This window comes from Enterobacter sp. EC_50, from assembly GCF_019584525.1.
Classification (GTDB): Bacteria; Pseudomonadota; Gammaproteobacteria; order Enterobacterales; family Enterobacteriaceae; genus Enterobacter; species Enterobacter roggenkampii.
Genome location: NZ_VDAF01000012.1, coordinates 115,343 through 158,944 on the forward strand (window position 1 = coordinate 115,343; position 43,602 = coordinate 158,944).

The following is a 43,602-nucleotide window of genomic DNA, read 5'->3' on the forward strand; positions in this document are numbered from 1 at the left end:
GACATCCACCGCGCGGGTGACGCCCATTTTGCGCGCCAGCGACAGGCGGTATTCGTTTACGTCGGTGATCACGACGTTGCGCGCACCTACATGCTTCGCCACGGCTGCCGCCATAATGCCGATGGGGCCCGCGCCGGAGACCAGCACGTCTTCGCCGACCAGATCGAAGGAGAGCGCCGTGTGCACGGCGTTACCGAACGGATCGAAAATGGAGGCCAGATCGTCAGAAATATTGTCCGGGATTTTGAAGGCGTTAAAGGCCGGGATCACCAGATATTCCGCAAAGCAGCCCGGACGGTTCACGCCCACGCCGATGGTATTGCGGCACAGGTGCGTACGCCCACCGCGGCAGTTACGGCAGTGGCCGCAGGTAATGTGACCTTCACCGGAGACGCGGTCGCCGATTTTGAAGCCTTTCACTTCCTGGCCGATACCCACCACTTCACCGACATATTCGTGACCGACAACCATCGGTACAGGAATGGTTTTCTGCGACCACTGGTCCCAGTTGTAGATGTGAACGTCAGTACCGCAGATAGCCGTTTTACGAATTTTGATCAGCAGATCGTTATGACCGACTTCCGGTTCCGGCACGTCGGTCATCCAAATCCCTTCTTCCGCTTTCAGTTTGGATAACGCTTTCATCACACGTCCTCAGGCAATGACGCCCAGCTGTTTACCGATGCGGGTAAAGGCTTCCACCGCACGTTCAATTTGTTCAGGCGTATGCGCCGCAGACATCTGGGTGCGGATACGCGCCTGACCTTTTGGCACCACCGGGAAGAAGAACCCGGTGACGTAAATCCCTTCTTTCTGCAGTTCGCGGGCAAAGTTCTGCGCCACGACCGCATCACCCAGCATCACCGGAATGATCGCGTGGTCAGCACCGGCCAGGGTGAACCCTGCTGCGCTCATTTTTTCACGGAACAGACGCGCGTTGGACCACAGGCGGTCGCGCAGTTCAGCGCCGGACTCCACCATCTCCAGCACTTTGATGGAGGCGGCAACAATCGCCGGTGCCAGGGAGTTGGAGAACAGATACGGACGCGAGCGCTGGCGCAGCCACTCCACCACCTCTTTACGCGCAGCGGTATAGCCGCCGGATGCGCCGCCGAGCGCTTTGCCCAGCGTGCCGGTGATGATGTCCACGCGGCCCATTACGTCGCAGTATTCGTGGGAGCCGCGACCATTTTCGCCGACAAAACCGACCGCGTGAGAGTCATCTACCATCACCAGCGCGTCGTATTTATCCGCCAGGTCACACACGCCCTTCAGGTTGGCGATCACGCCGTCCATGGAGAATACGCCGTCGGTGGCGATCAGCACATGGCGAGCGCCCGCTTCACGGGCCTCTTTCAGGCGCGCTTCCAGCTCAACCATGTCGTTGTTGGCGTAGCGAAAACGCTTCGCTTTACACAAGCGCACGCCGTCGATGATGGAGGCGTGGTTCAGGGCGTCGGAGATAATCGCATCTTCTGCGCCGAGCAGGGTCTCGAACAGGCCGCCGTTGGCGTCGAAGCAGGAGGAGTAGAGAATCGCGTCTTCCATTCCGAGGAAGTTCGCCAGCTTTTGCTCAAGCTGCTTGTGGCTGTCCTGGGTACCGCAGATAAAGCGTACGGAGGCCATGCCGAAACCGTGGGTATCCATGCCGTTTTTTGCCGCGGCAATCAGCTCAGGGTGATTCGCAAGACCTAAGTAGTTGTTCGCACAAAAGTTGATCACATGGCTGCCGTCGGCAACGGTGATGTCCGCCTGCTGTGCAGACGTGATAATACGCTCTTCCTTGAACAACCCTTCCGCACGTGCGGTCTCGAGGTCGCTGTTTAACTGTTTGTAAAAATCACCACGCATTGCAATTCTCCAGACTCGGCAAATTTCGGGACATATTACCCAAACCTATAGTTCATGACGAGATGACACGTCATCTCTTGTCGTTTTTGCAGCATAAATCACGTGTACCCTTGCGCTATGTCGGTGAATGGCTGAAGGGCAGCCATACTAATGATATGATAGAAACATTAGCGTCCGGGATTGTCCCCGGGCTCCACACTTCAAAGGTTACAGTTATGATCATCGTTACCGGCGGCGCAGGCTTTATCGGCAGCAATATTGTTAAGGCTCTCAATGACAAAGGCATCACCGACATCCTGGTGGTTGACAACCTGAAAGACGGCACCAAGTTCGTTAACCTGGTGGATCTGAACATCGCTGACTACATGGATAAAGAAGACTTCCTTATCCAGATTATGGCAGGCGAAGAGTTCGGCGAGATCGAAGCCATCTTCCACGAAGGTGCGTGTTCTTCCACCACCGAGTGGGACGGCAAGTACATGATGGACAACAACTATCAGTACTCCAAAGAGATCCTGCATTACTGCCTGGAGCGTGAAATTCCGTTCCTGTATGCCTCTTCTGCCGCCACTTACGGCGGGCGCACCTCGGACTTCATCGAGTCCCGCGAATATGAGCAGCCGCTGAACGTCTACGGCTACTCCAAATTCCTGTTCGACGAGTACGTGCGTCAGGTACTGCCAGAAGCGAACTCGCAGATCGTCGGCTTCCGCTACTTCAACGTCTACGGACCGCGCGAAGGCCACAAAGGCAGCATGGCGAGCGTGGCGTTCCACCTGAACACCCAGCTGAATAACGGTGAAAGTCCAAAACTCTTCGAAGGCAGCGACGGCTTTAAGCGCGACTTCGTTTACGTGGGCGACGTGGCGGCCGTAAACCTGTGGTTCTGGGAAAACGGCGTGTCCGGCATCTTCAACCTGGGTACCGGCCGCGCAGAGTCCTTCCAGGCGGTGGCTGACGCCACGCTGGCGTACCACAAAAAAGGCAGCATCGAGTACATTCCGTTCCCGGACAAGCTGAAAGGCCGCTATCAGGCGTTCACCCAGGCTGACCTGACTAACCTGCGCGCAGCGGGTTATGACAAACCGTTCAAAACCGTTGCCGAAGGCGTAACGGAGTATATGGCCTGGCTGAACCGCGACGCGTAAGTATGAAGATTCTGGTGATCGGCCCGTCATGGGTGGGCGACATGATGATGTCGCAAAGTCTCTATCGCACGCTCAAGGCGCGCTATCCCCAGGCGATAATCGACGTGATGGCACCCGCGTGGTGCCGTCCGCTGTTATCGCGTATGCCGGAAGTGAATGAAGCGATCCCGATGCCGCTCGGCCACGGGGCGCTGGAAATTGGCGAACGCCGCAAGCTCGGCCATAGCCTGCGCGAGAAGCGGTATGACCGCGCGTATGTTCTGCCCAACTCCTTTAAATCTGCCCTGGTGCCCTTCTTTGCGGGCATTCCGCATCGCACCGGCTGGCGCGGCGAAATGCGCTACGGCCTGCTGAACGATGCGCGCGTGCTGGATAAAGCGGCCTGGCCATTAATGGTGGAGCGCTACGTGGCGCTGGCCTATGACAAAGGCGTGATGCGCAGCGCGAAAGACCTGCCGCAGCCGCTGCTCTGGCCCCAGCTTCAGGTTAACGACGGTGAAAAATCCCAGACCTGCAGCGCGTTTGGCCTTTCGGCTGAACGTCCGATGATTGGCTTCTGCCCTGGAGCCGAGTTCGGCCCGGCAAAACGCTGGCCGCACTACCACTATGCAGAGCTGGCGAAACAGCTGATCGACGAAGGCTACCAGATTGTCCTGTTCGGTTCGGCAAAAGACCACGAGGCGGGCAACGAAATTCTCGCGACGCTCAGTAATGAACAGCAGGCCTGGTGCCGCAACCTGGCGGGAGAAACGCAGCTTGAGCAGGCGGTTATCCTGATTGCTGCCTGCCACGCTGTGGTTACCAACGATTCAGGCCTGATGCACGTCGCCGCTGCGCTCAACCGTCCGCTGGTGGCGCTGTATGGGCCAAGCAGCCCGGACTTTACGCCTCCGCTTTCCCATAAAGCGCGCGTTATTCGCCTGATCACCGGCTACCACAAGGTGCGCAAAGGCGATGCCGCTGAAGGTTATCATCAGAGCCTGATCGACATTACCCCGCAGCGCGTTCTTGAAGAGCTTAACGAACTGCTGTTGAGCGAAGAAGGATAACGAATGCGGGTACTGATCGTTAAAACCTCGTCGATGGGCGATGTTCTGCACACGCTGCCGTCACTGACGGACGCCATGCAGGCCATCCCCGGCATTCGTTTTGACTGGGTGGTGGAAGAGGGCTTCGCGCAGATCCCCACCTGGCATGAAGCGGTCGACCGCGTGATCCCGGTGGCGATTCGCCGCTGGCGGAAAGCGTGGTTCTCTGCCCCGATTAAAGCCGAACGCAAAACCTTCCGCGAGGCGGTACAGGCGCAGCGTTATGATGCCATCATCGACGCACAGGGGCTAGTCAAAAGCGCCGCGCTGGTGACGCGACTGGCGCGCGGCGTAAAGCACGGCATGGACTGGCACAGCGCCCGCGAACCGCTGGCGAGCCTGTTCTATAATCACCGCCACCACATCGCGAAGCAGCAGCACGCGGTGGAACGTACCCGAGAGCTGTTTGCAAAGAGTCTTGGCTATGCAAAGCCGGAAACGCAGGGCGATTACGCCATTTCGCAGCATTTTTTGCACGGTTCGCAACAAACAGACGCACCCTACCTGATTTTCCTTCATGCAACGACCCGCGACGACAAGCACTGGCCGGAAGCGCACTGGCGCGAACTGATCGGCCTGCTGGGGAGTGCGGGGTTACGTATCAAACTCCCGTGGGGCGCTCCCCATGAAGAAGCGCGCGCCAAACGCCTGGCGGCAGGGTTTGATTATGTGGACGTTCTGCCGCGCATGAAGCTGGATGGCGTCGCTCAGGCGCTGGCAGGCGCTACGGCTGTTGTCTCCGTGGATACGGGACTCAGCCACCTGACGGCGGCGCTGGACCGTCCTAATATTACGCTTTACGGCCCAACGGACCCGGGCCTGATCGGCGGCTATGGAAAAAATCAATATATCTGCCGCCCGGAACACTCATCGCAGCTGAGCGATCTCAGCGCCGCTGCGGTATTTGCGCAATTAGAGCCTTTGCTGGCAGCAGAGAGAGCCTATGTCTGATTTTTTCTCAGCGGAGCGCCCGCCAAAGCGCGTGCTGATTATTAAGCTTCGTCACCACGGTGACGTTTTGCTTACCTCGCCGGTTTTTACCGTGCTGAAAAAGAACTGGCCGAACGTGGAAGTCGATGCGCTGGTTTATGACGATACCCAGGCGATGCTGACCAGCCACCCGCATATCGACCAGGTGCACACTATTGGGCGCAACTGGCGCAAGAAGGGCTGGTTTGAACAATTCCGTCTCTACCGCGCCCTGCTGAACACCCTGAAAGGCCGTCAGTATGACGTGCTGATTAACCTGACCGAACACTGGCACGGCGCGCGTCTGGCGCGTCGCCTGAAACCGCGCGTCTCCGTCGGCTTTAAGCCGGATAAGCGCGGTGGCCTGGCGCGTCGCCGTTGGGTGAAATCGTTCACCACGCTCTATCCGGCGATTCAGGACAACAGCCGTCATATGGTGGAGGTTAATCTGGATGCCCTGCGCCGGATCGGCATTCATCCGCAGTCCGATGAAGACAAACATACGCTTTTTGTGCCCGGTGACGCGGCAGAAGCCTCTGTGGTCGAAAAACTGGCCGGGTTTGGGCTCACGAGTAAATCCTACATTCTGGTTCACCCGACCTCGCGCTGGATGTTTAAGGCCTGGGATATCAAAAAGCTGGCAGCGACCATTGATAACCTGGCGGCGCGCGGCCTGCCGATCGTCCTCTCCGCCGCACCGTCAAAAGAAGAGAAGGCCTATATGGATGCGCTGCGCGCAGCCCTCACCCAGCCGGTCTTTGATTTAAGCGGTCAGCTGAACCTGAAAGAGCTGGGCGCGCTCATGAAGCACGCCCGGGTGTACTTCGGCGTGGATTCCATGCCAATGCATCTTGCGAGCGCCGTCGGTACGCCAACCGTCGCCATCTTTGGCCCTACCGGCGCCATCAAATGGGCGCCGTGGGGGGTGAACTATCGCGTAATCGTTGCCGGGTTTACCTGCCAGCCTTGCGGCAAAGCGGGCTGCGGAGACAGCGGTGTCTCTGACTGCATCACGGCCATCACCCCGCAGCAGGTGCTGAGCGCCATTGATACGATGCTTCTGGAAACGGAAACACCTGCATGAAGCTGGCTATTGTCCGACAGACCTACAACCCCAACGGTGGCGCAGAGCGTTTTGTCTCACGTGCGCTAAACGTGCTGGCGCAGGATACCTCCCTTGATGTCACGCTGATTGCCCGCCAGTGGGAGGATGCCGCAGGCTGGAAAACGCTGACGGTCAATCCGCCGTTTCGCAATCGCATCGCGCGTGAATCCGGTTTTGCCCTCGAAGCCGCCGCGCATTTTGCGCAATTTGATATTGTGCAAAGCCACGAACGCATACCGGGAGCCACCATCTTCCGGGCGGGCGACGGTGTTCACGCCACCTGGCTTGAGCAATATGGTCGCATTCTGTCGCCGCTGGCGCGCTGGGCGCAATCTCTGAGCCGCTATCACCGCTACATTCTGCAGGCCGAGGCGCAGATGTTTACCCATCCGCAGCTGCGCAAGGTGATCTGTAATTCGAAGATGGTGCGCGATGATATCGTGCGTCGCTTCGGGCTGCCGGACGACAAGCTGACGGTGATCTACAACGGCGTGGACACCGTTCAGTTTAGCCCTGAGGTCCGCGCCCTTTCGCAGCGTGATGCCCTGGGTATTCCTCCTGACGCACCGGTGCTGGCGTATGTTGGGTCAGGCTTCAGCCGTAAAGGCGTCGCCACCGCGCTGCGCGCCATTGTGGCGCATCCTGACGTCTGGCTGCTGATTGCCGGCCGCGATAAACATGCGCGGAAGTTCGAAAAGCTGGCGCAGGCGCTGGGGATTTCCTCACGAGTGAAGTTCCTGGGCCCCGTTGCCAACGTGCGTGAAGTCTATGGCACGGCGAATGCCCTTATCCTGCCGACGCTCTACGATCCCTTCCCGAACGTCTGCGTGGAAGCGCTGGCCTGTGGTTTGCCGCTGCTTACCAGCCACGGCTGCGGCGCGGCGGAGTGGATAACCGAGGGTCAAAACGGCTGGGTGCGCGATGCGCTGGACAGCGAAGGCTACCAGCAGGCCATCTCGCTGTGGCTGAAAGGCCGTGAACAGGGTGTCGATTACTCCGCCGCTGCGCGTGCAACCGCCGAGCCCTTCACCCTGGACAGAATGGCGAAAGAGCTACAGGCGCTTTATCGCGATTTGCTGCGCTGAGCGGCATCGGAGAAGACTTTCTCCATCGCGTCCAGCATACATTCGCGGGTAAAGTGCGTGCTCAGGTAGTCATATCCCTGTTGCGCGAGCGTCTCACGAAGGGCTGAGTCGTCATAGAGTTTCATTATGGCATCGTGCAGCGCGTTTTCGTCGCGCTGGGCGACCAGCACTCCCGTCTGCCCGTTAATCACCGCATCTCCCGTTCCACCCGCATCCGTCGCAATGGTGGCAATACGGGTGGCTAACGATTGCAGCACGCCCTGCGGCACACCTTCCATATCGTGCGAAGGGCTGAGCGCAATATCAAAGGCCGGGAACCAGCGTTCCGGATCGGATTGATGTCCCGCCATGACCACGCGCTGCTGTAACCCCAGGGCGGTGATTTCCTGTTCCAGCGTCGCTTTGTGCGGACCTTCGCCGACAATCGCCAGCTTGATGTGTGGATTGTCAATTTTCGCCAGGGCGCGCAGCAGTACGCTATGGCCTTTGTTCGGGCGCAAATGCGATACCACGCCCAGCCAGAAATCGTCCTGCGACAAACCACAATGAACCCGGGCCTGGTGCTTATCTCCCGGATGGAAACGCTGCGTATCGACACCGCTTGGCACCGACGTACTCTGAGACATCGGCACGCCAATATTTGCCACCTGATGGCGCAGCGCCTCGCCGGTGGTCACGATATGCGCGCAGGCCGTGCGGAAGAGCCAGCGGGTCGTCCAGTTGTTGCGCGGTACGCCGGACGCATGACGGGTTCTCACCAGTGGTACAGGGTTGGACAGCGTCAGATTCGCCAGCGCCACCAGCCAGGTATCGGCAGAGTTATGGCTGTTGATGACGTCAATCGAGTGACGGTTATCCTTCATCCAGCGACGCAGCACCTGCAAGTTTTTAAGGTTCTTACGCTTCAACGGCATCGTGACTACCGTCAGACCGGCATTGCGTGCCAGCGTGTGGAGCGGCGCAGTTTCCGGACAAAGGAGAGTCACCTGATGGCCACGCTGAATCATCCCAAGCGATTCGTTGATAATGCGCAGAGGCTGCCCGCCTTTGCCGCCGTCTGCTTCAGTGTGAACAATATGCATATATTTCCTGTTAAAAATCTCGCCCGCATGACGCTAATTTTCCACCTGAAACGATCTTTGTCCCTCCAGGCATATGTTTTTAGTATCCACCAGATATAATACAGCGCGAATGGTACCACCATATTGGGTGGCCTGCCCTGAACACAACGGAGAAAGCATGTCCGACAAACCTTTATTGAGCCTCGTGGTCGCCGTTTATAACGGTGAAAAATTCCTCAATGCATTTTTCGACAGCATTAAAGCTCAACATTTGGACAGTCTGGAACTGGTCGTTGTGAACGACGGGTCAAGCGACAGCTCCTCCACCATCATTGCGCAGTACGCCAGCGAATTCCCCTTCTACAAAGTTATCGATCAGGCCAATCAGGGCGTGTCGGCCGCGCGTAATACCGGCCTGGCGGTGGCAACGGGCGAATACGTCGCCTTCCCGGACATCGACGACGTGATTTATCCAGGCATGTACCCGCGTCTGCTTGAGATGGCCAAAAAGAACGATCTTGATGTCGCGACCTGCAACGGTACCTATATCTACGACGACGGACGCCCGTCGAAAAAGATCTTCCCGTCCGACAAGCTGCAGTCCACCGACGTGCTGGACGGCCCAACCTGGCTTCAGCGCGCGCTTTCATCGCGAAAGTTCCTGCACGTGACCTGGCTGAATATCTACCGCCATGCTTTCATCAAGGAGCAGGGCTTCACCTTTGAACACGGTCTGCGCCACCAGGATATCCCCTGGACCACTGAAGTGCTGCTGACCGCCAAACGCGTGCAGTACACCGACGAAACCTTTTACGATTACCTGATCCACTCGGCCTCGGTGTCGCACACGCCGGGAACGGACGACACGCGAATGCGCAACGCCCGCCACTACATGAAAATCCTCGAAATGCTGGATGCAATCAACCAGCGTTACCCGGATGCGGTGCGCCATGTGCCGGCCTGCCAGTGGCAGATTGCCAAAGAGGGTCTGGGCATTCTTCACGCCATTAACAACATCGGCGATCAGAGCAAAAAGCGTGAAATCATCCGCGAGCTGTTTGACCGCGGGATCTGGTCGCTAATCTGGAAAAACGCCCGTGGGCTGCGCCAGCACTGGCGCCTGGGACGACGTTATTTCCGTCTGAAACGGTATCTGGCATAAGAGATAGCTTTACCTGGCTTAAATGCTTAGAATTTGCCCGCCGAAACTAAAAAAACGGATAATCGCTTGGAATTGTTGTATACCGCCCTGCTCTACATTATTCAGCCACTGGTGTGGCTGAGACTGTTGCTTCGTAGCCGGAAAGCGCCTGCGTATCGTAAACGCTGGGCTGAACGCTATGGCTTCTGCCGCAATAAAGTCGCGCCGGACGGTATTTTGCTGCATTCCGTTTCTGTCGGTGAAACGCTGGCGGCAATCCCGCTGGTTCGCGCCCTGCGTCACCGCTACCCGTCGCTGCCGATCACCGTCACGACGATGACGCCAACCGGCTCGGAGCGCGCGTTATCCGCTTTCGGCAAAGACGTTCATCACGTCTATCTCCCTTACGATCTCCCCTGCGCCATGAATCGTTTCCTGAATACCGTTCGCCCGAAGCTGGTGATTGTGATGGAAACCGAACTGTGGCCAAACATGATTTCCGCCCTGCATGCCCGTAAAATTCCGCTGGTGATTGCCAACGCGCGCCTGTCAGAGCGCTCGGCGAAAGGTTACGGCAAGCTGGGTAAATTTATGCGCCGCCTGCTGAGCAAAATCACCCTGATTGCCGCGCAGAATGAAGAAGATGCGGCACGCTTTATCTCTCTGGGCCTCAAACGCAACCAGCTTGCGGTGACGGGTAGCCTGAAATTTGATATTTCGGTTACCCCTGAACTCGCCGCCCGCGCCATCACGCTTCGCCGCCAGTGGGCCCCGCGTCGTCAGGTCTGGATTGCGACCAGTACCCATGACGGTGAAGAAGAGATCATCCTGCAGGCGCACCGCAAGCTGCTGGAAAGCTTCCCTGATTTACTGCTGATCCTCGTGCCCCGCCATCCGGAACGTTTTAAAGATGCCCGTGAAATGGTTCAGAAAGCCGGTTTCAGCTTCACGCTGCGCAGCAGCGGGGAGATCCCGTCTGGCAGCACCCAGGTGGTGATTGGCGATACGATGGGCGAACTGATGCTGCTGTACGGGATTGCTGACCTCGCGTTTGTCGGCGGCAGCCTGGTGGAGCGCGGCGGCCATAACCCGCTCGAGCCGGCAGCCCACGCGATTCCGGTGCTGATGGGGCCACATACGTTTAACTTCAAAGATATCTGCGCGAAATTACAGCAGGCCGATGGTTTAATTACCGTGACCGATGCGGATTCGCTAGTCAAAGAGGTTTCAACCCTTCTGACTGACGAAGATTATCGCCTGTGGTACGGGCGACATGCGGTCGAAGTGCTGCACCAGAACCAGGGTGCCCTGACCCGTCTGCTGCAACTTCTGCAACCTTACCTGCCCCAGCGGAGCCACTGATGTCAACGCGTCTGTCGGTCGTGATGATCGCCAAAAACGCCGCCGACCTGCTTCCGGACTGCCTGGCGTCGGTAGCCTGGGCTGACGAGATAGTCATTCTTGATTCCGGAAGTACGGACAATACGGTGGACGTTGCCCGGGCAGCGGGCGCAAAAGTCTTTATCGATACTGACTGGCAAGGCTATGGCCTCCAGCGCCAGCGCGCGCAGGGGTTTGCCACCGGAGATTATGTCCTGATGCTCGATACTGACGAGCGCATCACGCCGGAGCTTCAGCAGGCCATTCAGGCGGTGCTTTCCTCACCTCAACCTGGTGCTGTATACAGCATTGCCCGCCGCAACTACTTCCTTGGCCGTTTTATGCGCCACAGCGGCTGGTATCCTGACCGCGTGACGCGCCTCTACGAGCGCGAGCGGTATCAGTACAACGACAATCTGGTGCATGAATCCCTGGCCTGCGACAACGCCCAGATCATCCCCCTGACGGGCGATTTGCTGCACCTGACCTGCCGCGATTTCGCAAGCTTCCAGCGCAAACAGCTCAACTATGCCACCGCATGGGCGCAGGAGCGTCACCAGCGCGGCAAGAAGGCCTCGCTGACCGGAATATTCACCCACACGCTGGGCGCGTTCCTGAAAACGCTGCTGCTGCGTGGTGGCGTGCTGGACGGTAAGCAGGGCTGGTTACTTGCGGTAGTCAATGCCCAGTATACTTTCAACAAATACACCGAGCTGTGGGCGCTCTGCCGCGGCTACTCAGAGAAAACGTGAGCCATGAGCACAAAAGCGATTTATCCGGGTACCTTCGATCCGATCACCAACGGTCATCTTGATATCATCACCCGTGCGGCGTGCATGTTTGACAAGGTGATCCTGGCCATTGCCGCCAGCCCCAGCAAAAAGCCGATGTTTGACCTCCACGAGCGCGTGCAGCTCGCCACCGATGCCATTTCGCACCTGCCGAATGTTGAGGTGGTCGGGTTTAGCGACCTGATGGCTAACTTCGCCCGCGCCCAGCAGGCGAACATTCTGATCCGCGGTTTACGCGCGGTGGCAGACTTCGAATATGAGATGCAGCTGGCGCACATGAACCGCCACCTGATGCCGGAACTGGAGAGCGTATTCCTGATGCCCTCCAAAGAGTGGTCGTTTATCTCGTCCACGCTGGTGAAAGAGGTGGCGCGCCATCACGGGGACGTAACCCATTTCCTGCCGGTTAACGTCCACCAGGCGTTGATGGAAAAGCTCAAGTAGCCCTATTTCTGGCACTGACGGCAGTAGAACGTGGCGCGCTGGGCGTGTTTCGTGGCAATAATGGGTGTGCCGCAGACTCTGCACGGTTCGCCCTTACGGCCATACACCTGCAGCTCCTGGGCAAAATAGCCCGGCTTGCCGTCACTTTGCAGGAAGTCCTTCAGCGTTGTCCCCCCCTGCTCAATTGAGCGCAGCAATACGGCTTTAATCACCCGGACCAGCAGCTCGCACTCCTGCGCCGACAGCGACGAGGCCAGCCGATCGGGGTGGATCCCGGCGGCAAACAGCGATTCGCTGGCGTAGATATTCCCCACGCCGACCACCAGCTTGTTATCCATCAACCAGGGCTTAATCGGGCTTTTCTTCTTCGCGCACTTCGCCTTGAGGTATTCCGCGTTAAACGCGTCTGAGAGCGGCTCCGGGCCCAGATGCGCCAGCACGTTATGCCCTTCCAGCTCCTTCGTCCACAGCCACGCGCCAAAGCGCCGTGGATCGGTGTAACGCAGCACTTTGCCGTTGCTCATCACCAGATCGACGTGGTCGTGCTTTTCCGCAGGCAGTTCTTCGGTAAGAACGCGCAGGCTCCCGGACATCCCCAGGTGGATAATGATCCAGCCGTCGGGCAGCTCCAGCAGCAGGTATTTCGCGCGGCGCTGCACGCTAAGGACGGGTTTATCGCTCAGGGCATGGATCTCATCGGACACCGGCCAGCGCAGACGCCCGTTACGGACAACCGCGTGAAGAATCGTCGCGCCGACCAGATGGGGCTCAATGCCGCGACGGCTGGTTTCTACCTCAGGTAATTCAGGCATGGTTCCTCCGTTGAGATACAGAATGCAAAAAACCCCGCAGTTGCGGGGTTTTTCGATACAAGGAGACTAAAATTATTTGATTTTAGCTTCTTTGTACAGTACGTGCTGGCGTACAACTGGATCGAATTTTTTCAGTTCCAGTTTTTCCGGCTTAGTACGTTTGTTCTTCGTGGTGGTGTAGAAGTGACCTGTACCAGCAGAAGAAACCAGCTTGATTTTCTCGCGAATACCTTTAGCCATGATTTATTTCCTCTTTAAGTACTTAGTACTTTTCGCCACGGGCACGCAGTTCAGACAGAACTGTATCGATGCCTTTCTTATCGATTACACGCATACCTTTAGCAGATACGCGCAGGGTGACAAAACGCTTCTCGCTCTCAACCCAGAAACGGTGAGAGTGCAGGTTCGGCAGGAAACGGCGTTTAGTCGCGTTCAGTGCGTGGGAACGGTTGTTACCGGTCACCGGACGCTTGCCAGTAACTTGGCAGACTCGGGACATGTCTATTCTCCAAAAATCAAATTAGCTCGAGCTTCGTATGGGGTATCGGCGCCTCGTCAGGCTTTACAGCCCGGTCATCGCATAGTTCTAAGTGAACTCTCGATTGCCAGGCCCAAATGCCAAACCCGAGATTCTCAAAGGTGGCGTAGTATACGCTGACTCGGCGGTGTGCTCAAGTCCCGAACAGACAAAGATCCCGATGGATCGCGAGAAATAGCCTAAATCCAGCCATGTTCTGCAAAAGAAATGTACTCTCCGCGGCCAATTATCAGATGGTCCAGCACACGAATGTCCATGAATTGACAGCATTTGATAATGCGCTCGGTGATTTCTTTGTCCGCTCTGCTCGGTTCTGCACAGCCTGAGGGGTGATTATGCGCGAGGATCACGCCCGCTGCATTCACTTTTATCGCTTCCCGCACAATTTCTCGCGGATGCACCTCAACGTGGCTTAACGTGCCGGCAAAGAGGCAGCTATGTTTCAGTACCCGGTTTCTGTTATCGACAAAGATCACCATAAAGATCTCGCGCTCGATATCGGTTAACTGGCTTTGCAGGTATTCACGCGTCATCGCTGGCGTCAGGATCGGATCGTCCTTCTCCATGCGGACATTGTAAAAACGGCGGGCAAGTTCAGCAATGGCCCGCAACTGGGCATATTTCGCCACACCGATCCCTTCTACGTGCTTAAACTGCGCCAGTTCGGCGGTCAGCAAACCGTGCAGAGAACCGAAATGTACGATCAGCTCTTTTGCCAGCGTAAATACCGTTTTACCGGGCGTTCCGGTACGTAAAAAGAGCGCCAGCAGTTCATCATCTTTTAACAGGGTGACGTCATAGCGCAGCAGTTTTTCGCGCGGCAGCAGCGGCTCATCCTCTTCTTCCATGCTCTTTCTCCCTTTTTTAACCGCATGCTGCCACAGGCCAGTCAGGCACTCGACGACCACGTTGCGTTCTTGCGTAGCGCCTCGCAAAGTGGTCGAAGGACAAAATCACCCCGTTTTGGGGATTGTGATAAAATGCCCGCTCTCTGGTGAACCCCAACAGGAAAGAATCATGATGAGCCTGGCCGGTAAAAAAATCGTTCTTGGCGTGAGCGGCGGTATTGCTGCCTACAAAGCGCCGGAGCTGGTGCGTCGTCTGCGCGAGCGCGGGGCAGATGTGCGGGTCGCGATAACCGAAGGCGGTAAAGCCTTTATCACTCCTCTGAGCCTGCAGGCCGTTTCAGGATACCCGGTATCTGACAGCCTGCTCGATCCGGCCGCCGAAGCCGCGATGGGCCATATTGAGCTTGGGAAATGGGCAGACCTGGTTATCCTCGCCCCCGCCACGGCTGATTTAATCGCCCGGGTAGCGGCCGGTATGGCAAACGACCTGGTCTCCACCATTTGTCTGGCCACACCTGCGCCTGTTGCCGTCGTGCCTGCCATGAACCAGCAGATGTACCGTAACGCGGCTACGCAGCACAATCTTGAGACCCTGGCCTCACGCGGCCTGCTTATCTGGGGTCCGGACAGCGGTAGCCAGGCCTGCGGCGATGTTGGCCCGGGCCGCATGCTTGATCCGCTGACGATTGTTGATATGGCCGCAGCCCACTTTTCGCCTGTCAACGATCTGCAACATCTCAACATCATGATTACCGCGGGCCCCACGCGCGAGCCGCTGGATCCGGTGCGCTACATCACCAACCACAGTTCCGGCAAAATGGGCTTTGCGATTGCCGCTGCCGCCGCGAAGCGTGGTGCGAACGTCACGCTGGTGAGCGGCCCGGTCTCTCTGCCTACCCCTGCGTGTGTGAAGCGAATTGACGTTACCACCGCGCTGGAGATGGAAGCCGCCGTGCAGGCACATGCGCAAAGCCAGCAGATTTTTATCGGCTGTGCGGCCGTTGCAGACTATCGTGCTGAGACGATCGCCGAGGCTAAAATTAAAAAGCAAGGCGATGAATTAACACTAAAAATGGTGAAAAACCCGGACATTGTTGCCGGTGTCGCCGCATTAAAAAGCCACCGGCCATACGTTGTTGGGTTTGCCGCAGAAACGAATAATGTGGAAGAATATGCCCGGCAAAAACGTACCCGCAAAAACCTCGATTTGATTTGCGCGAACGACGTATCGCTGGCCACACAAGGATTTAACAGCGACAGCAACGCACTGCACCTTTTCTGGCAGGATGGAGATAAAGTCTTACCGCTTGAGCGCAAGGAACTCCTGGGCCAACATTTACTCGACGAGATCGTTACCCGTTATGATGAAAAAAATCGACGTTAAGATTCTGGACCCGCGTGTTGGCGAGCAATTCCCGCTGCCAACCTATGCCACCTCCGGCTCTGCCGGTCTTGACCTGCGCGCCTGTCTCGATGACGCCGTAGAACTGGCTCCGGGTGCCACGACCCTGGTTCCGACTGGCCTGGCGATTCACATTGCTGACCCGTCGCTGGCAGCGGTTATCCTGCCGCGTTCTGGCCTGGGCCATAAGCACGGCGTTGTGCTGGGTAACCTGGTGGGCCTGATCGACTCCGACTATCAGGGTCAACTGATGGTCTCCGTCTGGAACCGTGGTCAGGACAGCTTCACCATTGAACCGGGCGAGCGTATCGCACAGATGGTCTTTGTACCGGTGGTACAGGCAGAATTTAACCTGGTGGCAGACTTTGACGCCACCGACCGTGGCGAAGGCGGCTTCGGCCATTCCGGGCGCAAATAACGGCCCGACAAACACGTATCTCACAGCGTCATAATGCAATAACAAACCGCAAAGGTCCGTTTGCGGTCGCTGTGTGGATGCCAGCCTGGCAAGTGCTTATTTTCAGGGGTATTTTGTAACATGGCAGAAAAACAAACCGCGAAAAGGAATCGTCGCGAAGAAATACTTCAATCTCTGGCTCTGATGCTTGAATCCAGCGATGGCAGTCAACGCATCACCACCGCTAAACTGGCCGCCTCCGTAGGCGTGTCTGAGGCGGCGCTGTACCGTCATTTTCCGAGCAAGACCCGGATGTTCGACAGTCTGATCGAGTTTATTGAAGACAGCCTGATCACGCGCATCAACCTGATTCTGAAAGACGAAAAAGACACTACCGCGCGTCTGCGTCTGATAGTGCTGTTAATCCTGGGCTTCGGTGAACGCAATCCGGGCTTAACCCGTATCCTGACCGGCCACGCGCTGATGTTTGAGCAGGACAGACTCCAGGGCCGCATTAACCAGCTTTTCGAACGCATTGAAGCGCAGCTGCGCCAGGTGCTGCGCGAGAAGAAAATGCGTGAGGGTGAAGGATACAGCATTGATGAAACGCTGCTGGCGAGCCAGATTCTGGCGTTTTGTGAAGGGATGCTTTCCCGCTTTGTGCGCAGCGAGTTCAAATACCGTCCAACGGACGATTTTGACGCCCGCTGGCCGTTAGTCGCAGCACAATTACAGTAACGCCATCGCCGGATGGCGGCGTCGCCTTATCCGGCCTACGAACGGGTAGGCCCGGTCATACAACAACGCCACCGGGCAATGCAATTAAACCCCGAACGCTTCGCGATACGCTTTTACCGCTGCCAGATGGTCCGCCATCTCAGGCTTCTCTTCCAGATACGCAATCAGATCTTTCAGGGTGATTATTGACGTCACAGTGCAGTTGTAATCCCGCTCCACTTCCTGAATGGCGGAAATTTCTCCGCGACCACGCTCCTGACGATCCAGCGAAATCAACACGCCAGCCAGCGTTGCACCGTTGGCCTGGATAATCTCCATTGATTCGCGGATCGCCGTGCCCGCGGTGATCACATCGTCCACCAGCATGACGCGGCCCTGCAGCGGGCTGCCGACCAGATTCCCGCCTTCACCGTGGGTTTTGGCTTCTTTGCGGTTAAAGCAGTACGGCACGTCGCGATCATGATGTTCCGCCAGCGCCACCGCGGTAGTGGTCGCAATCGGAATGCCCTTATAGGCCGGGCCAAACAGCAGGTCAAAATCAATCCCGGAATCCACCAGCGCTTCGGCATAGAAACGGCCTAACAGTGCCAGATCGCGCCCGGTATTAAACAGCCCGGCGTTGAAGAAATAAGGACTTTTACGCCCGGATTTCAGCGTAAATTCGCCAAACTTAAGTACCTGCTTGTTAAGCGCAAACTCAATAAACTGGCGCTGATACGATTTCATGGATTAGCTCCTTTGGTTTTTCTGTCTTACAGGCAAAAAAAAGGCGACTCATTGGTCGCCTTTAAAATCAATTTTCTAACGCCGCTTTCTGCGTCGTGACAATGGATTCGATTCCCCCTCGGGCCAACGCCAGCAGGGAGAGAAGCTCTTCGTGGGTGAACGGCTCGCCTTCTGCCGTGCCCTGCACCTCAATGATGCGACCGTCTTCGGTCATCACCACGTTCATGTCTGTCTCTGCAGCGGAATCTTCAACGTATTCCAGATCGCAAAGCGCTTCACCGTTAACGATGCCTACGGAGACCGCCGCAACCATGCCTTTCATTGGATTGGTTTTCAGCTTACCGGCTGCAACCAGCTTGTTCAGGGCATCGGCCAGCGCTACACAGGCGCCGGTAATAGAGGCCGTACGCGTGCCACCATCGGCCTGGATCACGTCGCAGTCCAGGGTAATCGTGAATTCGCCGAGGGTTTTCAGATCAACGGCGGCGCGCAGCGCACGCGCGATCAGACGCTGAATTTCCATGGTACGACCGCCCTGCTTACCCTTCGCCGCTTCACGGGCGTTACGGGTATGGGTCGCGCGCGGCAGCATGCCGTACTCGGCGGTGATCCAGCCCTGGCCCTGACCTTTCAGGAAGCGCGGAACGCCTTCTTCGATGGATGCGGTACACAGCACTTTGGTGTCACCAAACTCAACCAGCACGGAGCCTTCAGCGTGTTTTGTATAGTTACGGGTCAGGGTGACGGGACGCACCTGATTGGCGCTACGACCTGATGGACGCATGATGGATTCTCCGGCTTGAAACGAATGTGGCTGCGCATTATACGGATAAAGGACGCTTATTCCTATCCTGAGAAGCCCCCGAAAGCTATAATCCCCCCATCTCTCCTTTAAAAACGGGAATGTCTATGATCCGCAGTATGACCGCCTACGCCCGGCGTGAAATCAAGGGTAGCTGGGGTAGCGCTACATGGGAAATGCGCTCGGTAAACCAGCGTTACCTGGAAACGTATTTCCGTATGCCGGAGCAGTTCCGCAGCCTTGAGCCTGTTGTTCGCGAGCGTATCCGTACGCGTCTGACGCGCGGTAAAGTGGAATGTAACCTGCGCTTTGAGCCTGATGCCAGCGCACAGGGCGAGCTGATCCTCAACGAAAAACTGGCGAAACAGCTCGTGAATGCGGCGAACTGGGTCAAAATGCAGAGCGATGAAGGCGAAATCAACCCGGTTGATATTCTGCGCTGGCCTGGCGTCATGGCCGCCGGCGAGCAGGATCTGGACGCGATTGCCGCTGAAATTCTGGCCGCCCTCGACGGCACGCTGGATGACTTTATCGTTGCCCGCGAAACCGAAGGTCAGGCGCTTAAAGCGATGATTGAGCAGCGCCTTGAAGGCGTGAGTGCGGAAGTGGCTAAGGTTCGCACCCATATGCCGGAAGTGCTGCAGTGGCAGCGCGAGCGCCTGGTCGCCAAACTGGAAGAGGCAGAAGTTCAGCTGGAAAACACCCGTCTGGAACAAGAGCTGGTGCTGATGGCGCAACGTATTGATGTCGCTGAAGAGCTGGACCGTCTGGAAGCGCACGTTAAAGAGACCTACAACATTCTGAAGAAAAAGGAAGCGGTAGGCCGCCGTCTGGACTTTATGATGCAGGAGTTCAACCGCGAGTCGAACACTCTTGCGTCTAAGTCGATCAATGCAGAAGTGACGAATTCAGCGATTGAGTTGAAAGTGCTGATTGAGCAAATGCGCGAGCAGATCCAGAATATTGAGTAATGCCTTATCGGGTGGTGTCGACGGCACCACCCATTATTATTTCTAATCCATTCCGGCACCTGATTTTGCGCGTCACCGCCTTTCATCAAGCTGATTCAACATAACTTGATAAAAATTTATAGGGCAAACGCAGTCGCCTTAGAAAAACTCAATCGTGATCTTGCGCACAAATCGCTAACCTCCCCCGCGTTCACACCGGAGGAAATATGCTGCTTCACATCCTTTATCTCATTGGCATCACCGCAGAAGCCATGACCGGCGCACTTGCTGCCGGACGTCGCCGTATGGACACCTTCGGCGTGATCATTATTGCTACAGCGACCGCGCTGGGCGGCGGCTCGGTACGCGATATTCTGCTGGGACATTATCCGCTTGGCTGGGTCAAACACCCTGAGTACGTCATTATCGTGGCGACAGCTGCCGTGTTAACTACCATAGTGGCGCCCGTCATGCCCCATCTTCGCCGCCTGTTTTTAGTCCTTGACGCTTTAGGTCTGGTGGTTTTCTCGATTATCGGAGCACAAATCGCGCTGGATATGGGGGAAGGACCTGTTATCGCTACCATTGCCGCCGTGGTCACGGGCGTATTCGGCGGTGTGCTGCGCGATATGTTCTGCAAGCGCATTCCTCTGGTCTTTCAAAAAGAGCTGTACGCCGGTATCTCTTTTGCAGCAGCGGTACTCTATATCGCTCTGCAGCATTACGTTTCGAACCATGATGTGGTGGTCATCTCGACACTGCTGTTTGGCTTTACAGCCCGCATGCTGGCGCTGCGTCTGAAGCTCGGACTGCCCGTGTTTCATTACAAGCACAGCGCCCACTAACTTCAGAACCCGTTGATGTGCTGTCCAGCGAGCCATTTCGCCAGCACATCAATCTGAGGCGAGTCCATCCAGACAACAATTTGTCGCGCCTTCCTCTCTCCCGTTCCCGGCAGGCTTTGCCAGTTCTTTACGTTATGTCCACTCAGCGTCTGCCACGTTACGTTCCCCATCGCCTTCAGCGAAGCCTGTGTCAGCGGAACACCCAATGCCATGAGCCAGCGAATAAATGGCTTCTCGCGCACCAGATTAAATCGATGCCAGAGCGCCAGCCCGCGCGCGGAGGAAAACCCAGGCGTAGCCTGCATTTGCGCCTGCGTTAATAACAGCCACGAAAAGAGGTGTTCAAAATGATGTGCCTGCCAGAGGGTGCGCCAGCCTGACTCGCCTAATCCTTCAATATCAAGCACCTGCTTTGAGCTGAGCCAGGTCAGTCGGGCAAAGAACTGTTCCATACATTCCGGAGAAGCATAGAAACAGCTCAGCGCATGATAACGCGAGGCTGGAGGCTCGGGTTTATGTCTGTCCGTCCCGCGCCAGACCACCTTATCAAACCGGGGAATACCCTGCCCGGCCAGGCTGACCTGTATCTGATCCCCTGAGGCAATATCCAGCCTCTGCCAGCGCTCAACCGAGCCCAGACTCACCCGCCGTACCTGTTTATCGTCCAGTTGCACAGGTTCCAGTGCGGCTACAACGGACATTTTGCCCGTTCGCCCCACGGAAAAATGAATATCACTCACCTCGGCCACCTGGGCTGCAGGCGCATATTTCCACGCAACCAGCCAGTTGCCTTCGCCCGGTAACCAGCCTTCCCCTGCGGGCGCATCCTCCGAACGCACCACAATGCCATCCGTGGCAAAGGGTAATCCGGTTACGTGCCAGGCGGCGCGCTGTTTCTCAACGGCATCAACAGAATCGGCGGGTAGCGTATACCGTGCCGACAGCGTAAAACCGGCCTGAGACAGTTCAGCTAAAGATGTCTGCATATCTTTCGGCCCATCCGGCCAGGCCCAGATGAACACGCCGATTTTGCTCAAAACTGAGTTATCCTTTTGCCGCATCATCGCCCCCGCCACCTTTGCGCGAGCGTTCATCCCGCCCATCTGCCGCTGAATATGATTGTCGCTTAGCCAGAAAAGCTCACCCTGTAAGACGCTGTTCGCCAGCTTGCCGGTGAGCTTTTGCGGAATAGTCGGGATCAAACGCACCTTCCCGGTCCAGTCTTCCCCTTTCAGGCCATCACCACGACTGATGGCCTGGGTTAACGTTCCGTCACGATAGACCAGCGTAACCGCCACACCGTCAACTTTGGGCTGCATCCACAGATGCTGCCGCGCACGCATCCACTGTCTCAACTCCTCTTTGCTGGCCACTTTATGTACGCCCGTATGGGCAACAGGATGTTTTACGCTTCCCACCAGCGCAGGGAGTTTCTCCTCTGAAGGCTCACTGCCAAAACAGTGCTGCCACTGCATTAAGCGCCCGTTAAGCTGGTCGTAAACTTCGTCGTTGACCTCGCTCACGCCCTGCTTCCAGTAAGCGTCATCCCAGCGTTTGATTTGCGCGCTTAACGACGCCATCTCTTTCTCAGCTTTTGCCTGCGACCACACCGGGCACACCGCCGCGCCATAGCCACTCTACAAGAGCATTAACCCGCTTATCCATCGCCACATTGCTACTCCTCCTTTGTGTTGCAGGAGGTATATCCCGATGCCTGAAACAACGCTAACGGCAACGACTCACAATGCGAGACGCTATCCGGTATTTCTTTGGGTTGCTGAAAACCCCATATAAAACCTGAAAACGGCACGCAAAATTCAATAATCCAGGGGAAAAAGTGTGACAAAGGCTACGTCACACGGCAGTGACGTGTATAATAAGCCCGTATGTAGGACTTCTTCGTTAACACATACAAAAGACTCTCATGGCTCAAGGCACGCTGTATATTGTTTCTGCCCCTAGTGGCGCGGGTAAATCCAGCCTTATTCAGGCACTGTTAAAAACCCAACCGTTGTACGACACACAGGTTTCTGTTTCTCACACCACGCGTCAACCGCGTCCGGGTGAAGTGCACGGCGAACACTATTTCTTTGTGGATCACGACGAGTTCAGAGCGATGATCGGCAGAGACGCGTTTCTTGAACACGCGGAAGTATTCGGTAATTACTACGGTACCTCGCGTGAAACCATTGAGCAGGTTCTGGCCACGGGCGTTAATGTGTTCCTGGATATCGACTGGCAGGGTGCACAGCAAATTCGCAAGAAAATGCCTGACTCGCGCAGTATCTTTATTTTACCGCCATCGAAAGATGAGCTGGATCGCCGCCTGCGTGGCCGCGGTCAGGACAGCGAAGAAGTCATCGCAAAGCGTATGGAACAGGCTGTTGCAGAAATGAGCCATTACGCGGAATATGATTACCTTATTGTGAATGATGATTTTGATGCCGCACTGAGCGATCTCAAAACCATTCTTCGTGCAGAACGTCTGCGTATGAGCCGCCAGAAGCAGCGACATGACGCATTAATCACCAAACTGTTGGCAGACTGAACCCACTTTCAGTATCATGCCCAGTCATTTCTTCACCTGTGGAGCATTTTAAGTATGGCACGCGTAACTGTTCAGGACGCTGTAGAGAAAATTGGTAACCGTTTTGACCTGGTGCTGGTCGCCGCGCGTCGCGCTCGTCAGATGCAGGTAGGCGGTAAAGATCCGCTGGTACCGGAAGAAAACGATAAAACCACCGTTATTGCACTTCGCGAAATCGAAGAAGGTCTGATCAACAACCAGATCCTCGACGTGCGTGAGCGCCAGGAGCAGCAAGAGCAGGAAGCCGCAGAACTGCAGGCCGTAACCGCTATTGCTGAAGGTCGTCGTTAATTAAACCTGCGGGTCGCCCTTGTATCTGTTTGAAAGCCTGAATCAACTGATTCAAATCTACCTGCCTGAAGACCAGATTAAGCGTCTTCAGCAGGCGTATCTCGTTGCACGTGACGCTCACGAGGGCCAGACACGTTCAAGCGGTGAACCCTACATCACGCACCCGGTAGCGGTGGCCTGTATTCTGGCCGAGATGAAACTCGACTACGAAACGCTGATGGCCGCGCTGCTGCACGACGTGATTGAAGATACCCCTGCCACTTACCAGGACATGGAACAGTTGTTTGGCAAAAGCGTTGCCGAACTGGTGGAAGGGGTTTCTAAGCTTGATAAGCTGAATTTCCGCGACAAGAAAGAGGCGCAAGCCGAAAACTTCCGCAAGATGATTATGGCGATGGTGCAGGATATCCGCGTCATTCTCATCAAACTCGCTGACCGCACCCACAACATGCGCACGCTGGGCTCACTTCGCCCGGATAAACGTCGCCGCATTGCCCGTGAAACCCTCGAAATCTACAGTCCGCTGGCGCACCGTTTAGGTATTCACCACATTAAAACCGAGCTGGAAGAGCTGGGTTTTGAAGCGTTGTACCCGAACCGCTATCGCGTGATTAAAGAGGTGGTGAAAGCCGCACGCGGCAACCGTAAGGAGATGATTCAAAAGATCCTCTCTGAAATCGAAGGGCGCTTGCAGGAAGCGGGAATTCCGTGCCGCGTCAGCGGTCGGGAGAAGCATCTGTACTCCATCTACTGCAAAATGGTGCTCAAGGAGCAGCGTTTTCACTCGATCATGGATATCTACGCCTTCCGCGTCATTGTCCATGACTCGGACACCTGCTATCGCGTGCTGGGGCAGATGCACAGCCTCTACAAACCGCGTCCGGGGCGGATGAAAGATTACATCGCCATTCCAAAAGCGAACGGCTATCAATCTTTGCACACCTCGATGATCGGGCCGCACGGCGTGCCTGTTGAGGTGCAAATTCGCACCGAAGACATGGACCAGATGGCAGAGATGGGTGTTGCCGCGCACTGGGCCTATAAAGAGCACGGTGGCGAAAGCAGTACGACCGCACAAATCCGCGCCCAGCGCTGGATGCAGAGCCTGCTGGAACTTCAGCAGAGTGCGGGTAGCTCGTTTGAATTTATCGAGAGCGTGAAATCCGATCTCTTCCCGGATGAGATTTACGTTTTCACCCCCGAAGGTCGCATTGTCGAACTGCCTGCGGGTGCAACGCCGGTCGACTTCGCTTACGCCGTGCATACCGATATCGGCCATGCCTGCGTGGGCGCGCGCGTCGACAGACAGCCTTACCCGCTGTCTCAGCCGCTCGCCAGCGGCCAGACGGTGGAAATTATTACCGCACCGGGCGCACGTCCGAACGCGGCCTGGCTGAACTTTGTCGTGAGCTCCAAAGCGCGCGCTAAAATCCGTCAGCTGCTGAAAAATCTCAAGCGTGATGATTCCGTCAGCCTGGGGCGTCGTCTGCTCAACCACGCGTTGGGCGGCAGCCGTAAGCTGGCTGAGATCCCACCGGAGCATATCCAGCGCGAGCTCGACCGTATGAAGCTCACGTCTCTTGACGATCTGCTGGCGGAAATTGGTCTGGGCAACGCCATGAGCGTCGTGGTGGCGAAAAACCTGCAGCAGGGCGAAGCAATACCTTCTGCGCCAGGCGCATCCGGCCATGCTCATCTGCCAATCAAAGGCGCGGACGGGGTGCTGATCACCTTCGCAAAATGTTGCCGTCCAATTCCAGGCGACCCGATTATTGCGCACGTCAGCCCAGGTAAAGGGCTGGTTATCCACCACGAATCCTGTCGTAACATTCGCGGCTACCAGAAAGAAGCCGAGAAGTTTATGGCGGTCGAGTGGGATAAAGAGACGGCGCAGGAATTTATCACCGAGATTAAGGTGGATATGTTCAACCACCAGGGTGCCCTGGCGAACCTGACGGCAGCGATCAACACGGCCTCTTCCAATATTCAAAGCCTGAATACGGAAGAAAAAGATGGCCGCGTGTACAGCGCCTTTATTCGTCTGACCGCCCGCGACCGCGTGCATCTGGCGAATATCATGCGCAAGATCCGCGTCATGCCGGACGTGATTAAAGTCACCCGTAACCGAAACTAGTGGTATGAATTCACAACGTTACGCGCGGATATGCGAAATGCTCGCCAGGCGTCAGCCTGACCTGACGGTCTGCATGGAGCAGGTCCATAAACCGCATAACGTCTCTGCTATCGTCCGTACCGCCGATGCCGTCGGTGTGCATGAAGTGCACGCCGTCTGGCCGGGTCACCGGATGCGCACCATGGTCTCGGCGGCGGCAGGCAGTAACAGCTGGGTTTCCGTCAAATCTCACCAGACAATTGGCGATGCCGTTTCGCACCTGAAAGGGCGCGGGATGCAAATCCTTGCCACTAACTTGTCCGCTAAAGCCGTGGATTTTCGCGAGATCGACTACACTCGCCCGACCTGCATTTTGATGGGTCAGGAGAAAACCGGGATCTCACAGGAAGCGCTGGATCTGGCGGATCGGGACATCATCATTCCGATGATCGGCATGGTCCAGTCTCTCAATGTCTCCGTGGCGTCCGCGCTCATTCTGTATGAAGCGCAGCGCCAGCGTCAGAACGCCGGCATGTACGAGCGTAGCAACAGCATGCTGCCGGAAAATGAACAGCAGCGCCTGCTGTTTGAAGGCGGTTATCCGGTGCTGGCTCGCGTTGCGAAGCAGAAAAAATTGCCTTACCCCCACGTCAACGCGCAGGGCGAAATTGAAGCCGATGCCGAGTGGTGGGCCACCATGCAGTACGCCGGGTAAGCGATGAAAGGCCGCCTGCTGGATGCTATCCCGCTCAACAGCCTGACGGGCGTGGGCGCGGCGCAAAGCAGTAAGTTGGCCAAAATTGGCCTGCACACCGTGCAGGATCTCCTGCTTCACCTCCCCCTGCGTTATGAAGACCGCACCCAGCTTTATAAGATTGGCGATCTCCTTCCTGCCATTTACGCCACCGTTGAAGGCGAAGTCCTGAACTGCAACATCACCTTCGGCGGACGCCGGATGATGACCTGCCAGATCAGCGACGGCACCGGCATTCTCACCATGCGTTTCTTCAACTTCAGCGCGGCGATGAAAAACAGCCTGGCGACAGGCCGCAGAGTGCTGGCCTATGGCGAAGCCAAACGCGGGAAGTACGGCGCAGAGATGATCCACCCCGAGTACCGCGTGCAGGGCGATCTCAGCACGCCGGAACTGCAGGAGACACTTACCCCGGTTTACCCGACGACCGAAGGCATCAAGCAGGCCACGCTGCGTAAGCTTACCGATCAGGCGCTGGAGCTGCTGGACACCTGCGCCATTACCGAGCTGCTGCCACCCGAGCTGGCGCAGGGCATGGTGAGCCTTCCCGAAGCGCTGCGAACCCTGCACCGTCCGCCGCCAACGCTGCAGCTCAGCGATTTAGAAAGCGGCAAACACCCCGCCCAACGGCGTCTTATCCTTGAGGAATTGCTGGCCCATAATCTGAGCATGCTGGCGCTTCGCGCTGGCGCGCAGCGTTTCCACGCTCAGCCGTTAAGCCAGAACGATGCGCTCAAAGATAAGCTGCTGGCCTCTCTGCCGTTTAAACCCACCGGTGCGCAGGCGCGCGTCACCGCCGAGATTGAACGCGATATGGCGCTCGACGTGCCGATGATGCGCCTGGTACAGGGCGATGTAGGCTCCGGTAAAACGCTGGTTGCCGCCCTTGCAGCCCTGCGCGCCATTGCCCACGGTAAACAGGTCGCGTTAATGGCGCCGACCGAGCTGCTGGCGGAACAACACGCCAACAATTTCCGCGCCTGGTTCGCGCCGCTGGGGATTGAAGTAGGCTGGCTGGCAGGAAAACAAAAGGGCAAAGCGCGCCTTGCGCAGCAGGAAGCCATCGCCAGCGGGCAGGTGCAGATGATTGTCGGCACGCACGCTATCTTCCAGGAGCAGGTGCAGTTCAACGGCCTTGCGCTGGTGATTATCGATGAACAGCACCGCTTCGGCGTGCATCAGCGTCTGGCGCTGTGGGAAAAGGGACTGCAGCAGGGCTTCCACCCGCATCAGCTGATCATGACCGCCACGCCGATCCCGCGCACGCTCGCGATGACGGCTTACGCCGATCTGGATACCTCCACCATCGACGAACTTCCCCCGGGCCGTACGCCGGTCACGACGGTTGCCATTCCTGACACGCGTCGAAGCGATATCATCGACCGCGTGCGCAACGCCTGTACCCACGAAGGGCGTCAGGCCTACTGGGTCTGTACCCTGATTGAAGAGTCGGAACTGCTGGAAGCGCAGGCTGCCGAAGCCACGTGGGAAGAGTTAAAGCTCGCCCTGCCGGAGCTAAACGTGGGTCTGGTTCACGGACGCATGAAGCCCGCTGAAAAGCAGGCGGTGATGCAGTCGTTCAAACAGGGCGAGCTGCATTTGCTGGTCGCGACCACGGTCATCGAAGTGGGCGTGGATGTGCCGAACTCCAGCCTGATGATTATCGAAAACCCGGAGCGCCTTGGCCTTGCCCAGCTCCACCAGCTTCGCGGGCGCGTCGGCCGTGGCGCGGTAGCGTCCCACTGCGTCCTGCTCTACAAAGCGCCGCTCTCGAAAACCGCCCAGATGCGTTTGCAGGTGCTGCGCGACAGCAACGACGGTTTTGTGATTGCGCAAAAAGACCTGGAGATCCGCGGGCCCGGTGAACTGCTGGGCACGCGTCAGACGGGGAATGCGGAATTCAAAGTCGCGGATTTGCTGCGCGATCAGGCCATGATCCCCGAGGTTCAGCGCCTCGCCCGCCACATTCATGAACGCTACCCCGAGCAGGCGGCAGCGTTAATTGAGCGCTGGATGCCGGAAACCGAACGCTATTCCAACGCCTGATTTCAGGCGAACATCGGCAGCATCAGGTACAGCTTAATCACCAGCGCGTTGACGATATCAATAAAGAACGCCCCGACCATCGGCACCACCAGAAACGCCATGTGCGATGGCCCGAAGCGTTCGGTGATCGCCTGCATGTTGGCGATAGCCGTTGGGGTTGCCCCCAGACCAAACCCGCAGTGACCCGCCGCCAGCACCGCCGCATCGTAGTTTTTGCCCATCATGCGCCAGGTGACAAACATGGCGTACAGCGCCATAAACAGGGCCTGCACCGCCAGAATCGCCACCATCGGCAGCGCCAGCGAGGCCAGCTCCCACAGCTTGAGGCTCATCAGCGCCATCGCCAGGAACAGCGACAGGCAGACGTTGCCGAGCACCGACACCGCCCGTTCAAACACGCGGTAGAAGCCCATCAGCGCCAGGCCGTTGCTCAGAATCACCCCGATAAACAGCACGCAGACAAACGTCGGCAGCTCAAACGCGGAGCCCGCCAGCCATTGCGCAACCACTTTGCCCACGGTGAGGCAGATGGCGATCATCGCGATGGTTTCAATCAGCACCAGCGAGGTAATACTGCGCCCAACGTCAGGCTTTTCAAAGGCGGTCGGTACCAGCTCGTCGTCCGGCCTGCCGTCCGGCGTGGTGGAGTGCTTCACCAGATAGCGCGCCACCGGGCCGCCAATCAGGCCACCCAGCACCAGGCCAAAGGTGGCACAGGCCATCGCCACTTCCGTTGCATTTTCAAAACCGTAGCGCTCGACGAACAATTTACTCCACGCCGCCCCGGTACCGTGACCGCCTGACAGCGTAATCGACCCCGCCAGCAGCCCCATCAGCGGATCCAGCCCCAGCAAGGTCGCCATGCCGATGCCAATCGCGTTTTGCATCAGCAGCAGCCCCACCACCACAATCAAAAATACGCCGAGCACCTTACCGCCCGCCCGCAGGCTTGCCAGGTTGGCGTTCAGGCCGATGGTGGCAAAGAAGGCCAGCATCAGCGGGTCTTTCAGGGACATGTCAAAATCGATTTCCCAGCCCATGCTTTTTTTGAGCACCAGCAGGGCCAGCGCCACCAGCAGGCCGCCAGCGACAGGTTCAGGAATGGTGTATTTTTTCAGAAGGGAAACGCTATGTACCAGCTTACGGCCAAGCAGTAACACCAGCGTTGCGGCAACAAGGGTCGACAACGTATCGAGATGAATCATAGAAGGCTCCTTTTTGCGCGTGTTCCATACACACGCGGCGTTATCCTGGGCCGGTTTGCGCTCTTCATGAGCTTCCGGCGCAAAAAGTGTAATTTTTTTTCCTCATCGGATGTAGAAAACCTGTTCACAGCGGCAGATTTTCTTGTCTTTTTTTGCTGGCAATCGTTTGCTTTTACCAGGTGGTCAGATAAAATGCCCGCTTTTCCACCGTGGGATTGCCGCCGATGTCCGTTAACACCATAGAGTCGCCTGATGCGCAACCGATTGCGCAGAAGCAAAATAGCGAACTGATTTACCGCCTTGAAGGCCGCCCGCCGCTGCCGCAGACGCTTTTCGCCGCCTGCCAGCATCTTCTGGCGATGTTTGTTGCGGTGATCACCCCGGCGCTGCTGATCTGTCAGGCACTCGGTTTACCGGCGCAGGACACGCAGCACATTATCAGCATGTCTCTCTTCGCCTCCGGCGTGGCCTCGATTATCCAGATTAAAGCGTGGGGTCCGGTGGGGTCGGGTTTACTGTCTATTCAGGGCACCAGCTTTAACTTTGTGGCGCCGCTGATCATGGGCGGTACGGCCCTGAAAACCGGCGGCGCGGATGTTCCAACCATGATGGCGGCGCTGTTCGGCACCCTGATGCTGGCCAGCTGTACGGAGATGGTGATCTCCCGCGTTCTGCACCTGGCTCGCCGCGTCATCACCCCGCTGGTTTCCGGCGTCGTCGTGATGATTATCGGCCTGTCGCTGATTCAGGTGGGCCTCACCTCCATCGGCGGCGGCTATGCCGCCATGAGCGACCACACCTTCGGCGCGCCAAAAAACCTGCTGCTGGCGGGCGTCGTGCTGGCCATCATTATTCTGCTTAACCGCCAGCGTAACCCATACCTGCGCGTCGCCTCGCTGGTGATCGCCATGGCGGCAGGCTACCTGCTGGCGTGGGCGCTGGGCATGCTGCCGGAGAACACCGCGCCAGCCAACAGCGCGCTGATCACTGTCCCTACGCCGCTGTATTACGGTCTGGGCATTGACTGGGGCCTGCTCCTGCCGCTGATGCTGGTCTTTATGATCACCTCTCTGGAGACCATTGGAGATATCACCGCCACCTCCGACGTCTCCGAGCAGCCCGTTTCCGGCCCGCTGTACATGAAGCGCCTGAAAGGCGGCGTGCTGGCGAACGGTCTGAATTCGTTTGTCTCTGCGGTCTTCAATACCTTCCCGAACTCCTGCTTCGGTCAGAACAACGGCGTGATCCAGCTGACCGGCGTGGCCAGCCGCTATGTCGGCTTCGTGGTGGCGCTGATGCTGATCGTCCTCGGCCTGTTCCCGGCGGTGAGCGGCTTTGTGCAGCACATCCCTGAGCCGGTGCTGGGCGGTGCAACGCTGGTGATGTTCGGGACGATCGCGGCCTCCGGCGTGCGTATCGTCTCCCGCGAGCCGCTGAACCGCCGCGCAATCATGATTATTGCGCTGTCGCTGGCCGTCGGTCTGGGCGTTTCTCAGCAGCCGCTGATCCTGCAGTTTGCCCCGGACTGGGTGAAAAACCTGCTCTCTTCCGGCATTGCCGCGGGCGGTATCACCGCTATCGTGCTGAACCTCGTTTTCCCGCCTGAAAAGAACTGATCCCCTTCACGGCAGGCAGTCAATGTCTGCCGTGACATCTATTTACACCATTCCCGCCTTGAGGATTGCGCATAAATCGTGCATAACTCCCTTATGTGCGTTTTGCGGGATGGAAGACCATGAAATTTATTGGAAAGCTACTCGTCTATCTTCTGGTAGCCCTGCTCATTGTGATACTGGCGCTCTATATTCTGCTCCAGACCCGCTGGGGCGCGACTCAGGTCAGCAGCTGGGTAACGGTGAATACCGACTACGAGCTCAGTTTCGACAAGATGAATCACCGCTTTTCGTCACCATCCCACATCATTCTGGAAAACGTCACCTTCGGCCGGGACGGTAAACCCGCCACGCTGGTGGCCAAAAAAGTGGATATCGGCCTCAGCAGCCGCCAGATAACCGATCCGCTGCACATGGACACCATCACCCTGTTCGACGGCACGCTGAATCTCTCCCCGCAGACCGCGCCGCTGCCCTTCCAGGCGGATCGCCTGCAGCTGAACAATATGGCCTTTAACAGCCCGAATACCGAATGGGATCTGAGCGCGCAGAAGGTGACGGGCGGCGTCAGCCCGTGGCAGCCGGAAGCGGGCAACGTGCTGGGTAATCACGCGCAGATCCAGATGAGCGCAGGCTCGCTAACCCTCAACGGCGTACCGGCCACCAACGTGCTGATTGAGGGCCAGCTCAACGGCAAGGAAGTGGTGCTGAATACGATTGGCGCCGATATGGCCCGGGGCTCGCTCACCGGCTCGGCCCTGCGCAACGCCGACGGGAGCTGGATTATCGACACGATGCGCCTGAACGAGATCCGCCTGCAGAGCGATAAAACGCTGACGGCGTTCTTCGCACCGCTCGCCACTATCCCCTCTCTGCAGATTGGTCGTCTGGACGTGACCGACGCCCGGCTTCAGGGCCCGGACTGGGCGGTGACCGACCTCGATTTAAGCCTGCGCAACCTGACGCTGAGCAAAGGTGACTGGCAGAGCCAGGAAGGCCGCCTGTCCATGAACGCCAGCGAGTTTATCTACGGCTCGCTGCATCTTTTTGATCCGATCCTGAATGCGGAGTTTTCCCCGCAGGGCATGGCGCTGCGCCAGTTCACCTCCCGCTGGGAAGGCGGCATGGTGCGCACGTCCGGTAACTGGCTGCGCGACGGTAAAGCGCTGGTGCTGGACGATGTCGCCATTGCCGGGCTGGAGTATACCCTGCCGCAAAACTGGAAAGCGCTGTGGATGGCGCCTCTGCCGGAATGGCTGAACAGCGTCACGCTGCAAAAATTTGGCCTGAGCCGCAACCTGGTGATCGACATCGATCCCGCCTTCCCGTGGCAGATCACCTCTCTGGACGGCTATGGCGCAAACCTGCAGCTGGTGAAAGATCGCCAGTGGGGCGTCTGGGGCGGCAGCGCAACCCTGAACGGCGCGGCGGCGACCTTTAACCGCGTGGACGTGCGCCGTCCGTCGCTGGCGCTGAATGCTAACGCCGCGACGGTGAACATTACCGACCTGAGCGCGTTTACCGAGAAAGGTATTCTGGAAGCCACGGCGACCGTTTCCCAGCTGCCGCAGCGGCAGACCGCGGTGAGCCTGAACGGGCGCGGCGTTCCGCTCAGCGTGCTGCAGCAGTGGGGCTGGCCTGCGCTGCCGATTGCAGGTGACGGCAATATTCAGCTCACCGCCAGCGGCAGCGTGCAGGCCAGTGCGCCGCTGAAGCCAACGGTGAATGGGAAGCTGAACGCAGTGAATATGGATAAGCAGCAGGTAGAGCAGACGATGACGGGCGGCGTGGTGTCGGCGATGGCGCCGGCACAGTAAAAAGCCGGGTGGTGGCTTCGCCTTACCCGGCCTACGAGGTTTTGGTTCCCTCTCCCTGTGGGTGAGGGCATCAGACCGCATAATTACCGTAGGCCCGGTAAGCGAAGCGCCACCGGGCATTTTCCACCTCAGAGCTGAACCACCACCTCATTCCCTTCGGCTTTCACCACCACGCCCCACTCGCTGCCCGCCTGTGAGCCGCCCTTCACGCCGCTCACCGTCTGCACGTTGCGCAAACACACCGACCAGTTTTGCGCGTCTCCCGTGCCGGTAAAGGTCACGATGTCGCCCTGACGCGATGCCTTCAGCGTAAACGCCACCGCGCCGTTCGCCGAAGGCACTTCGCTCACTGCCGTTGCGCCATCATCCAGGTTAAACAGCTGGAAGGCCGTCCCCTCGTGCCACGCGTAGTCGGGCTTCTGGTTATTATTGCCCAGCGCCAGCAGCGTGTTGTCGCGCACGTAGACCGGCAGGCTCATGAAATCGTGCTGCTGCTTATGCCAGCGGCTGCCCTGGATTTCGTCGTTGTGCCACAGGTGCGTCCAGCGCCCTTCCGGCAGGTAGAACTGCACGTCGCCCGCCTCGGAGAACACCGGCGCCACCATTAACGAATCCCCCAGCATGTACTGACGGTCGAGGTAATCGCACGCCGGATCGTCCGGGAACTCCAGCATCATCGCCCGCAGCATCGGCGTGCCGAACTCGCGCGCCAGCGTCGCCTGACGGTACAGATACGGCATCAGCTGGCACTTCAGCTGCGTGAAGTGGCGCACCACGTCGCAGGACTCGTCATCGTACGCCCACGGCACGCGGTAGGATTTGCTGCCGTGAAGGCGGCTGTGGCTGGAAAACAGCCCGAACGCGCACCAGCGCTTGTAGACGTGCGCCGGGGCGGTGTTTTCGAACCCGCCGATATCGTGGCTCCAGAACCCGAAGCCGGACAGGCCAATCGACAGCCCACCGCGCAGGCTTTCGGCCATTGATTCATAGTTGGCGTAGCAGTCACCACCCCAGTGCACCGGGAACTGTTGCGCACCCACGGACGCGGAGCGGGCAAAGAGCACCGCCTCTTCTTCTCCCACCGTCTCTTTCAGCACGTTCCACACCAGCTCGTTGTAGATGTAGGCGTAATGGTTGTGCATCTTCTGTGGATCGGACCCGTCGAACCACTGCACGTCCGTCGGAATACGCTCGCCAAAGTCGGTCTTGAAGCAGTCGACGCCGATATCCACCAGCCCTTTCAGCTTGTCGGCATACCACCGGCACGCGTCCGGGTTGGTGAAGTCGTAAATCGCCAGCCCCGGCTGCCATTTGTCCCACTGCCACAGGGATCCGTCCGGGCGCTTGAGCAGGTAGCCCTTCTCTTTCAGCTCCCGGAAGATCGGGGATTTCTGGCCGATATACGGGTTAATCCACACGCAGACCTTCAGCCCTTTCTCTTTCAGGCGGCGGATCATGCCTTCCGGATCCGGGAAGGTCACCGGATCCCACTCGAAGTCGCACCACTGGAAGGCCTTCATCCAGAAGCAGTCAAAGTGGAACACGTGCAGCGGCAGGTCCCGTTCGGCCATGCCGTCGATAAACCTGTTCACCGTGGCTTCGTCGTAGTTGGTGGTGAACGAGGTGGTGAGCCACAGGCCGAACGACCAGGCAGGCGGCAGCGCCGGACGCCCAGTGAAGCGGGTATAGCGGTTCAGCACTTCTTTCGGCGTCGGGCCGTCGATAACGAAGTACTCAAGATATTCGCCTTCCACGCTGAACTGCACCTTAGAGACTTTCTCGGAGCCCACTTCAAACGAGACGTTTTCCGGGTGATTCACCAGCACGCCGTAGCCGCGGTTGGTCAGGTAGAACGGGATATTTTTGTAGGACTGCTCGGTGCTGGTGCCGCCATCGCGGTTCCAGGTTTCGACCGTCTGGCCGTTGCGCACCAGCGCGGTAAAACGCTCGCCCAGACCGTAGACCGTTTCCCCCACGCCCAGATCCAGACGTTCGAACACGTAATTGCGGTCGGTATTGCTGTCCTGCACGTAGCCGTTATTTTTCAGCTGGCTGCCGGTAATGCGCTGGCCGTTGCGCAGGAAATCCAGCGCCCAGAACTCGCCTTTGGTGACGCGCACGCTGACGCTGCCGCTTTTCAGCTCGGCAAATTCGGCGTTGTTTTCAATCTCTACCTTCACGTCTTTCAGAACGTTCAGCGGATAGTGCGGGCCGTTGTTTAGCGCGCCCTGGAAGTGCTCGATGCGCACTCCCACAATCCCTTCCTGTGGAGCAAACAGGCGCACCGTGAACATCAACGTGTCGAGCTGCCAGGTGCGCTCACGCACGTCACGCGGCGCCACATACACCACCAGGTCATTGCCCTGCTGCTCCACGTCGAATACCTGCACCGGATACGTCACGTTCAGGCCCGGTTGAATAAGCCAGTTTCCATCACTGATTTTCATACTCTCGTCCTCTTAGTTCTGTAATTCTTTGCTGACCGGCAGGTTTTCAAACTCCTGCTGGTTGCGGCGTGCGCCCTGCGCCAGCTCGCCCAGGATTTTGGTCAGGAAGGGGGTTTTCAGCGTGTAGTAGCGTTTGGCGATGATGGCGCTCAGCACGTAGCAGACCGCCGGGGCCAGGGTAAACAGGCCGATAATGATGCTGATGGTCGCGCTGTTCTGGGTTTTGGCCGCCGCATCGTAGCCGCCGCCTGCCAGCATCCAGCCGATCATCGCCCCACCCAGCGCCAGACCCAACTTCAGCACGAACAGCGTGCCTGCAAAGCTGATGCCGGTCAGGCGCTTGCCGTTGGTCCATTCACCGTAGTCGACGGTATCGGACATCATGACCCACTGGATCGGCGTCACCAGCTGGTGCAGCACGCCGATTACGAAGATAAAGGCGAACATCACCACGGTGGCATGCATCGGGACGAAGAACATCGCCACGCTGACCACCGCCAGCGCGGCGTTGGTCCACCAGAAGATGCTGACCTTGCACTTCCAGTCGGTGAGCGGTTTCGCCAGCGCTGAGCCAATCAGGTTGCCGACGCAGTAGGTGGTGAGGAACGCGACGAACACTTCCGGCGAGCCCATGATCCAGGTGCAGTAGTACATCATCGCGCCGCCGCGCACGCAGACGGCGAGGATGTTGAGGATGGTCAGCACGCCGACGATGCGCCACTGGTCGTTGTGCCAGATGTCGCGCAGGTCTTCCCGCATGGAGGTGGTGCTCGGCGGCACCTGGATGCGCTCTTTGGTGGTGAAGAAGCAGAACGCCAGCATCAGGAATGCGACCACCGACAGCACGGCAATCCCGCCCTGGAAGCCGAACGCCTTATCGTCGCCGCCAATCAGCTTCACCAGCGGCATCATCAGCACCGTAGAGAGCATGCCGCCCGCCGTCGCCAGCACAAAGCGCCAGGACTGAAGGGAGATACGCTGCGTCGGGTCACTGGTGATCACGCCGCCCAGCGCGCAGTAAGGAATGTTGACCACGGTATAGAGCAGGGTCAGCAGGGTGTAGGTAACGGCGGCGTAAACCATTTTGCCGTTAAGGCTGAGGTCCGGCGTGGTGTAGGCCAGCACGCAGACGATACCGAACGGGATCGCGCCGAACACAATCCACGGGCGGAACTTGCCCCAGCGGCTGCGGGTGCGATCGGCAATCAGCCCCATGCACGGGTCGGAGATCGCATCCAGCGCGCGGGCCAGCAGGAACATGGTGCCGACAAACCCGGCGGGAATGCCGAAAATGTCGGTGTAGAAAAACATCATGTACAACATGACGTTATCAAAAATGATGTGGCTGGCGGCGTCTCCCATGCCGTAGCCAATCTTCTCTTTTACTGACAGTACTTCGCTCATCTTTTTTTATCCTTCACGCTGTAGGGGGCGCTGAGACCGGTTGCATTGGTTTTAAACCATTGTTTCAGATGGGGGTATTGCGTTTTCTGGTTAGCAGATTACGTTTCTTGTTTTTTGTGATCGCGGTAAATACTGGAGAGCACGAAAGGCTAACCTGAGGATTTTCTTAAGAATTAACTGAAACAGGGGGGTACAGGTCAAAAGAGAGGTGAAAAAAGTGGTGTGGGGTATGTGGTAAATGCCTGAAAGTAGCTATAATGCGCCCCGCCTCCATGTAGCAATGCAGGCGCGGAAGATCGTCATCTCCGGTGAGGTGGCTGGACTTCAAATCCAGTTGGGGACGCCAGCGTTCCCGGGCAGGTTCGACTCCTGTGATCTTCCGCCAAAAGTTGTTTTATTCATCCCCATGTTGCTCAGCTGCTACTTTACGTTTCTTCGCTATATCTTGAGCCTTAATATGATATTCCCATCTTATCGAGTTCATTATAATTGCGTATATATTAAATATAAACGTCTTAAGCACTAGCAATAAATAAACAATACTGCTACCTATAATACAATATGTGAATGATATTATTCCATTTTTCATCTCTGTAGTTAGAGGAAGTATTGTAAACACATTTGACCCCACACCTTTTGGCTGACAAAATAAAATAACAAACAGATCGGGGCGTTTTAAAAGGAGCAGGCAAAATCAGCAAGAAAGCGGCTGATGAAAAGGCGTGCTCAGAATACATTGAGTTTGAAAAAAAGCAGCGCCTGCTGAAACAAGCCGAAGGTGAGAAAGATATTATCGGCTTATTAAAATGGGATAAACAGGCTAAGCGCTAATCCCGGTATTCCTGTTCAGCTTCATATGCAGCAACGGAAACGGATTCCCCTGCCCGTCCAGTTCCGAGCGGCCGACCTGCTCAAACCCCATATGGCGATAAAATCCCACGGCCTGCGGGTTCTGCTCATTCACGTCCACTTCGTTCGCGCCGAACGCTGCGATGGCGTGTTGCAGCAGCAATTTCCCAACGCCTTTCCCCCGGCTCGCATCATCAACAAACAGCATTTCAATGCGGTTTTCATCCACGCCTAAAAAGCCGTGAATAACGCCTGCGTCATACTGGGCCATCACAACGCTGAGGTTTGGCAAATACGCGTTAAGCAATAACGGGCGCAGCGCCGCGATATCGCTTTCCTGTAAAAAGTGATGGGTGGCGCGGACGGAGGATTCCCAGATCGCAACAAGACGTTCGAAGTGTGTGGGGAGTGCGGTTTCAATTTTCATGGGGGGATCATGTGCGGTTTAGGACGTTAATTCAAGTCACTCCTTGCGCTCTGTTCCCCCTCACCCTAGCCCTCTCCCACAGGGAGAGGGAACTGACCGTGCGGTTTTTCATCCCCTACCCTGATCTCCATCACCGCATACACCCCGTCCTTCGGCACCACCACGGTGACGTTTTCCACCGGCACGCCCGCCGCGAGGTGGATGTCCTGCAGCTGCTGTAACGACCTCGGGTGAATATCCTCCCAGCCGATGCCCCGCAGCACAAAGTCAATCTGCGGGCTGCTGGTGAGCATGTTCGACACAATCACCGCGCCGCCGGGCTTGACCAGCCGCAGCGCGCGCTGGAGAAAAATCACCGCGTCAGTATCGTTGAAGTATTCGAAAATCCCCAGCGCGTCGACCAGTTCAGCCTGATGCTCGCCCAGCTCCAGCAGCAGGTCCTCGTTACGCACCAGCGTATGGAGCAGGTTGCGCCTGAGCAGCGTCAGCTGTTCGCCCACCACAATGCCTTCCTGCGCCGCCATGGTTTCCGCCCAGCTCAGCGCTACGGGGTCTTTGTCCACCAGCGTGAGATAGACCTGCTGACCGTCGAGCTTTGCTTCGCGCAGCGCCTCCAGCACCGGAATGGCGGCACCGCTCGCGAGGCTGACCCAGTTGTTCTCGCTTTCATTATGAATGTACTTATCCACCAGCGCGGCCAGCACCCGGGCGCGGGAGCGCACGCCAATCGCATCGTTAGCATGGATAAACCACTGGCGGCTGTCGCTGTCCATTTTTGTGCCGTCGGGCAGGCGGTCCTCCAGCGGGTTTTGCACCACAAACAGCGCCAGCGCGGAGGGGACCAGCCGGGTGCGCCACGCGGTGAGCGCCGGACGGTTGCGGAAGGCCTGTTCGGAATAGCGGTTCTGCGGAACAAGCACGGCCTGCCCGCCCTCGTCGTATTCCACACGCGGCGGCCGGAGCGCTGGCTCGGCTTTCAGGGCGCGGTCAAGGGAGGCGATCTCACGAGCAGCATCGTCTTTCATCGGCCACTGGTCGCTGACGTCGGGAAATGACGCGCTGAAAATCGTCATATTTTCCGGCGCATCGCCGCGAAAAGGCTGCCAGTTCATGTCGTCTTCCCTCCGGTGGGCTTTTAACGGAAGTCTATCCAGGCCAGCCAGTAATGCCCCAGGAAGAAAGCACGATTTTTATTGTTTCACCCACACCAGCTGGTCAACCCGGAAGCCCAGACTGCGCGCGGTGTTCAGGTAATCCTGCTTCACCGCATCCGGGATGGTCGGCGTGCGCGACAGGATCCACAGGTAATCGCGGTTCGGGCCGCTGACCAGCGCGTACTGGTACTTATCGTCCAGTCTGATCACGTTATAGCCGCCGTAGAACGGGCCGAAGAAGGAGACCTTCAGCGCAGCGGTGGTCGGCTCGCCGGTGAAGTACGCTTTCCCCTCGCTCTCATTCCACTTGTTCTTCACCGGATCGTAACCCCGGTTAAGCACGCTGATACCGCCGTCGCTGCGCTTGCCGTAGGTCGCCGTCACCTGCTCCAGCCCGCGTTCGAAGCGGTTTTCCAGACGGGCGACTTCGTACCATTTACCGAGATAGCGGCTGGCTTCGAAGTTGGTAATAGGCTGCACGCCTTTCGGCGGCGTGGGGGATTTACAGGCGACCAGCGTCAAAGCAATCGCAACACCGGTCACAACAGGCCATAGCTTCATGAGAATTCCTTTCATTTGCACGGTTGGATGTTAAGTGTAGTGCACCGTTTCGGCGCTTCATCCCGTTCGGGAAAATTCGTAGTATATTGAGAGTATTCCTCCACTCTGGACACGGACATGGCTTACTCCATCGGCGAATTCGCCAGACTCAGCGGCATCACCGCCACCACCCTGCGGGCGTGGCAGCGTCGCTATGGTTTACTCAAGCCACAGCGCACGGAAGGCGGCCATCGCCAGTACAGCGATGAGGACGTCCAGCAGGCGCTCAAAATCCTCGACTGGGTAAAAAAAGGCGTCCCGATCGGCCAGGTCAAACCGCTGCTGGAACGCCCGACGCCGGGCCGAACCAACAACTGGCAAACCCTGCAGCAGAACATGCTGCAACGCCTGCAGGACGGCAAAGTCGAGTCCCTGCGCCAGATGATTTACGACGCCGGGCGCGAATACCCAAGGCCGGAGCTGGTCGCGAACGTGCTGCGCCCGCTGCGCCGCCAGGTCTCGGCTAACGTGGCCGCCGCCATGACCCTGCGCGCGATCCTCGACGGCATCATCATCGCCTATACCTCGTTTTGCCTCGAAGGCGATAAAAAAGCGCCGGGCGATAATATTCTGCTTAGCGGCTGGCACCTGAACGACCCGTGCGAGATCTGGCTCGAAGCCCTAACGCGCACCGGGCAGGGCCACCGCATCGACATTCTGCCAGTTCCGCCAGACGCCCTGGCTCCGGACATTTTCCCGGAGCGAAAATGGCTGCTGGTCACCAGCGGTAAACTCACCGCCGGGCGGAAAAAGCAGGTGGAGCAGTGGCAGCAGCAGGTATCGCTTGAAGTGATTATCCTCTGATCATTTTCTTCTGCGGGAATCTTCACGAAAAGTTGAATATTTTCCCGCGCCGCAAATGCTAACGTTTTCCTGTGACGAATAACTCCACAGGAAAACACCATGAAAAAAACTGCCCCTCTGCTGATCCTGGCCTCAATGGCCTTTGCCCCCGCCGCCTTTAGCGCCCCTGCCGGTACGCTGAGCGTCCACATTCTCGACCAGCAAACCGGGATGCCGCCATCAGACGTGAGCGTTACGCTGGAGAAGCAGCAGCAGGACAAATGGACCCCGATTGCCAGCGGTAAAACCGACCATGACGGACGCATCAAATCGCTTTATCCGCAGGATCAGGACATGCAGCCTGGCGTGTATAAAGTGACCTTCAAAACCGCAGAGTACTTCCACGGCAAAAAGCTGGACTCCTTCTTCCCGGAGATCCCGGTGCTGTTTACCGTGACCCGCACCAACGAGAAGCTGCACATCCCGCTTCTGCTGAGCCAGTACGGTTACTCGACTTACAAGGGCAGCTAAGACGTATTGATTTTAAAGGAATTAAAAAAATAGTTCCGCGAATACTTGGACAAATTAGTCATGTTGTGTAAGTTTTAATTATATGAACGGGAGGACCACACCATGACAACGAAACCTGTGCTCGGTATTAGCGGATGTTTGACCGGATCCGCCGTTCGCTTTGACGGCGGACACAAGCGTATGAGCTTCGTCATGGATGAGCTGGCCCAGTGGGTGAACTTCAGGCCCGTCTGTCCGGAAATGGCCATCGGCCTGCCGACGCCTCGCCCTGCGCTGCGTTTGATTTTGACCACCAGCGGTGAAACGCAGATGCGCTTTAGCCATGCGCCTCACGAAGACGTTACGCAGAAAATGGCGGACTTTACGGCAGATTTTTTGCCGAAAATCGGCGATCTCGCCGGGTTTATCGTCTGCGCTAAATCTCCAAGCTGCGGCATGGAACGCGTGCGCCTGTATGATGAAAACGGCAACCGGGGCCGCAAGGAGGGGGTCGGGCTGTTCACCGCCGCCCTCCTTGAAACCTGGCCGTGGCTGCCCGTGGAAGAGGACGGACGCCTGCACGATCCGGTGCTGCGTGAAAACTTTGTCGAACGTGTTTTTGCCCTGCACGAACTCAACACGCTGCGTAAAAATGGCCTCACGCGCCGCGCGCTGCTGGACTTCCACAGCCGTTACAAACTCCAGCTGCTGGCGCACCATCAGGCGGGTTACCGTGAAATCGGCCCGTTCGTTGCCTCGCTGCACGAGTGGGAAGACCTGGACGCCTTCTTTGTGGCGTACCGGGAAAAGCTGATGACCATACTGAAAAAACCCGCTTCGCGGAAGAATCACACCAACGTGCTGATGCATATTCAGGGGTATTTTCGTAACCAGCTGAACACCCGCCAGCGCGGCGAACTGCGCGACGTGATCCTGCACTATCGCAACGGACAGTTACCTATCCTCGCCCCGATCACGCTGCTGAAGCACTACCTGGCCGAATACCCCGACCGGTATCTGATGACGCAAAACTACTTTGATCCCTATCCTGATGATTTGGGTCTGCGTCTGGCAGTCAAGTGATGAAAAAAATGCGAAGGCCCCATTGACCCGTAGAGGCCCAAAGCAGTACCCCGTTTAGACGACATCCTCACTGTCGTCTCTTTTTTGCATTTCATCTCAAAGACTGTGATTATATACAGTCTTATTCTGCGAAAGGGGCCTGCCTGTGATCCACACCCTGCACATTCAAAACTACCGCTCCATCCGCGAGATGTCGCTGGAGCTGGAGCAGCTCAATATCGTCTTCGGGCCGAACGGCACTGGAAAATCGAATATCTACAAAGCGATACACCTGATGCACAGCGCCGCCCTGGGTCAGTTTTCCCAGGCGCTGGCGAACGAGGGCGGCATTCTGAAGGTGTTCTGGGCAGGCAAAACCCGTAGCGACCAGCTGCGGCGGATGAACCTCGCGGTAGAAACAGAGGCCTACGAATACGAGCTGCAGGTCGGGTTTGTGGAGAAGCTGCCCTACCCCTCGCAGTTCCAGCTCGATCCGGTGATCAAAGAAGAATCTCTCTGGCTGAGCGGCCAGCACCGCCGCCCCTCGTCGCAGCTGATGAAGCGCAGGAATCAGGCGGTGTTTCTGAATAACGTGCATCACGAGAAAGTGACCCACAGCGGCACGCTGTACGAGAACGAATCGGTATTCGGACAGCTCGGCGAACCGCACCTTTACCCGGAAGTGTCGCAGATGCGCGAGTCCCTGCGTAACTGGCGCTTTTATCATGAGTTTTCAGTATCAATCGGCTCGGCGATGCGCGCCCCGCAGGTCGGTTTCCGCTCCCCGGTGCTGGCCAGCGACGGCGCTAACCTGGCGGCGGCGTTTCAGACCATCGTGGAGATTGGCGACGAGCTGCTGCTGATGCGCATCCTCGACCAGGCCTTCCCCGGCTGCGTGTTTTACAGCGACAACACCGGCGGACGTTTTCGCATGATGATGCAGCGCGAGGGATTGAGCAGGCCGCTGGAACCGGCGGAGTTCTCCGACGGCACCCTGCGCTTTCTGTGCCTGGCGGTAGCGCTGCTCAGCCCGCGCCCACCGGCGTTTATCGCGTTGAACGAACCGGAAAACAGCCTGCACCCGCAGATGCTGCCTGCCCTGGCGAGCTTAATCGCCGAGGCCAGCCGCTACTCGCAGATCTGGCTCACCAGCCACTCGCCGGAGCTGGCAAAGTTGATTGAGAAGCAGCGAACGTTTTCGCTGTATCAGCTGTCGATGACGGAAGGGGAGACGCGGGTGGAGAGGCTGGGGTAGTCTCAATGGGCACGGAGGCTGTTTTTTCGCATCTCGCTTCAGTGAAGCATGCCAATAAAGAACCCCAGATACCCGGCCCTGCTTAACCATATAAAGGGGCTGGTAAGGCCGGAGCGCCGGATATTAATCAACTCTCTCATGGGGGCCAGGCCATCATTTTTGATAACGACATTTTTTGCACAATAGCGGCAATGCATAATCAGAAATAAAATTCCGGCGATCGCAAAACCAATATAACTTTCGCGACTTCCCCAAAAATGGGGGCTTAATTTTAAATAGGTTAATCCCCAGATACTGACTAGAAAGACGATAAATGAAGATGCTGCGATGTTCATGTCTCGCTTACTACCCAGACCAAAAAAAAGCGCATCAAAGAAAAACATCGTGGTAAGAGGTGACTGAACGCTTCTTCCCGTCATTTTACTAAAACGGACAAACACGACAGTTCCGGTAATGACTCCAACTTATTGATAGTGTTTTATGTTCAGATAATGCCCGATGACTTTGTCATGCAGCTCCACCGATTTTGAGAACGACAGCGACTTCCGTCCCAGCCTTGCCAGA

The 43,602-nt window shown here is 57.3% G+C and carries 43 protein-coding genes, 1 tRNA gene and 1 pseudogene (1 of these 45 running past the window's edge); 27 read left to right on the top strand and 18 right to left on the bottom strand.

The window, feature by feature from the left end:
• Together tdh and kbl are read right to left on the bottom strand one after the other, a co-directional pair.
• A protein-coding gene (tdh, locus tag FHC48_RS11985) for an L-threonine 3-dehydrogenase (RefSeq protein ID WP_021242426.1) crosses the window boundary here: on the bottom strand, window positions 1–645 show its 5' portion. The gene continues 381 nt to the left of window position 1, outside the view; 645 of the gene's 1,026 nt are visible here — the first part of the coding sequence; the start codon lies at window positions 643–645; its stop codon lies beyond the left edge, outside the window.
• Window positions 646–654: 9 nt separating this feature from the next.
• Entirely contained in the window at window positions 655–1,851 is a 1,197-nt protein-coding gene (kbl, locus tag FHC48_RS11990) for a glycine C-acetyltransferase (protein WP_023294809.1), read from the bottom strand.
• Between the two features lie 215 nt (window positions 1,852–2,066).
• Here kbl and rfaD point away from each other — a divergent pair, with 215 nt between their 5' ends.
• Genes rfaD through FHC48_RS12015 form a run of 5 tightly spaced genes read left to right on the top strand, consistent with a single transcriptional unit; the run spans window position 2,067 to window position 7,246 of the window.
• The gene (rfaD, locus tag FHC48_RS11995; protein WP_008502707.1) at window positions 2,067–2,999 is read left to right on the top strand and encodes an ADP-glyceromanno-heptose 6-epimerase; all 933 of its coding nucleotides are present in this window, start codon (window positions 2,067–2,069) and stop codon (window positions 2,997–2,999) included.
• 2 nt (window positions 3,000–3,001) lie between these two features.
• On the top strand, window positions 3,002–4,048 hold the full coding sequence (gene rfaF, locus FHC48_RS12000) for an ADP-heptose--LPS heptosyltransferase RfaF (RefSeq protein ID WP_008502706.1): 1,047 nt from the start codon (window positions 3,002–3,004) through the stop codon (window positions 4,046–4,048).
• A 3-nt stretch (window positions 4,049–4,051) separates the two neighbouring features.
• Window positions 4,052–5,038, top strand: a complete 987-nt coding sequence (rfaC, locus tag FHC48_RS12005) for a lipopolysaccharide heptosyltransferase RfaC (protein ID WP_059364347.1) — start codon at window positions 4,052–4,054, stop codon at window positions 5,036–5,038.
• On the top strand, window positions 5,031–6,140 hold the full coding sequence (rfaQ, locus tag FHC48_RS12010; protein WP_059364348.1) for a putative lipopolysaccharide heptosyltransferase III: 1,110 nt from the start codon (window positions 5,031–5,033) through the stop codon (window positions 6,138–6,140). Before rfaC ends, rfaQ begins: the two co-directional genes overlap by 8 nt.
• On the top strand, window positions 6,137–7,246 hold the full coding sequence (locus FHC48_RS12015) for a glycosyltransferase family 4 protein (RefSeq protein ID WP_059364351.1): 1,110 nt from the start codon (window positions 6,137–6,139) through the stop codon (window positions 7,244–7,246). The genes rfaQ and FHC48_RS12015 overlap by 4 nt, the downstream gene beginning before the upstream one ends.
• Here FHC48_RS12015 and FHC48_RS12020 read toward each other — a convergent pair.
• Window positions 7,225–8,328, bottom strand: coding sequence for a glycosyltransferase family 4 protein (locus FHC48_RS12020; protein WP_023326435.1), 1,104 nt, complete (start codon window positions 8,326–8,328; stop codon window positions 7,225–7,227). The genes FHC48_RS12015 and FHC48_RS12020 overlap by 22 nt on opposite strands.
• Before the next feature lie 157 nt (window positions 8,329–8,485).
• Here FHC48_RS12020 and FHC48_RS12025 point away from each other — a divergent pair, with 157 nt between their 5' ends.
• The 4 genes from FHC48_RS12025 (at window position 8,486) to coaD (ending at window position 12,063) form a co-directional block, all read left to right on the top strand.
• Window positions 8,486–9,469, top strand: a complete 984-nt coding sequence (locus tag FHC48_RS12025; protein WP_025910598.1) for a glycosyltransferase — start codon at window positions 8,486–8,488, stop codon at window positions 9,467–9,469.
• Between the two features lie 66 nt (window positions 9,470–9,535).
• Window positions 9,536–10,810 carry a lipid IV(A) 3-deoxy-D-manno-octulosonic acid transferase gene (gene waaA / locus FHC48_RS12030; RefSeq protein ID WP_059364353.1) on the top strand — a complete coding sequence of 425 codons (1,275 nt, stop codon included), beginning with the start codon at window positions 9,536–9,538 and terminating at the stop codon, window positions 10,808–10,810.
• On the top strand, window positions 10,810–11,580 hold the full coding sequence (locus FHC48_RS12035; RefSeq protein WP_023345197.1) for a glycosyltransferase family 2 protein: 771 nt from the start codon (window positions 10,810–10,812) through the stop codon (window positions 11,578–11,580). The genes waaA and FHC48_RS12035 overlap by 1 nt, the downstream gene beginning before the upstream one ends.
• Before the next feature lie 3 nt (window positions 11,581–11,583).
• On the top strand, window positions 11,584–12,063 hold the full coding sequence (coaD, locus tag FHC48_RS12040) for a pantetheine-phosphate adenylyltransferase (RefSeq protein ID WP_008502695.1): 480 nt from the start codon (window positions 11,584–11,586) through the stop codon (window positions 12,061–12,063).
• Window positions 12,064–12,065: 2 nt separating this feature from the next.
• Here coaD and mutM read toward each other — a convergent pair whose 3' ends face one another.
• From mutM to radC, 4 genes are all read right to left on the bottom strand, one after another.
• The gene (gene mutM / locus FHC48_RS12045) at window positions 12,066–12,875 is read right to left on the bottom strand and encodes a bifunctional DNA-formamidopyrimidine glycosylase/DNA-(apurinic or apyrimidinic site) lyase (RefSeq protein WP_008502694.1); all 810 of its coding nucleotides are present in this window, start codon (window positions 12,873–12,875) and stop codon (window positions 12,066–12,068) included.
• A 72-nt stretch (window positions 12,876–12,947) separates the two neighbouring features.
• Window positions 12,948–13,115 (bottom strand): 50S ribosomal protein L33, encoded by a 168-nt coding sequence (gene rpmG / locus FHC48_RS12050; RefSeq protein ID WP_003024094.1) that lies wholly within the window; start codon window positions 13,113–13,115, stop codon window positions 12,948–12,950.
• Window positions 13,116–13,137: 22 nt separating this feature from the next.
• A complete protein-coding gene (gene rpmB, locus FHC48_RS12055) occupies window positions 13,138–13,374 on the bottom strand; it encodes a 50S ribosomal protein L28 (protein WP_002436699.1) in 237 nt (78 codons plus the stop codon).
• Between the two features lie 218 nt (window positions 13,375–13,592).
• A complete protein-coding gene (gene radC / locus FHC48_RS12060; protein ID WP_008502693.1) occupies window positions 13,593–14,261 on the bottom strand; it encodes a DNA repair protein RadC in 669 nt (222 codons plus the stop codon).
• A gap of 172 nt (window positions 14,262–14,433) precedes the next feature.
• On the opposite strand from radC, the gene coaBC reads away from it, so the two are divergent.
• The 3 genes from coaBC to slmA all read left to right on the top strand — a co-directional run bounded on the left by coaBC (window position 14,434) and on the right by slmA (window position 16,798).
• The gene (gene coaBC, locus FHC48_RS12065; RefSeq protein WP_025910617.1) at window positions 14,434–15,645 is read left to right on the top strand and encodes a bifunctional phosphopantothenoylcysteine decarboxylase/phosphopantothenate--cysteine ligase CoaBC; all 1,212 of its coding nucleotides are present in this window, start codon (window positions 14,434–14,436) and stop codon (window positions 15,643–15,645) included.
• Window positions 15,623–16,081: a dUTP diphosphatase gene (gene dut / locus FHC48_RS12070; protein ID WP_008502691.1), complete on the top strand. Its 459-nt coding sequence runs from the start codon at window positions 15,623–15,625 to the stop codon at window positions 16,079–16,081. Before coaBC ends, dut begins: the two co-directional genes overlap by 23 nt.
• A 120-nt stretch (window positions 16,082–16,201) precedes the next feature.
• A complete protein-coding gene (gene slmA, locus FHC48_RS12075) occupies window positions 16,202–16,798 on the top strand; it encodes a nucleoid occlusion factor SlmA (protein WP_008502690.1) in 597 nt (198 codons plus the stop codon).
• 84 nt (window positions 16,799–16,882) lie between these two features.
• Here the strand turns inward: slmA and pyrE are convergent, their stop codons facing one another.
• Together pyrE and rph are read right to left on the bottom strand one after the other, a co-directional pair.
• Window positions 16,883–17,524, bottom strand: coding sequence for an orotate phosphoribosyltransferase (gene pyrE, locus FHC48_RS12080; RefSeq protein ID WP_039267070.1), 642 nt, complete (start codon window positions 17,522–17,524; stop codon window positions 16,883–16,885).
• A 67-nt stretch (window positions 17,525–17,591) separates the two neighbouring features.
• Window positions 17,592–18,308 (bottom strand): ribonuclease PH, encoded by a 717-nt coding sequence (gene rph / locus FHC48_RS12085; protein WP_006812424.1) that lies wholly within the window; start codon window positions 18,306–18,308, stop codon window positions 17,592–17,594.
• Window positions 18,309–18,433: 125 nt separating this feature from the next.
• Here rph and FHC48_RS12090 point away from each other — a divergent pair, with 125 nt between their 5' ends.
• Window positions 18,434–19,297 carry a YicC/YloC family endoribonuclease gene (locus FHC48_RS12090; RefSeq protein WP_008502687.1) on the top strand — a complete coding sequence of 288 codons (864 nt, stop codon included), beginning with the start codon at window positions 18,434–18,436 and terminating at the stop codon, window positions 19,295–19,297.
• A 206-nt stretch (window positions 19,298–19,503) separates the two neighbouring features.
• Window positions 19,504–20,121, top strand: coding sequence for a trimeric intracellular cation channel family protein (locus FHC48_RS12095; RefSeq protein WP_023345196.1), 618 nt, complete (start codon window positions 19,504–19,506; stop codon window positions 20,119–20,121).
• Between the two features lie 2 nt (window positions 20,122–20,123).
• Here FHC48_RS12095 and ligB read toward each other — a convergent pair whose 3' ends face one another.
• On the bottom strand, window positions 20,124–21,740 hold the full coding sequence (ligB, locus tag FHC48_RS12100) for an NAD-dependent DNA ligase LigB (RefSeq protein ID WP_264372711.1): 1,617 nt from the start codon (window positions 21,738–21,740) through the stop codon (window positions 20,124–20,126).
• Window positions 21,741–22,045: 305 nt separating this feature from the next.
• Here ligB and gmk point away from each other — a divergent pair, with 305 nt between their 5' ends.
• Genes gmk through recG form a run of 5 tightly spaced genes read left to right on the top strand, consistent with a single transcriptional unit; the run spans window position 22,046 to window position 27,912 of the window.
• Window positions 22,046–22,669, top strand: coding sequence for a guanylate kinase (gene gmk, locus FHC48_RS12105; protein WP_008502674.1), 624 nt, complete (start codon window positions 22,046–22,048; stop codon window positions 22,667–22,669).
• Between the two features lie 54 nt (window positions 22,670–22,723).
• Window positions 22,724–22,999 carry a DNA-directed RNA polymerase subunit omega gene (gene rpoZ, locus FHC48_RS12110; protein WP_000135058.1) on the top strand — a complete coding sequence of 92 codons (276 nt, stop codon included), beginning with the start codon at window positions 22,724–22,726 and terminating at the stop codon, window positions 22,997–22,999.
• A 19-nt stretch (window positions 23,000–23,018) separates the two neighbouring features.
• Window positions 23,019–25,133: a bifunctional GTP diphosphokinase/guanosine-3',5'-bis pyrophosphate 3'-pyrophosphohydrolase gene (spoT, locus tag FHC48_RS12115; protein ID WP_008502673.1), complete on the top strand. Its 2,115-nt coding sequence runs from the start codon at window positions 23,019–23,021 to the stop codon at window positions 25,131–25,133.
• A 4-nt stretch (window positions 25,134–25,137) separates the two neighbouring features.
• On the top strand, window positions 25,138–25,827 hold the full coding sequence (gene trmH / locus FHC48_RS12120; RefSeq protein ID WP_032654439.1) for a tRNA (guanosine(18)-2'-O)-methyltransferase TrmH: 690 nt from the start codon (window positions 25,138–25,140) through the stop codon (window positions 25,825–25,827).
• 3 nt (window positions 25,828–25,830) lie between these two features.
• Entirely contained in the window at window positions 25,831–27,912 is a 2,082-nt protein-coding gene (recG, locus tag FHC48_RS12125; protein ID WP_046091946.1) for an ATP-dependent DNA helicase RecG, read from the top strand.
• A 2-nt stretch (window positions 27,913–27,914) separates the two neighbouring features.
• On the opposite strand, the gene gltS is transcribed toward recG, so the two are convergent.
• Window positions 27,915–29,117 carry a sodium/glutamate symporter gene (gene gltS / locus FHC48_RS12130; protein WP_008502669.1) on the bottom strand — a complete coding sequence of 401 codons (1,203 nt, stop codon included), beginning with the start codon at window positions 29,115–29,117 and terminating at the stop codon, window positions 27,915–27,917.
• Between the two features lie 224 nt (window positions 29,118–29,341).
• Between gltS and xanP the strand changes: the two genes are divergently transcribed.
• Together xanP and FHC48_RS12140 are read left to right on the top strand one after the other, a co-directional pair.
• Entirely contained in the window at window positions 29,342–30,733 is a 1,392-nt protein-coding gene (gene xanP / locus FHC48_RS12135) for a xanthine/proton symporter XanP (protein WP_119312272.1), read from the top strand.
• 119 nt (window positions 30,734–30,852) lie between these two features.
• Window positions 30,853–32,547 carry an AsmA family protein gene (locus FHC48_RS12140; RefSeq protein WP_220418802.1) on the top strand — a complete coding sequence of 565 codons (1,695 nt, stop codon included), beginning with the start codon at window positions 30,853–30,855 and terminating at the stop codon, window positions 32,545–32,547.
• A gap of 128 nt (window positions 32,548–32,675) precedes the next feature.
• Here FHC48_RS12140 and yicI read toward each other — a convergent pair whose 3' ends face one another.
• Together yicI and FHC48_RS12150 are read right to left on the bottom strand one after the other, a co-directional pair.
• On the bottom strand, window positions 32,676–34,994 hold the full coding sequence (yicI, locus tag FHC48_RS12145) for an alpha-xylosidase (RefSeq protein ID WP_059362245.1): 2,319 nt from the start codon (window positions 34,992–34,994) through the stop codon (window positions 32,676–32,678).
• Between the two features lie 12 nt (window positions 34,995–35,006).
• Complete coding sequence (locus FHC48_RS12150; protein WP_059362242.1) at window positions 35,007–36,398, bottom strand: glycoside-pentoside-hexuronide family transporter; 1,392 nt, start codon at window positions 36,396–36,398, stop codon at window positions 35,007–35,009.
• 290 nt (window positions 36,399–36,688) lie between these two features.
• On the opposite strand from FHC48_RS12150, the gene FHC48_RS12155 reads away from it, so the two are divergent.
• Window positions 36,689–36,783 (top strand) — tRNA-Sec (locus FHC48_RS12155).
• A 278-nt stretch (window positions 36,784–37,061) separates the two neighbouring features.
• A pseudogene (locus tag FHC48_RS23470) lies at window positions 37,062–37,229 on the top strand (hydroxyacid dehydrogenase); the annotation flags it as partial.
• On the opposite strand, the gene FHC48_RS12160 reads toward FHC48_RS23470, so the two are convergent.
• The 3 genes from FHC48_RS12160 to FHC48_RS12170 all read right to left on the bottom strand — a co-directional run bounded on the left by FHC48_RS12160 (window position 37,219) and on the right by FHC48_RS12170 (window position 39,389).
• Window positions 37,219–37,674 carry an acetyltransferase gene (locus FHC48_RS12160; RefSeq protein ID WP_059362239.1) on the bottom strand — a complete coding sequence of 152 codons (456 nt, stop codon included), beginning with the start codon at window positions 37,672–37,674 and terminating at the stop codon, window positions 37,219–37,221. The pseudogene FHC48_RS23470 and the gene FHC48_RS12160 sit on opposite strands and share 11 nt — an antisense overlap.
• A gap of 65 nt (window positions 37,675–37,739) precedes the next feature.
• Complete coding sequence (locus FHC48_RS12165; protein WP_059362236.1) at window positions 37,740–38,786, bottom strand: class I SAM-dependent methyltransferase; 1,047 nt, start codon at window positions 38,784–38,786, stop codon at window positions 37,740–37,742.
• Window positions 38,787–38,864: 78 nt separating this feature from the next.
• Window positions 38,865–39,389, bottom strand: coding sequence for a lipocalin family protein (locus FHC48_RS12170; RefSeq protein ID WP_008500115.1), 525 nt, complete (start codon window positions 39,387–39,389; stop codon window positions 38,865–38,867).
• Window positions 39,390–39,506: 117 nt separating this feature from the next.
• On the opposite strand from FHC48_RS12170, the gene FHC48_RS12175 reads away from it, so the two are divergent.
• From FHC48_RS12175 to FHC48_RS12190, 4 genes are all read left to right on the top strand, one after another.
• Window positions 39,507–40,232 carry a MerR family transcriptional regulator gene (locus FHC48_RS12175; RefSeq protein WP_008500116.1) on the top strand — a complete coding sequence of 242 codons (726 nt, stop codon included), beginning with the start codon at window positions 39,507–39,509 and terminating at the stop codon, window positions 40,230–40,232.
• Window positions 40,233–40,331: 99 nt separating this feature from the next.
• Entirely contained in the window at window positions 40,332–40,742 is a 411-nt protein-coding gene (uraH, locus tag FHC48_RS12180) for a hydroxyisourate hydrolase (protein WP_008500117.1), read from the top strand.
• A gap of 102 nt (window positions 40,743–40,844) precedes the next feature.
• Window positions 40,845–41,804 (top strand): DUF523 and DUF1722 domain-containing protein, encoded by a 960-nt coding sequence (locus FHC48_RS12185; RefSeq protein ID WP_032675710.1) that lies wholly within the window; start codon window positions 40,845–40,847, stop codon window positions 41,802–41,804.
• Window positions 41,805–41,949: 145 nt separating this feature from the next.
• Window positions 41,950–43,038, top strand: a complete 1,089-nt coding sequence (locus FHC48_RS12190) for an AAA family ATPase (RefSeq protein WP_059362233.1) — start codon at window positions 41,950–41,952, stop codon at window positions 43,036–43,038.
• Window positions 43,039–43,076: 38 nt separating this feature from the next.
• Here FHC48_RS12190 and FHC48_RS12195 read toward each other — a convergent pair whose 3' ends face one another.
• Complete coding sequence (locus FHC48_RS12195; RefSeq protein WP_310572869.1) at window positions 43,077–43,478, bottom strand: hypothetical protein; 402 nt, start codon at window positions 43,476–43,478, stop codon at window positions 43,077–43,079.
• Window positions 43,479–43,502: 24 nt separating this feature from the next.
• A partial coding sequence (locus FHC48_RS12200; RefSeq protein ID WP_000641146.1) for an IS1 family transposase occupies window positions 43,503–43,602 on the bottom strand: 100 nt, incomplete at its 5' end.

Bases quoted from the DNA above. Each gene is read 5' to 3' on its own strand.
- kbl (WP_023294809.1), bottom strand. From the start codon at position 1,851: ATGCGTGGTGATTTTTACAAACAGTTAAACAGCGACCTCGAGACCGCA.
- rfaD (WP_008502707.1), top strand. From the start codon at position 2,067: ATGATCATCGTTACCGGCGGCGCAGGCTTTATCGGCAGCAATATTGTT.
- rfaF (WP_008502706.1), top strand. From the start codon at position 3,002: ATGAAGATTCTGGTGATCGGCCCGTCATGGGTGGGCGACATGATGATG.
- rfaC (WP_059364347.1), top strand. From the start codon at position 4,052: ATGCGGGTACTGATCGTTAAAACCTCGTCGATGGGCGATGTTCTGCAC.
- rfaQ (WP_059364348.1), top strand. From the start codon at position 5,031: ATGTCTGATTTTTTCTCAGCGGAGCGCCCGCCAAAGCGCGTGCTGATT.
- FHC48_RS12015 (WP_059364351.1), top strand. From the start codon at position 6,137: ATGAAGCTGGCTATTGTCCGACAGACCTACAACCCCAACGGTGGCGCA.
- FHC48_RS12020 (WP_023326435.1), bottom strand. From the start codon at position 8,328: ATGCATATTGTTCACACTGAAGCAGACGGCGGCAAAGGCGGGCAGCCT.
- FHC48_RS12025 (WP_025910598.1), top strand. From the start codon at position 8,486: ATGTCCGACAAACCTTTATTGAGCCTCGTGGTCGCCGTTTATAACGGT.
- FHC48_RS12035 (WP_023345197.1), top strand. From the start codon at position 10,810: ATGTCAACGCGTCTGTCGGTCGTGATGATCGCCAAAAACGCCGCCGAC.
- coaD (WP_008502695.1), top strand. From the start codon at position 11,584: ATGAGCACAAAAGCGATTTATCCGGGTACCTTCGATCCGATCACCAAC.
- mutM (WP_008502694.1), bottom strand. From the start codon at position 12,875: ATGCCTGAATTACCTGAGGTAGAAACCAGCCGTCGCGGCATTGAGCCC.
- rpmG (WP_003024094.1), bottom strand. From the start codon at position 13,115: ATGGCTAAAGGTATTCGCGAGAAAATCAAGCTGGTTTCTTCTGCTGGT.
- rpmB (WP_002436699.1), bottom strand. From the start codon at position 13,374: ATGTCCCGAGTCTGCCAAGTTACTGGCAAGCGTCCGGTGACCGGTAAC.
- radC (WP_008502693.1), bottom strand. From the start codon at position 14,261: ATGGAAGAAGAGGATGAGCCGCTGCTGCCGCGCGAAAAACTGCTGCGC.
- coaBC (WP_025910617.1), top strand. From the start codon at position 14,434: ATGAGCCTGGCCGGTAAAAAAATCGTTCTTGGCGTGAGCGGCGGTATT.
- dut (WP_008502691.1), top strand. From the start codon at position 15,623: ATGATGAAAAAAATCGACGTTAAGATTCTGGACCCGCGTGTTGGCGAG.
- slmA (WP_008502690.1), top strand. From the start codon at position 16,202: ATGGCAGAAAAACAAACCGCGAAAAGGAATCGTCGCGAAGAAATACTT.
- pyrE (WP_039267070.1), bottom strand. From the start codon at position 17,524: ATGAAATCGTATCAGCGCCAGTTTATTGAGTTTGCGCTTAACAAGCAG.
- rph (WP_006812424.1), bottom strand. From the start codon at position 18,308: ATGCGTCCATCAGGTCGTAGCGCCAATCAGGTGCGTCCCGTCACCCTG.
- FHC48_RS12090 (WP_008502687.1), top strand. From the start codon at position 18,434: ATGATCCGCAGTATGACCGCCTACGCCCGGCGTGAAATCAAGGGTAGC.
- FHC48_RS12095 (WP_023345196.1), top strand. From the start codon at position 19,504: ATGCTGCTTCACATCCTTTATCTCATTGGCATCACCGCAGAAGCCATG.
- gmk (WP_008502674.1), top strand. From the start codon at position 22,046: ATGGCTCAAGGCACGCTGTATATTGTTTCTGCCCCTAGTGGCGCGGGT.
- rpoZ (WP_000135058.1), top strand. From the start codon at position 22,724: ATGGCACGCGTAACTGTTCAGGACGCTGTAGAGAAAATTGGTAACCGT.
- trmH (WP_032654439.1), top strand. From the start codon at position 25,138: ATGAATTCACAACGTTACGCGCGGATATGCGAAATGCTCGCCAGGCGT.
- recG (WP_046091946.1), top strand. From the start codon at position 25,831: ATGAAAGGCCGCCTGCTGGATGCTATCCCGCTCAACAGCCTGACGGGC.
- gltS (WP_008502669.1), bottom strand. From the start codon at position 29,117: ATGATTCATCTCGATACGTTGTCGACCCTTGTTGCCGCAACGCTGGTG.
- xanP (WP_119312272.1), top strand. From the start codon at position 29,342: ATGTCCGTTAACACCATAGAGTCGCCTGATGCGCAACCGATTGCGCAG.
- FHC48_RS12140 (WP_220418802.1), top strand. From the start codon at position 30,853: ATGAAATTTATTGGAAAGCTACTCGTCTATCTTCTGGTAGCCCTGCTC.
- yicI (WP_059362245.1), bottom strand. From the start codon at position 34,994: ATGAAAATCAGTGATGGAAACTGGCTTATTCAACCGGGCCTGAACGTG.
- FHC48_RS12150 (WP_059362242.1), bottom strand. From the start codon at position 36,398: ATGAGCGAAGTACTGTCAGTAAAAGAGAAGATTGGCTACGGCATGGGA.
- FHC48_RS12160 (WP_059362239.1), bottom strand. From the start codon at position 37,674: ATGAAAATTGAAACCGCACTCCCCACACACTTCGAACGTCTTGTTGCG.
- FHC48_RS12165 (WP_059362236.1), bottom strand. From the start codon at position 38,786: ATGAACTGGCAGCCTTTTCGCGGCGATGCGCCGGAAAATATGACGATT.
- FHC48_RS12170 (WP_008500115.1), bottom strand. From the start codon at position 39,389: ATGAAGCTATGGCCTGTTGTGACCGGTGTTGCGATTGCTTTGACGCTG.
- FHC48_RS12175 (WP_008500116.1), top strand. From the start codon at position 39,507: ATGGCTTACTCCATCGGCGAATTCGCCAGACTCAGCGGCATCACCGCC.
- uraH (WP_008500117.1), top strand. From the start codon at position 40,332: ATGAAAAAAACTGCCCCTCTGCTGATCCTGGCCTCAATGGCCTTTGCC.
- FHC48_RS12185 (WP_032675710.1), top strand. From the start codon at position 40,845: ATGACAACGAAACCTGTGCTCGGTATTAGCGGATGTTTGACCGGATCC.